Origin of the sequence: Pseudoduganella ginsengisoli (assembly GCF_009720865.1) — a bacterium.
In the GTDB taxonomy this organism is placed as follows: domain Bacteria; phylum Pseudomonadota; class Gammaproteobacteria; order Burkholderiales; family Burkholderiaceae_D; genus Rugamonas; species Rugamonas ginsengisoli.
On record NZ_WNLA01000003.1, the window covers coordinates 1 to 57,671 of the forward strand.

Here is a 57,671-nt window from a genome sequence, read left to right on the forward strand (position 1 = left end):
CCCGCGTCGCCCTGACGGCCGCCAGTTGCACGACAGTGGCGCCCCGCCTGGGCACGGCCGCGCGCGGTTGCGCCTGGCGCCGCAATTGCGCCTGGTAAGCCGCCACGCGCTGCGCCAGCACGGCGTCGCGCTCCATGGCGGACTCGATTTGAGCACGGGTCGCCTGGTCCAGGCTGCCGCCCGCATACGCCATCAGGATGTCATCGGAAAAGCCCATGTGTATTTCCTCGCTACCTTCGATAATAACCCGGTGTGAGACTAAGGTGCAGCGTGCATATGTATCAGCGTGGTGCAAAATCATCGCAAGCCATATGGTGTATGGCTTACTTCCACAAATTCTCATCAAGGAAAATCACATCCGGCAATAATTCTGTGCTAATCTGCGCGCTCTATTAACCAAGGAGGTAGTAATGAAAAAAGGCGAACTGATCGCAGAATTTGCTAAGCGCACCGAACTGTCCGGCGCTGCCGCCAACGATGCAGTGAACACCCTGATTGCCATCATTACCGAGCGCCTGAAAAAAGGCGATACGGTTGGCATCACCGGCTTCGGCACCTTCTCCGTCGCCAAGCGCGCTGCCCGCAAAGGCCGCAACCCGGCAACCGGCGAAGCGATCAAAATCGCAGCGTCGAAAACCCCGAAATTCTCGGCTGGCGCTACGCTGAAAGCAGCAGTGAACCCGCCTAAGAAGAAGTAATCGACAATCGCTTCTTTGGAAGCGGCGGTTCAAGGCAAGGGCGCCGCGCCCTGTTTTGAACCGCCGCTTTTTTCTTTACGGGCAGCCGTCCATCAGCGCCAACAGCACGAGTTTTTCAAACTCGGGCGCAAAGCGGGCAATCACATTGTCCGGGTCGCGCACCAGCGCATCATCCGTCACGATGCCGAACTGCACCCCGCCGTTGTAAGACAAAATCGATACGCCGACGCCGATATCGCCCGATTGCGGCACCCAGAACATGATCTGGTCCAGCTGGCTGCCGGCCAGGTACAGCGGCGTCTGCGGCCCCGGCACATTGCTCATCACGGCCGTCGCCTTGCGGGCAAAGAAGTTCTGGATTTCGTTTTGCACCTGCTTGGGCGACGCCCCCAGCACACCCAGCACGGACATCGCCACCAGCGCCGTATAGCTGCCCTTCAATTCATTCATGCGTTTTTGCACTTCCGCCAGGCGCGCCACCGGGTCTTCCATGCCGACCGGCAGCACCAGCGGCACCAGCCCGAATGCATTGCCCAGCTTTTGGCGCGGGCTCTCCTTGCGCAAATTGACGGGCACCATCACCCGGACTTCGCAGTCATTCGCAACAAAGCCATCGGCCGACAGCAAATAGCCGCGCAACGCACCGGCCACGGCCGACATCAGGATATCGTTGACGGAACAGCCGTACGCCTTGCTGATGGTTTTGACTTCAGACAGCGGCAGCGGTTCGCTCCACGACACGTGCTTCCTGCCATTGGGCTTGCCCTTGAACAGCGTATGGCTGTCGTCCGCCATGGTCGTCAGCTTGACTGCATCCGTCGTCAATTGCGCCGCCGTCTGGCCATACGTGGCCAGGCGCTCCGCCATTTTGTCGACGTCCGCCCACATCGACATGGATTTCACGAACATGGTCGACGACAAATCAATGGCCTTGACGCTGGTGGCCGTGATCGGCGACAGGATCTGGTCCCAGGGATTGGCTTCCGCTTCTTCCCGCGCCGCCTTGCCGACAGCTTTCGGCGCCTCATCCGGATGCTGGCCAAACATCGACATGAAAACGCGCACCAGCGCCACGCCATCGGCGATGCAGTGGTGGATGCGCACGATCAGCGCTTGCCGCACCTTGCCGTCTTCGCCGATGCAATTGTCGACCAGATGCATTTGCCACAGGGGTTTATCAGGGTCCAGCGGCTGTTGCGACAGCTGCCCTACCAGCGCCTGCAGCGCGGGTTTGTTGGACGTGCCGTTATGGCCTTCGATACGGGTATGGATCACGTGGTCATCGAGGTCGACTTCCTGCTCTTCCCACCAGGAGCCCGCCAGATCCGTCACTGCGCGGCTGCGGAAGCGGCGGTAGGCCAGGAAACGGGTTTCCAGCGCTTCCTTCAACCCTTCCGGCGCGATCGGCTGCGCCATCATGGCCACGCCAACGATCATCATCTGGTTGCTGTCAGAATCCATGCGCAGCCAGGCCGTGTCGACCGCGGACATTTTTCTCCGGCCCAGGGCCGACAACGCTTTCGACAACATTCGAGCTTCTCCTCTATAGTTCCAGTTGGGCGTACCGATTATAGAATTGTATTATCTCGTTATCGCACAGACGTGCGCAAAGTTTCTTTAGTGACATCACTCTAGCACGAGGAGAAGGACACATGAGCCTGCAAGAACAATTCGACCAAGCAATGGCCGATTCGAAAAACCTGCCGGAGCGTCCGGACAACATGACCCTGCTGAAAATCTACGCACTGTACAAGCAAGGTTCCACCGGCGACGTCGAAGGTTCCCGCCCAGGCTTCACCGACATGGTCGGCCGCGCCAAATACGACGCATGGGCCAACCTGAAAGGCACGGCAAAAGAAGATGCGCAACAACAGTACATCGACTTGATCGAAGAACTGAAAGGCTAAAACAAAAAGGGCGGGTCCGATGGAACCCGCCCTTTGCTTTATTTGGCGCCGCTGAAAATTTTCTTCATTTTCTCCGACGCTTTCGCTTCGATCACTGGCGCAAACGCGCCAAACAAGAATCCCAGCTTGATCAGCATTTCCGCTTTATGCCTGGTCAGGGTCAGCGTGCCGCTGACGCCGCTGCGTTCGAAGTTCAGCACGTCGCCATCCCATGCATATTCCATTTCAAATTCTTCCGCCAGCTTGACGGCGACTTTTTCCGCCGCTTCCCGGGCTTTTTTTGGCGTCAAGGTGTGTTCCTGGACGATGTGTACGTTGGGCATTACCTCTCTCCTCATTTAGCGGGCGCCATTGTACAGGGCCAGCTTGCCGCTGCGAATCATTCTACGCCCGCTGTCAATTCCATGGAAACCGGCAACAGGCTTTGCGCACGCGCAAGCAACACCGGCGCAGGCGGAGCGACCATGGCATTTCCCGCGCCGGCATGCCGCTTGCGCGATCGCCCCGGAGGAGCCATGAAATCCGAAGTCCTCGTACCCCTGTGTGAAACACCGGTCACGCTGCCTGTCAGTTACGTCCCCACGCCGTCCGCCCCCTACCGCATCCACCGCAAAGCCGCCCAGCTGACCCAGCAGCCTGGGCGCCCCCGCCACGGCAGCGAAGCCGCATTGGCGCCAGCCGGGGCACGGGTCTTAATCTGGAAACAAGATCCATCCGTGACCGAACTAGGCACCCGTAAAGCATTTTTGCCTGGCGTCATCCTGGCCGGGCCGCGCGACGCCCGCATTGCCAGCGGCGCGCCCGGCATTGCGCCCGTCAGTCCGAATGCCTTCGGCGACTTTATCTTGCCGCCCGATACGGAACAGTTCGATGCCGTACATACGTTTGCTGTCGTGCGCCAGACGTTGAGCCTGTACCAGCGCGCGCTGGCGTCCAGCGGCACACCGGCGCAATTGCCGTGGCAGTGGAATTCACAGCGCAATACGGATCCCATCAAAGTCTTCCCGCACGGCTTGCCCGACGTGATGAATGCGTATTACAGCCGCGAAGAACGGGCGCTGAAATTTGGCGATTTCATTCCCAGCGGCGAAACCAGCCGCCTGTACACGTGCCGTTCGTTCGATATCGTGGCCCACGAAACCGGCCATGCGGTGCTCGATGGCTTGAAACCGCGCTGGCTGCTGCGCCGCAATCCACCGCAAACAGGCGGCCTGCACGAATCGTTTGGCGATTTGACGGCAATTTTCCTCGCGCTGTCGCAACTGGACCAGGCTGAAGCCGTCATAGCGCAAACCAAGGCGGATTTGCACGACAAAACCTTCCTGGCTGACATGGCGGAACAATTCGGCCTTGCATTGGGCCGGCCCAACGGCTTGCGCAATGCCGACAACGATTTAACGCTGGCGGAAGCGGGCAATGAAGTGCACGCGATTTCCCAGGTATTTACCGGCGCCATTTACGACATCCTGGCCGATATCTTTGCCTTTGAACGGCGCCCCGGCCTGATTGACGATGCCGCGCTGCTGTACCGCACGGGCGAATACCTGTGCGGCCTTGTGTTGCGCTCGCTGATTGCCGCGCCCGATTTTGGCGCCACATTTGCCCATGTGGCCAGCCATATGGCGCAATTCGCCGTCAGTGACGGCAAACCGCCGCAATACCGGGAATTCATCCGCCAGCGCTTCACGCTGCGCCAGGTCCAGGTGGCGGAAGATGCCCGCACACTGGACATCGAAGCCGACAGCGGCACGCTGCAAGACCGGCGCAGCTGTTGCGGCACCATGAACCATGCCGAGTATTTCGAGCTGGAAGATGTGCTGGATGAAGAGCGCAAAGCCCTCGCGTCCTGGTGCCAGCAACACTACGCGGCCCGCAACCACGCTTGATTGTGCGTGGCGGCGGGCCGCCCTCCGAAAGCGGCCCGCCGAACGCGGCCCGGCCGAATTTGCTTATGTGGATTGTATATAAGGGCGAATTGTTCTCACGTGCAAATTGCCTTAAAATCAGAGCTTTGCTGTAGGTGTATTGGCAGTTTTGCAGCACCATGGCGCCGCAAATCATCTATAAGGACTGTTATGACCCACGTAGTTACCGAATCCTGCATTAGCTGTAAGTTTACCGATTGCGTGGATGTGTGCCCGGTGGATTGCTTCCGTGAAGGCCCGAACTTCCTGGCGATCGATCCAGACGAATGCATCGATTGCGCCGTGTGCGTAGCAGAATGCCCGGTCAACGCAATTTTCGCTGAAGAAGATACCCCGGCCGACCAGCAGCAATTCATCAAGATTAATGCTGATTTGTCCCGCAACTGGCCTTCGATTACCAAGACCAAGGCTGCGCTGCCGGATGCCGATAATTTCCGCGACGTAAAAGACAAGCTGAAATTGCTGGTGAAATAACCCAGGTTCTGTATTATTTATAAGATACAGCCCCGCCATATGCGGGGCTGTATTTTTTTGCGGGAGCAAAATGCGAGAAATCGCATAAGAAGCCGGTTGGCATGAGAATCACTCACCAAGTTTGTGCATCGCGCAACTGTGGAAATCCGCAGTGTCCGGCCTACACCACATCTCGGAACCGTCCTACACAAAAGCAGCCGAAACACTGCTTTTCTTGTAGGTCTTCCAGTATTATCGTTTCCATCAGGACGGGCTCAGTCGGACTTTTACAAGACTATCCTTACGGGCGAGCAACCTTTCCACCAGTTACCGCAAAGTGCTTTACGTCATGTACAAATACCCTATAATGAGCTCATGATTTTGATCAATTCGGTGGCAGTTCAAGCTTGACATTTAAACTTGGCACCGAGATAACGACCGGGAATAACTATGCTTTACCAACTGCATGAAATGCAACGCACGTTCTTGACGCCTCTGATGCAGTGGGCGGATGCGTCTGCAAAACTGTTCAGCAATCCCGTCTCTCCGCTGGCGCACACGCCGTTTTCCCAGCGGATCGCAGCAGGCTACGAACTGATGTACCGTTTGGGCAAAGATTACGAAAAACCGGCTTTTGAGATTGATAGCGTTACCGTCAACGGCAACAACGTGGGCATCATCGAGCATGTCGTCATCACCAAGCCGTTTTGCCGCCTGATTCACTTCAAAAAAGACTTGAGCGACAAGGAAATCCAGGCGCTGAAGCAGCCGACGATCTTGCTGGTCGCACCACTGTCCGGCCACCATTCGACCTTGCTGCGCGATACGGTTTCCGCCCTGCTGCAAGAGCATGACGTCTATATCACCGACTGGACCGATGCACGCATGGTGCCGGCGTCGGCGGGCCCGTTCCACCTGGACGACTATATCTACTACGTACAAGACTTTATCCGCCACCTGGGCCCGGACTTGCACGTGATTTCCGTGTGCCAGCCGACCGTGCCGGTACTGGCGGCCATTTCGCTGATGGCCACGGCCAAGGATCCGAAACTGCCGAAAACCATGACGATGATGGGCGGCCCGATCGATCCGCGCAAATCGCCGACGTCGGTAAACAACCTGGCGACGGAAAAGAAATTCTCGTGGTTTGAAAACACGGTGATTTATTCCGTGCCGCCGAACTACCCAGGCTTTGGCCGCAAAGTGTATCCAGGCTTCCTGCAGCACGCTGGTTTCATTGCCATGAATCCGGGCCGCCACGCGCAGAGCCACCGCGAGTTCTACATGCACCTGGTGAAGGGCGACGACGAGAACGCGGAAAGCCACCGCAAGTTCTACGACGAATACAACGCCGTGCTGGACATGCCGGCCGAGTACTATCTCGACACCATCAAGACGGTGTTCCAGGACTTCGCGCTGCCGCAAGGCACGTGGAAAGTCGGCGGCCAGCTGGTGCGTCCGCAAGACATCACCAATGTGGCGCTGTTCACGGTGGAAGGCGAACTGGATGACATTTCTGGCGCTGGCCAGACGCAAGCCGCCCACGAACTGTGCTGCAATATTCCTGCCGACATGCAGCAAGACTTCGTAGCGCCGGGCGCCGGCCACTATGGCATTTTCTCCGGCCGCCGCTGGCGTGAAATGATTTGCCCGAAAATCGGCGAATTCATCCGCAAGCACAGCTAAAGCAAACATCCCGGCACTGCCGGGATTTTTTTCGCCATCACGGCTGCTGCAAAGTGCGCGTGTGCGCCCTGGCCAGTTCCACGCCGATGCGCCGCCAATAATCCCGCTCTGCTTTTTGCAAATCCATGTCGCGCAAGGCATCGTTGAAGGCCCGCTGCTGCGCCAGCCCTTGCGCGGTGCGCTTAAAGCACACGTGGATCGAACGCTCGCGGAACAAGCCTTCGGCCACGCCGATACGCTCCCGCTCTTCCCGCGTAAAACGGTCGCTGGTCAATAAATGGCGCAGCACGCGCTTTTCAATCACCATCACGGGAAAGCGCTTCGTTAACAGCTTGCGCAAGTTCAGTTCATCGCTGTATGCCTCTTCCGTATGCAGCACACCGGCTGCGGCCATCGCATCGAACTGTTCGCCATTGGTGTAACCCGCCACCGTGCCGATTCGGATGCCCTGCAAATCCGCCAGCGTGGCCGGCTGCACCGGGGCGTCTTTCAAATACGCCAGTACCGTCACGGTATTACCGATGGAATTTGAAAAGTGGCACACTTTTTCCCGCTCCGGTGTGCGCCACACGGCCAGGAACCCTGCGTAGCGGGGATCATTGAGTCCCAGCTCCATCGTGCGCTTCCACGGAAAATATTCGATCTGCGCTTCCATCCCCATACGTTCATATACGGAAGCCAGCAGTGAACCCGCCATGCCGTTCGATGGCAAAGTACTGGAGACAAAAGGCGGCCACTCATTGGAGGCGAAGTGCACCTTTGCATTGGGTGCGGCCCAGGCTGGCGCCGCCAGCAGCAGCGCGCCCAGCAGCCGCCACTTCCTTAAAACGTTCTTCATTTGATGCGGCAATTTCAGCGAATCCGAATATGCTCCCATAAATCCGTCTTGCCGCCAAACTAATTGCAAAATTAGACACTTTCAAAGCAGGATTTTCGCGCCCCGGAGGCTGCAGATGGCGGATAATGTGGCTTTACTGTTACAAACGACGTCAACGTGACTTCATCCTTAGCAGACCGCATTGAAGACGCCCTGCCGCAAACGCAATGCACAAAATGCGGCTATTCCGGCTGCCGCCCTTATGCGGAAGCCATTGCCGCCGGCACTGCCGGCATCAACCAGTGTCCCCCCGGCGGCGCGGAAGGCATCGCGCGCCTGTCGCGCGTGACGGGCTATCCCGTCATTCCACTGAATCCCGTCAACGGCGTTGAGCGCCCCCGTGCCATTGCGTACATTGATGAATCGCTGTGCATCGGCTGCACGCTGTGCATCCAGGCTTGCCCGGTCGATGCCATTGTTGGTGCGGCCAAGCACATGCACACCATCGTGCCATCGCTGTGCACGGGCTGCGACTTGTGCCTGGCGCCCTGCCCGGTCGATTGCATCGTCATGTATCCCGTGACGGAAACCACGGGCTGGCAGGCGTGGCCGCAGGCAGCGGCCGATGCGGCGCGCGAGCGCCACGACTTCCGCCTGTTCCGCCTGAAGCGGGACAAGGAAGAAAACGATGCGCGGCTGGCCGCCAAGGCGCGCGACAAGCTGAAGGCCGTGGAAGCCATCACGCCTGAAAACGATGCGGAAGCCGCCGAGAAAGAGCGCAAGCGCGCGATCATTGCCGCCGCCATGGAACGCACACGCCTGAAGAAAGAAGCCGAAGCCGCAGCTGCCAAAAACAAGACCGATGAATAACGAGAAACGCTACGAAATTTTTTCCCGCTTCCGGGAAGCCAATCCGCATCCCAAGACTGAACTGGAATACACGACGCCATTTGAATTGCTGATTGCCGTGCTGCTGTCGGCACAGGCGACGGACGTCGGCGTCAATAAAGCCACGCGCCGCCTGTATCCGGTCGCGAATACGCCGCAAGCCATGCTGGACCTGGGGCTGGATGAGTTGATGAGCTATATCCAGACCATCGGCCTGTACAAGACCAAGGCAAAGAATGTCTTGGCCACGTGCCAGATCCTGATCGACCAGCACGGCGGTGAAGTACCGCGCGACCGCGAATCGCTGGAAGCCTTGCCTGGCGTGGGACGCAAGACCGCCAATGTCGTGCTCAATACCGCGTTTGGCGAACCGACGATGGCAGTCGATACGCACATCTTCCGCGTGTCGAACCGCACGGGCCTGGCGCCCGGCAAGAACGTCGATATCGTCGAACAAAAGCTGTTGAAATTCGTGCCGAAGGAATTTTTACAAGATGCGCACCACTGGCTGATCCTGCACGGCCGCTATACGTGCGTGGCGCGCACGCCGAAGTGCTGGAACTGCCTCATCGCAGACTTGTGCGACTTCAAGCAAAAGACGCCGGCGCCCGCCAACGCTTGAAAAAATGGCCCGCTGCGTGCGGGCCATTTTCCTTACTTGCCGGCCACCGGCGCCGCACCGCCCACAGCTGCCTTCTTCGCTGCAGTGGCGAAGTCCCCCGCATACACGTGGTACAGCTTGCTCGGGTCAATGTACTTGCGCAGCACGCCGTTCACCTGGTCCAAGGTCAATGCCTGGATCGCCGCATCGACATTGCCGTAATACGCCATGGTACGGTTGGCTCGCAAGTTATACGTCTGCACTGCCGCCATCGCACCATCTTGCGCGCGCGTGGTCTGGTGCTGCTGCATCAAGCCATTTTTTGCGTCCGTCAATTCCTGTTCCGTCATGCCATCCGTCAGCATGCGCGTCAACTCTTCGTTGAAGCCCCGCTTCAGCTTGTCCAGGTTTTGCGGCGCATAGATGGCATACAGCACGACTTGGCCATTGGGCTCAAATGCCGATGCTTTGAACTGGCTGCCAACACCGTAGCTCAAGCCATCTTGCTGGCGCAGGCGCACATTCAGGCGCGATTGTGTATCATCGCCGAGTACACGGTTCACCACCAGCATCGCGGCATAGTCCGACGCATTGTCTTGCATGGCAATCGGCAGCGCCGCCGTATAAAAGGCATTGGCCTTGTCCACGGTTTCCAGTTGCTGCACGCCAGCCTTGGCCGCCGGCGCGGGATTGGGCAGGCGCACATATTTGGCCTTGCTGTTCCAGTTGCCGAACATGGCTTTGAATTGCTCTTGCACTTCCGCCGCGTCGAAGTCACCCACCAGCGACACGCTGCCGTTATTGCCGCCGTACATGGTGTCGTAAAACTTTTTCACGTCAGCCAGTTTTGCCTGTTGATACATCTGCACCATCTCGTCAAGCGTGCCGCGGTAACGGATGTCGCCCTTCTTGTACTGGTTAAACGCGGCGTCCAGCACGCGCGGACCAATGGCTTGCGGCTCGTTGCGGTCAGCTTCCAGCTGCGTCACGTTCTCGCTGCGCAGTTGTTCAAATTCCGCTTGCGGGAACGTCGGCGCACGCAGCACATCTTTCAACAGGCCCAGCAGTTGCGGCAAGTTCTTGCGTACCGTATTAAAGTGAATGTCAACGGTCTGGCCCGTCTGCGTGATGCGCACCTTGGCCTTGAGCTGGTCCAGCTGCGTGGAAATATCGGCACGGCTCAACTTGCCGGCGCCACGCAACAGCATGTCCGACGCCATGTCCGCGTCGGCCAGGTGGCCAAACAGGGATTTTTCGTCACCGAATTCCAGCACAATATGGCCATTGACAGCATTGGCGCGCGTCTTCTTCGGCACCAGCGCCAGCTTCATGCCGTTAGGCAGCGTGCTGCGCACCGTGCGCTGGTCGATGTTGGCCGGGCTGACGTCAAACACTTCGCCTTCCGCCACGGCAGCGCGGCCTTTGTAATCCGCCACCAGTTTGGCGGCGTCCGGCGTGGCAGGGATGACGGTACGGTCAACTTCCTTGATCGGCACAAACTGGCCGAAGGTGCGGTTGGTTTCCTTGAAATAGTTCACTGCCGCAGCCTGCACGTCCGCCACCGTCAGCGCTTCGATGCGGTCACGCCGCAGGAATAACAAACGCCAGTCGCCCTTGCAGATCGATTCGGACAGTTGCACGGCCAAGCGCTGCGCGTCGTTGATGGTCTTATCCATTCTGGCCAGCATCGCTGCCTTGGCGCGCGCCAGTTCCGCTTCCGTCACAGGCTTCCTGGCAAAGCCTTCAATCTGTTCCAGCAACAGTTTGCGCGCATCGCCCATCGACTGGGCTTTCGACAATTCAGCCCAGAACACGATATAGCCAGGCTCCGCCAGCTCCAGGTTCCATGTTTCGGTACCGACAGCTTTCTTGGCTTCGACCATACTTTTGTGCAGGCGGCCATTCGGGGTATTCCCCAAAATTTCACCCAGCGCGGCTACCGCAGCGCTATCAGCATGGGCGCCAGCGGCAGTGGGATATAACGCGGCGACCAGTTGCGTGTCACTGACGCGCTTGACCGTCAGTTCGCGGGCGCCGTCACGCGGCGCGTCCTGTGTATACGTCGGCTCCAGTACGCGGGCCGGCTTGGCGATCGGACCGAAATTCTTTTCAATTAGCGCCAGCGTTTTGGCCGGGTCGAATTTGCCCGTGACCACCAGCACGGCATTGTCCGGCTGGTAGTACTTGCGGTAGAACGCGTGCAAGTTATCAATCTTGACGTTTTCCACGTCGCTGCGGGCGCCGATCGTGCTCTTGCCATAGTTGTGCCAATCATAGGTGACGGCAGCCAATTGCCTCCACAGCACGCGGCGTGGATCGTTCTCGTCCCTTTCCATTTCATTGCGGACCACGGAAAACTCTTTATCGAGTTCCGTCTTCGCGATCACGCTATTGACCATGCGGTCCGCTTCCATTGACAAGGCCCAGGCCAGGTTTTCTTCCGACGCGGCGAACGTCTCGAAATAATCGGTGTGGTCCATGAAGGTACGGCCGTTGAAGTCCATACCGCGCTTGCCCAGTTCCTGGAAGATCGGGCCCCGGTTGGCGGTTTCCTTGAACACCATGTGCTCCAGCAAGTGGGCCATGCCGGTCTCGCCATAATTTTCGTGGCGGCTGCCCACCTGGTACGTGATGTTGACCGTGGTGGTCGGTTTCGAATCATCCGGCGCGAGCAAGATCCGCATACCGTTGGGCAGCTTGTATTCCGTGATGCCTTCAACCGTGCCCAGCTTAGTGGCTTTGGCAGCGGCTGCCGGTGCGGCAGCGGTGGACGGCTGCTGCTCAGTGGCGGCAACAGCCGGTGCGGGGGCGCCATAAGCGAGGGAAATGGCAAGGGTCAGTGCAAGCGGCTGCAAACGCATGGGGTCTCCGGATTCGGCCTGATGGGCCTGATGAAAGAAATGCCGCATGGTCCTGCGTGTAGCGCAGCGCCATGCGGCATATGATTCAATCATGCGAAAACGGAGATGTCTAGAAAGAAATTATCTAAATTGAAAACATTTCCTGCAACAGTATTACTTAGAGCAAGACCATATTGTCCCGGTGCACCAGCTCCTGCCCTTCCTTGAACCCCAGGATGCCTTCGATTTCACTCGATGGCCGGCGCATGATCTTGCGCGTTTCCGCACTGGTGTAATTCGACATGCCGCGCGCGACGGCCGTGCCATCTTCCGCGATGCACGTGATGACGGCGCCGCGGCCAAACTCGCCTTTGACTTCCACCACGCCGATCGGCAACAGCGACTTGCCATCCATCTTCAACTTTTGCACGGCGCCCGCATCGAGCACCACTTGCCCCGCCGTATGCAAGTGATCAGCCATCCACTGCTTGCGCGCCGTCAGGTGGCCCGTCTGCGCCGACAATTCCGTGCCGATGGCTTCACCGCCGGCCAGCCGCACCAGCACATTGTCTTCGCGGCCAAACGCAATCACCGTATGCGCGCCGGACTTCGCGGCGCGTTTCGCGGCCAGGATCTTGGTCAGCATGCCGCCGCGGCCCAGCGACGAACCGGCGCCGCCCGCCATGGCTTCCAGCGCTTCATCGCCGGCGCGGCCATGCGTGATCAGGTACGCTTGCGGATCCTTGCGCGGATCGGCACTGTACAAGCCGCGCTGGTCCGTCAAGATGATCAGCGCATCGGCTTCAATCAAATTCGCCACCAGCGCGCCCAAGGTATCGTTGTCGCCGAATTTGATTTCATCGGTGACCACCGTGTCGTTCTCGTTAATGATCGGCACCACGCCCATGCGCAGCAACGTGGTCAGGGTCGAGCGCGCGTTCAAATAGCGTTCGCGGTCCGCCAAATCAGCGTGCGTCAGCAGCACTTGCGCGGTACCGATCTGGTGTGCGCGGAAACTGGTTTCATAGATTTGCGCCAGGCCCATTTGGCCGACTGCGGCGCACGCCTGCAATTCATGGATATCGGTGGGGCGCTTTTCAAAGCCCAGGCGCAGCATGCCTTCGGCAATGGCGCCGGACGACACGAGGACAACTTCCTTGCCCAGCGCGCGCAGCGACGCGATTTGGGCCGCCCAGCGGGCAATGGCGGCATGGTCCAGCCCGCGGCCATCATTGGTGACCAGGGATGAACCCACTTTGATGATGACGCGGGTGGCTTTCTGTATGACGGAATTCATTGTGCGGCAGTTCTCTAATCAATCGGCAGCGCATGACAGATGCGCGCGGGGGTAACCATGCTTGATTTGAAGGGTGTGGGTGACCCAGCTTGCCGCAGTCGGCACGCGGCCCGCGGTTGGCGGGCCGATGCTCGTGGGGGAAGGCAAATCAGCGCTTAGCGGATTATGCCGGTGTTGCAGAGTTGTTGGAAGATTATTCCAACACTTTAAAGCGGGGGTCGTTCGGATCGATCGACGAGATGCCGCGCGCTTCTTCCGTCATCTGGGTTTCTTCGCTGCGCTGTTCCGCGTGGCGCTTGGCTTCCAGGTGCTTGTAAATTTCATTGACCAGGTCTTGCGTGCCTTCATGGCTCAACGCGGAAATTTCAAACACAGGGCCTTTGTGGCCGAACTTCTTGACGAAGTCTTTGACACGCTGTTTGCGCTCGTCTTCCGGAATCACGTCCAGCTTGTTCAGCACCAGCCAGCGCGGCTTGTCCGCCAGCGCAGGATCGTACTTCTTCAATTCCTTGACCAGCGCTTTGGCTTCCTTGACCGGATCCACCGTGGCTTCGAACGGCGCCAGGTCAACGATGTGCAGCAGCAGGCCCGTGCGCGACAAGTGGCGCAGGAACTGGTGGCCCAGGCCGGCGCCTTCCGCCGCGCCTTCGATCAGGCCGGGAATGTCGGCAATCACGAAGCTCTTTTCGTGCGACACACGCACCACACCCAGGTTCGGATGCAAGGTCGTGAATGGGTAATCTGCGATTTTCGGACGTGCATTCGACACGGCCGTAATAAACGTGGACTTGCCTGCGTTCGGCATGCCCAGCAAGCCGACGTCCGCCAGGACTTTCAATTCCAGGCGCAATTCGCGGCGCTGGCCTTCGCGGCCTTCGGTTTTCTGGCGCGGAGCACGGTTCGTCGACGTTTTGAAGTGAATGTTGCCCCAGCCGCCCTCGCCGCCTTGCGCCAGCATTTCCATCTGGCCATGCTCCGTCAAGTCGGCAATGATGTCGCCGTTGACTTCGTCAATGATCAGGGTGCCGACCGGCATACGCAGGAAGACATCTTCTGCGCCCTTGCCATAGCAATCCGAGCCACGGCCCGCTTCGCCATTCTGCGCGCGGTGCACTTTCGAAAAACGGTAGTCAACCAGCGTGTTGACGTTACGGTCCGCCACGGCCCAGATCGAGCCGCCTTTGCCGCCGTCGCCGCCGTCCGGACCGCCGAATGGACGGAATTTCTCCCGGCAGAAAGATGCGCAACCATTACCGCCGGAACCGGCAATAACTTCAATTCGTGCTTCGTCGATAAACTTCATGATTTGCCCGCCTTAAATTAAAAAAGGCCCTACCGATGGCAGAGCCTTTCGATCGAAGGCTTGCGCCTTACTTTGCGACCTTGTAGTGCATTTTTAATTAATGGTGCCTGATACCAAAGGTGTCAGGTACCACTAAATTAGGCAGCTACGACGGTAACGTACTTCTTGTTGTCCGGACCCTTGGTCACGAACTTCACCACGCCGTCCACCAGGGCGAACAGGGTGTGGTCTTTGCCGGTGCCTACGCCCACGCCAGCCGAAACCGGGGTGCCGCGTTGACGGATGATGATGCCGCCAGCATTGATGGTTTGGCCGCCGTACACTTTAACGCCCAGGCGTTTTGATTCCGAGTCACGGCCGTTGCGGGTAGTACCGCCGCCTTTTTTGTGTGCCATTTAGATACTCCTAAATATGACTTAATGGTTAAAAAATAGGCAGATTAGCCGTTGATCGAAACGATCTGGATTTCCGTGTAGTTCTGACGGTGACCCTGGTGTTTCTGGTAGTGCTTACGACGACGCATCTTGAAGATACGCACTTTGTCGTGACGACCGTGGGAAACCACTTTCACTTGAACCGTTGCACCTGCGACCAGTGGCGTGCCGAACTTAATGGCTTCGCCCGCGCCTACCGCGAGAACTTGATCGATGGTGAGTTCGGAACCGATGTCAGCAGGTATCTGTTCTACTTTGAGTTTTTCGCCAGCGACAACTTTGTACTGTTTGCCACCGGTTTTTATGACCGCGTACATGATTTGAAACCTCATCAAATGTTGAAAAAACCTCCTCCGCGCATGGCCAAACAAACTGCATGCAAGGCGATTTACAACGGGGAGAACCTGCGATTATACACAGATTGAAAATTTGCGTCAAAGACTATTCCAAAATTCCCATTGCCATGGTATGTCGCCAACAGGGCCCCTGGAGCCAGACTGCTGCCTGCAGGTTCCCCTGATCGCCAGCAGCAACTGCCTTGACGTATAATCGCGGCACTTTAGTCAGTGGTACCTGGCACCTTGCGTATCGGCACCACTGAACAACATAGGTACCTGGCCCCTGCGGTATCAGGCACCATTAACTCATATTCTTTGCAGGTTTGCCTTGTCTGCCGCTACCCAACACGCCAACCAAAACACCATCATCCAGACCATCGCGCCCGACATGGAAGCGGTCAATGTGGTGATCCGCCAGCGCCTGCACTCCGACGTGCCGCTGGTTAACCAGATTGCGGAATACATCATCAGCGCTGGCGGCAAGCGCATCCGCCCTGTCCTCGTCTTGCTGATGGCGAATGCCTATTCATACCAGGGCGTGGCGCACCATGAGCTGGCTGCTGTCGTGGAATTCATTCACACGGCCACGCTGCTGCACGACGACGTGGTCGATGAATCGTCGCTGCGCCGCGGCCGCGCCACGGCCAATGCGCTGTTCGGCAATGCCGCTTCCGTGCTGGTGGGCGACTTCCTGTATTCGCGCGCCTTCCAGATGATGGTCTCGCTCAACTCCATGCGTGTGATGAGCATCCTGTCGGACGCCACCAACGTGATCGCGGAAGGCGAAGTGCTGCAATTGCTGAACATGCACGATCCGGACGTGACGGAAGAGCGCTACCTGCAAGTGATCCGTTCGAAAACCGCCAAGCTGTTTGAAGCGGCGGCCGAACTGGGTGCGCTGGTGGCCGGCGCCAACGACGCGCAAATCGCCGCGGCCGGCGAATATGGCCGCTCGCTGGGCACGGCGTTCCAGCTGATCGACGACGTGCTTGATTACACGGGCGACGCGGCGGAAATCGGCAAGAACGTGGGTGACGACCTGCGTGAAGGCAAACCAACGTTGCCGCTGATCTGGCTGATGAAACATGGCACGGCGGAACAGCGCGAACTGGTGCGTTCGTGCATTGAAAATGGCGATGAACAGCATTTCGACGCCATCCTGTCCGCCATCACCAACAGCGGCGCCCTGGATTACACGCGCCGTGCTGCCGAAGAAGCCGGCCAGCGCGCCCTGGACGCCGTGCAAGACTTGCCAGAAAACCAGTACAAAACCGCGCTGCTGCAACTGGCGCGCTTTGCGCTGGACCGCAACCACTAAGCAAGCCCTGCTCCAATCAACAACGGCGCCGATGTGGCGCCGTTTGTTTTTACAGGATCTCTTTCACCGTTTCCGGCGGGCGGCACAGGCGCACGCCTTTCTCCGTCACGACGAATGGCCGGTTGATCAGCGCCGGGTGCGCCATCATGGCATCGATCAGCGCATCGTCGGACAGCGACGGATCGGCCAGGTTCAACTGTTCATACAACTCGCCCTTGTCGCGCATGGCGCCACGCGCCGTCAGGCCGGCCGCCTTGATCAAAGCGACCAGCTGCTCGCGGGTGGGCGGATTAGTCAGGTATTCAATGATTTCCGGCTCGATACCGGCTTCGCGGATCAGCGCCAGCGCGCCGCGCGAATTGCTGCATGCATTGTTGTGATAGATGGTGATGGCCATGGCAGTTCCAAAAGGAAGCCATGCTAGGCGATCCGGGCGGCGCGTGCAAGCCGCGCCGCCCGGCCGGGTGTCAATCAGAAGCGCACGAAGCTGGCGTCATCCACCTCTTCTTCGTCGTCGGTCTGTCGCTGGCGTACAGCCGGGCGCTTGGTCTTAACGGCTGCTGCCTCTTTGCGGAATGTAGCGCGCCGCACTTCCGCCCCATTGACGCGGAAGAAGGCCACCGCTTGCTGCAGCTGTTCGGCCTGCCCGCTCATTTCCTCAGCCGTCGCCGCCAGCTCTTCCGAGCTGGACGCGTTTTGCTGCGTGGTCTGGCTCAACTGGCCAATCGCGGAATTGATTTGCGCCACGCCGGACGATTGCTCTTCCGACGCTGCCGTAATTTCCTGCACGAGGTCCGACGTGCGTTTAATCGACGGCACCATTTCATCGAGCAGCTTGCCCGCCTTTTGCGCCAGGTCCACGCTGGACGTGGCCACTTCGGAAATTTCCTGTGCCGCCACCTGCGAGCGTTCCGCCAGCTTGCGCACTTCGGCCGCCACGACAGCGAAGCCTTTGCCATGTTCACCGGCACGCGCTGCTTCAATGGCCGCGTTCAGCGCCAGCAAATTGGTTTGATACGCGATGTCGTCAATAATGGAAATCTTCTTGGCGATTTGCGTCATGGCTTCCACGGTGGACTTCACGGCCGAGCCGCCTTCCGCCGCTTCCGTGGCAGCCTTGCCTGCCATGGAATCGGTCACCTTCGCGTTTTCCGTATTTTGCGAAATCGACGCCGTCATTTCTTCAATCGATGCACTGGTTTCTTCCACGCCGGCCGCCTGTTCCGATGCGGCCTGCGACAGCGATTGCGCGGTAGCGGAAATCTCTTCCGACGCATTGGCCAGCGATACAGCGCCGCTGGACACTTCCGTCAACACGGACGCCAATTTATCGACCATGGTTTTCATGGCAAACAGCAGGCTGGACTGGTCACCCGGACGCAACTGCACTTGCACCGTCAAATCCCCCCTGGCCACTTCACTGACGATTTTTGCCGCATACGCCGGTTCGCCGCCGATTTGCGCCAGCAACTTTTCTACCATTTGCTTCATCGAATACAGCAGCGATGACTGGTCGCCATGCTGCAATTTCACATCAACGGCAAAATTGCCTTGCGCGACTTCATGCACGATGCCGGCCGCATATGCCGGTTCGCCACCGAGCTGCCGCAAAATGCCGCGCAAGATGGCATAGCCCAGCGATACCAGCCCCAGCAGCGACAGCGTGGCAAACGTGTACATCAGCGTCAGCGACCGCCTGGACGTTTCATCGGCCAACTGGACCGATTCATCGCTGGCTTTCTGGTTCAATTCCACCAGCTTGTCGATGCCGGCTTCCGCCGCCAGGAATTGCGTGCGCAATGCGAACAAGGCTTTGTGCATGGCCTTGAACATGTCATCGCGCTTATCTTCCGGCGCCTTGACGATCTCTTCCGCCATCGCATCGATTTTTTGATCGAGCACTTTCCATTCGTTCCAATCCTTGACGAATTGCTTCCACAGTTTTTCTTCTTCCGTATCGCGGGGCAAGGCATCATAGATTTTCCATGCTTTTTCCGCCTCGGCCCAGAACTCTTTCTTGCGTTTAAGCTGGCGTTCGATTTCCCCCATTTCCGCTGGATAGGCAGCAATACTGTCTATCACACGGTTGGCCGACCGCAGCGCGCCCTGGTCGGTCTGAATCGTCATTAAGTTCAACACCGATGGCAATTTGTCCTTGCCGATATCGGAAAGTGACTCGGCATCTTTTTTCATGCCATAAATGCCGACGCCCATCACGAGAAACAGGGCCAGCAAGCTTACGCTGATCAATGCAACCAGCTTGGCTCGGACAGTCAGGTTATTCAACATCGCTCTCCCCTCCCAGGCGTCCGGCCGCGCGTGGCATGCCGGACTTCAGTTAAAAACGCACAAAACGGTCAGCCTCCGCGTCCACTTCCCCCCCTCTGGATTGTTGGCCTTTGACGACCTTGGCCCGCTGTGGCCGACGGCCGGAAGACACTTGTCGTTGCGCACTGCCACCCACACGGAAGAACGACACCGCTTGCTGCAATTGCTCGGCTTGCCCGCTCATTTCTTCAGCGGTCGCCGCCAGCTCTTCCGAACTGGATGCGTTTTGCTGCGTGGTCTGGCTAAGCTGGCTAATGGCGGAATTAATTTGCGCCACACCGGATGATTGCTCTTGCGACGCGGCCGTGATTTCCTGCACGAGGTCCGACGTGCGTTTAATGGACGGCACCATTTCATCGAGCAGCTTGCCTGCCTTTTGCGCCAGCTCCACGCTGGACGATGCCACTTCTGAAATTTCCTGCGCCGCCACCTGCGAGCGTTCCGCCAGCTTGCGCACTTCGGCCGCTACCACGGCAAAACCCTTGCCATGTTCACCAGCGCGCGCCGCTTCAATGGCGGCATTGAGCGCCAGTAAGTTGGTTTGATACGCGATATCGTCAATGATGCCGATCTTCTTCGCGATCTGCGTCATGGCTTCCACCGTGGATCTCACTGCCGAGCCGCCTTCGGCCGCTTCCGTGGCAGCCTTGCCCGCCATGGAATCCGTCACCTTCGCGTTTTCCGTATTTTGTGAAATCGATGCCGTCATTTCTTCCACCGACGCACTGGTTTCTTCGACACCGGCCGCCTGCTCCGACGCAGCCTGCGACAGCGATTGCGCCGTGGCGCTGACTTCCTCCGACGCGTTGGCCAGCGATACGGCGCCGCTGGCCACTTCCGTCAAGACCGACGCCAGCTTGTCCACCATGGTTTTCATGGCAAACAGCAGGCTGGACTGATCGCCAGGACGCAATTGCACCTCCACCGTCAAATCGCCCTGCGCCACGTCGCTGACGATCTTTGCCGCATAGGCTGGCTCGCCACCGATCTGCGCCAGCAACTTGTCCACCATTTGACGCATCGAATACAGCAGGCTGCCCTGGTCTCCTGGCCGCAATTGCACATCCACCGCAAAGTTACCCTGCGCCACCTGGTGGACGACATTGGCGGCATAATCGGGCTCACCGCCCAGTTGTGCCAGCAATTTGCGGGTGATCAGCCATGCCGTGACCACACCGGCCGCCAGCGCCAGCAAGGCCAGCACCACTGCCTGGGTACGGGCGCTTTCGTACGCCTTGCGGGCATCGTCCGCGGCCGCCAGGTTCAGCTTGTTTTCAAAATCAACCAATTCCCGCAATGCGTTTTGCAACTGCCGCTGCGGGGGGCGCACTTCTTTCATCAGCATCGCCGTTGCTTCATCGTTCTTGTTGGCCAGCCCCAGCGCTGCAACCTTGTCCAGCATTGGCGTGACGACGCCGTCGAGCGATTTGATCTTGGCCAGCATGGCTTTTTCTTCCGCTGACGTATCGGCCTGCGTTTCGAACATCTTGCTCAGCTTCGCCTCGGCCTCGGCAAACTTTTGCGTTCCTTTTTTTAAGCGTTCGTTTTCCGGCTGCATATCCGCCAGCTCCGTCAGCAGTACGACGTTGCGCACTGCAATGGCTTTGTCTTGCGTCATCAGCAGCATGTCCGACGCCAGCCCAGCTTCAACATTATTGACCAGCGCAATGTTGTCCAGCCGGGTCTGGATTGTCGCCATGCTGCGGACGCCCAGCAGCGCCACCAGCACCAGCAAGATCAGGACGACACCAAAGCCCATCGCCAGACGGGTGCCTACTTTCATTTTGCTGAAGTCCATCATGCACTCCCCACAACCCGGCTTAAAACTTCACAAAATTGGATTCAGTGCCATCCGCTTCGCTGTCGCTGATTCGCAGCGCCGACATAGGCCGTATATGGCGCGCCGGCGCAGCACCCGCCTTGCGCTGCGGCTCGCGGCGCTGGATATTGCCGGCCACGCGGAAGAACGACACAGCCTGCTGCAACTGTTCTGCCTGGCCACTCATCTCTTCCGCCGTGGCAGCCAGCTCTTCCGAACTGGATGCATTTTGTTGCGTGGTCTGGCTCAACTGGCTGATGGCGGAATTGATTTGCGCCACGCCGGCAGACTGTTCTTCCGACGCGGCCGTGATTTCCTGCACCAGGTCCGACGTGCGCTTAATCGACGGCACCATTTCATCGAGCAGCTTGCCGGCTTTTTGCGCCAAGTCAACGCTGCTGCCCGCCACTTCGGAAATTTCCTGTGCCGCCACCTGGCTGCGCTCGGCCAGCTTGCGCACTTCCGCCGCCACCACGGCAAAGCCTTTCCCATGTTCGCCGGCCCGCGCCGCCTCAATGGCCGCGTTCAGCGCCAGCAAATTGGTTTGATAAGCGATGTCATCGATGATGGAAATCTTCTTCGCAATTTGCGTCATGGCTTCCACCGTGGACCTCACGGCGGAACCACCCTCCGCCGCTTCGCTGGACGCCTTGCCCGCCATGGAATCCGTAACTTTTGCGTTTTCCGTATTTTGTGCAATCGATGCCGTCATTTCTTCGATCGATGCACTGGTTTCTTCCACGCCAGCCGCCTGCTCCGATGCGGCTTGCGACAGCGATTGCGCCGTGGCGGAAATTTCCTCGGACGCGTTGGCCAGCGACACGGCGCCGGTACTGACTTCACCCAGCACGGACGCCAGCTTGTCCACCATGTTTTTCATCGCGTACAGCAGGCTGAGCTGGTCACCCGGACGCAGCTGTACTTGCACCGTCAAGTCGCCCTTCGCCACTTCACTGACGATGCGCGTCGCATAGGCAGGTTCGCCGCCAATTTGCTCCAGCAATTTATCGACCATGTGCTTCATCGAATACAGCAGCGACGACTGGTCACCGGGACGCAGTTTTACGTCCACCGCAAAATTGCCTTGCGCTACCTGATGCACGACGCCGGCCGCGTAGGACGGCTCGCCGCCGATTTGCGCCAGCAACTGGTCCACCATCTGCTTCATCGAATACAGCAAGCTGCTCTTGTCGCCATCGCGCAGCCGCACGTCGATGTCGTAATTTCCTTTCGCGACTTCCTGCACGATACCCGCCGCATATTTCGGCTCGCCGCCGATTTGCGCCAGCAAGTTGTCGACCATGGTTTTCATCGAATACAGCAAGCTGCTTTGATCGCCTTCGCGTAATTTCACGTCCACCGCGTAATTGCCGTGTGCGACTTCTTCCACGATTTTTGCCGCATAAGCCGGTTCACCGCCTAATTGGCGCATCAGCGAACGGATGATGTACATGCCGATACCGATCACCAGCAGCAGGGTCACGAGACCGATCACGATCGCTTGCATGATGGCGCTGGATTTCGCGGCCGCGGCGTCCTCTGCGGATTTTTTCCCGTTGTCCGCGTTGTATTGGCGGTGCGCCTCGAACGCATCCCACACTTTGGCCAGCAGCGCCTGGTTCTGCAAGATCAGGTCGCGCGCCTCGTTGACTTTGCCGGAGCGGGCCAGCGCCATGGCACGGGCGCGCACGCCTTCATAATCATCAAAACCGGCCTTGTCCGCCGCCAGCAACGCCTTATCCTTGTCGTCTGACACCATGGTGCGCCCATATTCCGTCAAGGCCGCCTCCACGCTTCGCGCATTGTTGCTCATCTTGCCTTCCCATTCCGTGATTTTCGCGGGGTCGGTCAGCAAAATGTATTGCCACAACTGGGTGCGCAGTAGCGCCAGCGATGCAAATCCCTTGTCCAGCAACAAGATGCTGGGCACGACATTGACGTTGGTGTAATTGGTGGTGGTGTAGACCTTTTCGGTCTGGTACAGGCCGACACCGGCTAAGGTGCACAAACCCAGTATGACGGCGGCAATGAGGATGGAAAGACGCTGGACGACAGTCATGGCAACAACTCCTTGTTCTCGCAAGACAACGGAATACCGCTCCCCCGAGGCCGGGGGCTATACGGGAAAGATGTTGCCGCTAGGTTTAGGTTTCCGCGCCGGCCAGGTTCGAGACGCCGGCCATGGCTTCAAGTTCGGAAACGGACAACACCTGGTCGGTATTGAGCAGGATGACGAACTTGCCGTTCACCTTGCCCATGCCCGAGATAAATTCGCTACGGATACGCGCGCCGAATTGGGGCGCTTTTTCAATTTCTGTCGGTGCAATGTCGATGACGGCATTGACGGCATCCACCATCACGCCCACCACTTGCTGCTCGCCATCTGCATCGATCTCGACAATGACGATGGCCGTACGTTTGCCGATCTGCGTGGCGGGACGGCCAAAACGGGCGGCCAGGTCCATCACCGGCACCACGGCGCCGCGTAAGTTGATCACGCCGCGCACGCACTCCGGCATCAGCGGCACCGTCGTCAAGCCCGAGTACTCGATGATTTCCTTGATGGCGAGGATGCCGATGGCGAACACTTCGCCGCCCAGCATGAAAGTGAGGAATTGCTGGCTGTCTTCCGCTGCGGTTGCCGTCACGGCATTGCGGTTCACGTGTGCTACTGCGGTCATATTCGATCTCCTGATGACGGGGCCGGGCGTTTTAAGCGGCCAATTGCGGCACTTCGGCCGTGTTGCCGGAACCTTGGCCGACAATTGCCGGCACATCCAGGATCAGCGCCACTTCGCCGTTACCGAGTATGGTGGAACCACTAATGCAGCGCAGCTGGCTGAACATGCGTCCCAGCGGCTTGATCACGGTCTGGAATTCGCCTTGCAGGCTGTCGACCACGAGGCCGACACGCTGCCCCGCATGCTTGACCACGACGATGCTTTCGCGCCGTGGCGGTGGCGTATCCACGCCAAACAAATCGCGCAGCCGGATGAACGGCAGCACTTGTCCCCGCAAGTTGGTGTAATCGTGGCCCGCTTCGGAGGCGAATTCAATGCACTCGTCGATCATGTCGAGCGGCACCACAAAGGTGGAATCGCCCAGGCCCACCAGGAAGCCGTCAATGATGGCCAGGGTCAGCGGCAGGCGCACGGTGACGGTGGTGCCGAGTCCCGGCGCACTGTCGACCGACACCGTGCCGCGCAAGGCCGTGATGTTTTTCTTTACCACATCCATGCCGACGCCGCGGCCGGACAGGTTCGTGATTTTTTCCGCCGTGGAGAAGCCCGGCTCGAAAATCAGGCCATAAATTTCCGTGTCCGTCATCTTGCGGTCCGGCTCCACCAGCCCGCGCTCCACGGCCTTGGCAAAGATGCGGTCGCGGTTCAAGCCGCCGCCGTCATCGGACACTTCAATGACGATGCTGCCGGAATCGTGGAACGCGTTCAGGCGCACGGTGCCGCGCAGCGGCTTGCCCCGTTCGGCGCGCACTTCCGCCGGTTCGATGCCGTGGTCGATGGCGTTGCGCACCAGGTGCGTCAATGGATCGCCGATTTTTTCCACCACGGTTTTATCCAGTTCCGTATCTTCGCCGCTGACGGCCAGGCCGATATCCTTGCCAATTTCCCGCGCCACATCATGCACGACGCGCTGGAAGCGGTTGAAGGTGGCGCCGATTTTCACCATGCGCAGCTGCAGCGCGGAATCACGTACCTGCTCGACCAGGTCGGACAGCATGGACGTGCATTCCAGCAGTTCGCTGTTGCGCACCTGGCGCGCAATCAAGTTGGCCGACGCGCCGACAATGATCAGCTCGCCCACCAGGTTGATCAGCAAGTCCAGCTTGTCGGCATCGACGCGGATCGAACGGCTCTCCGCCGGCTTGGCGGTTTCCACCGATTGTTTTTGCTTGGTCAGCGCCGCCTCGACAATGGCAGGCTCGGTAGCGCCCTGTCCCACCAGCACGGCGCCCAGCGGCGGCGTGGCGGCCGGCGTATGGCCGGCTTGCGCCTGCGCGTTCAGTGCATTGTCGAGTTCGCGCTCGGTGATGACGCCGCAGCGCACCAGCATTTCGCCCAGCATGGCTTTTTGTTCCGGCAATTCCCGGATCAGGCGCACGTATTCTTCCACACGGCTGCGCGGAGGCAAGATGCGCAACGTGCAATTGTCAGCGACAAATTCAAACACGCCTTCAATTGCAACTTTGTCCGCATCGGTTTCCAGCGCGATTTCAAAGCCGAGATAGCACGTTTCCGGGTCCATCTTGTCGGCTGTGGGGAGGGCATCGGTCAGCGTCACGATGCCGACAATACGGCCGATCTGTCCCAGGTAGCGGATAAATGACAGCGGGTCCATGCCATCGCGCAGCACGTCCGGGCCGAAGCGCAGCGACAAGTGCCATGCATCGCTGGAACCGCCGCCCGGTTCACCAATGCGTTCCACGCCCGGATGGTCCGGTTCCGCCACCAGCGCACTGGCCGCCGCCGGTGCGGCGCCATGGCCGTCATCGGCCGCCCCCATGTGCGCTTTCAATTGCGTAATCAGCGGAGCGCCTGCCGCCTGCATGTCCGGGTCAGGTTCCGTCTGCCCTGCATCCACCGCGTTGATCAGCGCCGACAAATGGTCGCAGCACGACAGCAGCAGCACCACCAGTTCATCCGTCATCGCCAGCTTGCCGTCGCGCACATCGTCCAGCAAGCTTTCCACCACGTGGGTGAACGCGACGATATGGTCCAGGCCGAACAGCCCGGCCGAGCCTTTGATGGTGTGGGCGGCGCGGAAAATCGCATGGACGGATTCATGGCCGCCCGCCTGTTCGGCATTGAGCAGCGCGTTCTCCATGTCTTCCAGCAATTCGCGGCTTTCCAGGATAAACGTCTGTAGCGCTTGGTCCAGATCCATAGTCCTTGCTCCAGTTTAAGCAGCCCGTGGGCCGATCACCAGGGCGTCGCCAAACCACGCGCCCAGATCCAGCAATTCAAACACTTCCAGCACGGCCGGGCTGTGGCCGACCAGCCGCAATTCACGGTTTTCCGCGCGGGCCGTCTGTTTGGCCAGCATCAGCACTTGCAGGCCCGCACTGTCGACTTCCGTCACGCCCGCCAGGTCCACTTCCAGCACGCTTGAGCGCGACAGTTCACCCTGCAGCAGCGTTTTCAAATCCGCCGCGCGATAAATATTGAGTTCGCCGTCAATGGCGACGCGTCCGGTACTCATGGCAGCACCAATTTTTGTACGGCGCCCAGCAGCACTTCGGGCTTGAACGGTTTCACCACCCACGCTTTGGCGCCGGCAGCCTGGCCTTCTTTCTTCTTGGCTTCCTGCGACTCCGTGGTCAGCATGATCACGGGCGTGAATTTATACAGTGGCAGCTGTTTGATTTCCTTGACGAACGTGATGCCGTCCATGTTCGGCATGTTGACGTCGCAAACGACCAGGTTGATTTTCTGGCCCTTGAGTTTGGACAGCGCATCCATGCCGTCCATTGCTTCCACCACGTCGTAACCAGCACCTTTGAGCGCGATGCCGACCACCTGGCGCAGGGAAGCAGAATCGTCAATCACCATGATGGTTTTAGCCATAGTACATTCCTAGAAAAAGGTGACTTCGTCAGAGGCTTTGGCAGTAACCATTTCGCCCCGGTGGATGGCATGTTCCTCTGCCATTGCATAGGTTTTTTCCAATTCCGCCAGCAAGATCTGCGGATCCGGTGCCTGCAGGCCCGCTCCCGCTTCGTAATCGCGCCGGTTTTCTTCCATGACCACCGGCAGCATTTCCATGTTGTGGTGGACATGGCCCAGCATCTGGCTGACGCGGTCCTGGAATTGCAATTGCACCAGTGCTTCACCCACCTCGCCTTTGATGGCGACGCTTTCCTGTTTCAACAGTTCAGATGATTGTGCCATGGCGTCCGTCAGGTTGCGGAATTCTCGCAGCACGTTGCCGATGGTGCCTTCTGACGATCGCATAGCTTCGTCTTCCGCGGCGCTCGATTCTGTCGCCGCATGGCACGCTGCCACAATGGCAGAGCTGATTTTTCCGACGCGGTCACTGATGCTGCGGCCGGTTTCCGCCGAGCGGTTCGACAGGTGCCGCACTTCCTGCGCCACCACGGCAAAACCGCGTCCGGCAGGACCGGCGCGCGCCGCTTCAATGGCGGCATTTAACGCCAGCAAATTGGTCTGCGCGGCAATGCTGGCAACACCTTCGGCCATGTCGCGCAACTCACGGGTAAATTGTTCCAGTTCACGGATACGGGCCAGCATTGCATGCTTGGATTCCAGCGCCGCCTTCATGATGGACACCACTTCGCCTAACTGCGCTTCGCTGTGGGAAAACACTTGCGACAGAGATGCTTCGCCGGCGCCGGTGGCATTCGATAAATGCAGGGCTGCATCGAGCTTGTCGACAATGCCTGAGAAGCGGCCGGCCAGTTCCGCCACCGCCTCTTCCATCTGGCTGCGCGACGATTCGATTTGGCGGCACCACACCGGCATTACCGCTTCGCTGAAAGCCTGGCGCTGCTCGAGGTACGCGGGCACGTCGTCACGCCCGGCTGGACTCGCGACGCCCAGCTGTAGCCATGCCGCCACACCGACGCCGATAAATGCAAGTGCTCCGAGAATTCCCAGCCAACCTGCACCGGGCCAGAACAGGGCCATCAGGGCGCCTGCAATTGCGAGGGCAGCCGGGTAAAGGCGGCCACCAGAATTGTCCAGAAGTGAGTTCAATGGGAATCTTCTTTCGTAGGGTAAGAACCTTCTGAAGCTGCCAGTTCATTCTACGCAAAAAAGAAATTGGCGGTCTGCAATATCACCCCGCGTTATACAAAAAAACCACGGCTTGTTAAATCGTAGCGAGTGGGTGCATGGACTAAGCAACAATCAACACTGCCAACTTGCCAACATCAGGCGCTTTTGCTTTAATGGATGCGCAACAAGTTATCAGTCTATGCACACCGTCGGGGTGTAGCTTAGCCCGGTAGAGCGCTACGTTCGGGACGTAGAGGCCGGAGGTTCGAATCCTCTCACCCCGACCACGGAATTCCCTTCATAACAGCGGCTTATTTTGACCGCCTCATCAATATGTTTATTTTTCATTAGGCGATTACCGTAAACCGCTGTACAGTACCGCATCCATTTCGGTACTCTGTCACCGTCCTTTTTCCTTCCTGTTTAGGCCACCGCGCCACTCCTGTCTGATTCTCGACCACTGGCTCTACTTGAGAAGTGGGTTCGTTCGTCTATAGCAAGGAGCAACTTGATTACACATACAGGAACTATTCATTGGTTCAGCAGATTAAAAGGCATCGGTCAGATCAGGCCGGATGCGGGTGGCTACGATGTCATGGCCGATATCGGGGACTTCGTCGAGATGCAGCCGCCTGGGGCCCTGGAGCATAAGCTGGTTGCTTATCAGTTGGACGAATCGGCCATTGGCGGGCGCGCCACCCGGATTCACGTGGTAAGGCGGTTTTAGCCGATGGCGAAAGAAGACCTCATCGAGATGCAGGGCATGGCCTAGGAAATCCTGCCGGACAGCCGATACCGCGTCGAACTGGAGAGCGGCCACCGGCTGATTGCCTACTCTGCGGGCCACATGAAAAAAAACTTCATCCGCATTCTTGCCGGTGACCGTGTGACCTTGGAGCTGTCCGCTTACGATCTAAGCAAGGGCCGCATCACTTTTCGCCATATTGACGCTCACAAAGGGGGCGGCGCGCGCTGAACCATCCGGCGGAGCCGCTGAACCATGTCCGTGGATTAGGCATCAGAGACCTCACTGCGCTCCGGCCCGCCCGCCGGCAGCCGCACAACAAATTCGCTGCCCCGCCCCACGCCCTCGCTGCGCGCTGTCACAGTGCCGCCATGCAGGCCCACCATATGCTTGACCAGCGCGAGTCCGATGCCCAGCCCTCCGGTTGCCCGGTCCACCGTGGTTTTGCCTTGCACGAACAGTTCAAAAGCAGCCGACAGCAATTCCGGCGGCATGCCGATGCCATCGTCGCTGATTGCCACCGCGATGCTGTCGCCATCCAGGCCCGCCTGCAGCCTGATACGTCCGGACGGCGGCGTGAATTTCGCTGCATTGTTCAGCAAATTCGACATCACCTGCACCAGCCGCTTATGGTCGCCCTGCACACGCAGTTCACTTGTCTGTATCGCCACATCCAGGCGCTGCTCCTTGCGGTCCATCAGCGGGCGCACCTGCTCGACCGCTTCTTCGATCGCGGCGCGCAAGTCCACGCAAGTCATGTCGAGCTTGATCAAGCCGCGTGACACGCGGGAAATATCCAGCAAGTCATCCACCAGCCCGGTCAAGTGCGCCACCTGGCGCGCAATCACGGCGGCAGATTTGTGCACGACAGCGGGGTCGGGTTTCAATGTCAAGATATGCGCGGCCGCGCTGACGGGCGCCAGCGGGTTGCGCAGTTCATGGGCCAGCATGGCCAGGAAATCGTCCTTGCGGCGGTCACTCTCCTGCAGCGACTGGTACAGCCCCGCATTTTCAATTGCCACGCCCGCGCGGCGCCCGATCTCTTCGCCAATCTCGACATCCGCCTCGCTATACAAATGACGGCTCTCGGCTGAAGTGAACGTAATCGCGCCGATGGCGTGGCCGCGGACGATGAGCGGGATTGCCATGTACGATCGCAGCCCGAGCTCGCGGATGATTTGCAGGTAGCCGGTGTCGCGCAGGGACAGCATCAGGGCTTCATCTGTGATCTCCTTGACCAGCGCCGCCTTGCCCGCGCGGATCACCTGCCAGGGGCTGTTGGGCGTATCCGGGTCGGGCGGATAACGTTCGTGCAGGCGGCGCGCCAAGTCAACCTTTTGCGGGTCAACGTGGGCTACCGCGACTCTTTTCAGCGCGCCCTCGCCATCCACCAAATCGACCGTGCACCAGTCAGCAAAATCCGGCACCGCAAGCCTGGCGATACGCACCAGAGTCTCTTCGCGTTCGACCAGCTCGGCGAGTTCCGCGCTGGCCTTTGCCAGAAAGCGCAGCTTTTGTTCAGTGAGCTTGCGCTTGGTAACATCCACGCAAATGCCGGACATGGACACCACCTGCCCCTGGCCGTTCCGGACCACGTCGCCCTTGCCTTCGATCCAATGCACCGACCCGTCCGGCCAGATAATGCGGTACTCGATACCCTTGCCGGTTTCACTGTCGATCTGGCCGCCAAGCGAGCGGCCGGCCAGTGCGCGGTCGTCCGGATGGACCAGATTCAGGTAATCCTGCACCTTGCCCAATTGGCTGCCCGGCGGCATACCGTGCAACTCCGCCATCCCCGGCCACCAGAACACCCGGTTTTCGAGCATATTCCATTCCCACGCGCCCATGCCGCCGACCTTGAGCGCAAGGCGAAAACGCGCTTCGCTGGCCTGCTGCAGGGCTTCGAGGCGGGCTTTGACAACAACCGGCGCAGCCAGCGACGACAATTCGCCGGCAAATTGCAGGTCGCGCGTGGCGTGGCGCCTTCCTGAATCTCCCATGAACAATGTGAGCGAACCGATCAGTTCATCACCATAGGCCACGGGAACCGACAGCATGGACGTGAACTGGATAAAGCGCTGACCGGGACCAAAGGCTCGCGCATACCATTCGTCATTGGTATCGGGGTGCAGCACGGCTTCCCCCGACGACAGCGCGCACAAATTCATGTCTTGCCGCTCATTGCGCTGCCACGCAGTGGCCGACAATATCCGCTCCAGTTCGTCATTGTCATAGGCCCGTGCGGTACGGCGTACGCCTTCCGGCAGCACCACGTCAAAAAAACCGAAGTCGCCCAGCGCCGGCAAACAGGCGGTAATTGCATTTTGCAATGCCGACTCCAGGTCGGCCGAGGTCGTCAGGATCCGCGCTGCCTCACGGAACACCCTGAACTCTTCGACTGACAGCAAGTCATGCGGCAGCGGTGACTGACCATGCATTTTATTTAGTTAGGTTGCCTGTAAGAACACGACTTTAGCATTGACGCGTTTTTTATATTGCACATTTTCTATTGAGCGCGCCTGCACCATTCTTCACCGGCCAGCAAAACACGAAGGCAATCATTCACAATTTGAATATCACCAATAAGTAATCTGCGACAAGTTATGCAATCTATGAATCGGCAATATCGATAATTAAAATTAGATTTATATGCTGCGCCGCGACATAATGTTTTCAACAGAGAACATTTGACAAGGAGAAACAGCATGAACATCAGCAAACACATGGAATTCATCTTCCTCGGCGCCTTGGCATTGATCGGCGCTTCGGCCGCAGCAACCGCCGCTGTCCCTGCTCTGATGGCTCCGCTGGCTCCGACCGCTTACATTCAAACGCTCCAGGACAATGAAATGCAAACCGTGGTGGTAGCTGCCAAGCGCCTGACGGCCGAAGAAAAAGCTGCATTGGGCGAATAAGCCCGGTCCCCGGCAGACCTTAAAACAGGTCTGCCTGGCGCGTCGTCAGGCGCGCAAAGCTGCTGTGCAATGGCAGCAAGATGGAGTCGGCAATCGGCTGCAACTGCTTGCCAAGGTAGTGTTCGTAATCGATTTTCGACCGCAGCGCTTCCAGTGGTTCCGGCCCATTGACGGTCATCACGTAACTGATCCAGCCGCCGTTTTGATAACGCAGCGGGCGCTTCAACGAGCGGTTCACTTCATCCGCGATGCGGGCCGCCCGTACTTGCGGCGGCACATTGACCTGGTATTCATCGAGCCGCTGGCGCAATCTTTTCCGGTACACCAGCAATTCATCCAGTTCCCCGCACGCCGTCCGGCGCACGTAATCGCGCACGTATTGCTCGTAGGGTTCGGACTTGAAAATACGGGTAAATAAACCTTGCTGGAATTGCTGCGCCAGCGGCGTCCAGTCGCTGCGCGCCACTTCCAGGCCCCGGTAAATCACTTCTTCTTCCCCTTTGCCATTGAGGGTGAGGCCCGCATAGCGCTTCTTGCTGCCCATGTCCGTGCCGCGGATCGTGGGCATGAAAAAGCGCTGGAAATGCGTGTCGAATTCAATTTCCAGGCAGCTGTCGAGCCCCAGCTCATCGCGCAGCCGCTGCTGCCACCACGCATTGATCTTGCGCGCCAGGCCGTCGCCAATGGCCACCGCTTCCTCGTTCGGATAGGAACGTTTGAGCCAGATGAAAATCGAATCCGTGTCGCCGTAAATCACGTCGTACCCTTCGCCTTCCACCAGCTCCCGCGTCAGGCGCATCATTTCATGGCCGCGCATGGTGACGGACGATACGAGGCGCGGATCATAAAAGCGGCAATCGGGCGAACCCAGTACGCCGCAAAAGGAATTCATCAATAGTTTCAGCGCCTGCGACAGCGGTTCATTTTTTTCCCGCTTGGCGGCATCGCGGCCCTGCCACAGCTGAGTCGTGATGGCGGGCAGGCAGTGGTGTTCGCGTGAAAACTGCGCGCCGCGGAAGCCGGGAATTGCCGTCTCCGCGTCCCCGGCCAAGCCTTCGATCATACCGACCGGATCGACCTGGAACGTGCGGATGATCGACGGGTACAGGCTTTTATAGTCCAGCACAACGACCGAGTCATACAGCCCCGGTTTTGAATCCATGACGAAGCCGCCCGGCGACGGGCTGAATGGCACGTCGCCCGTATTCGGCGCCACGTAACCTTCGCGGTGCATGCGCGGCAGATAGTGGTGGGAAAACGCGGCAATGGAACCGCCCATATGGTCGGCCTGCAGGCCCGTCACGTGCGCCCGCTCCAGCATGAACGCCATCAGCCGCGCCTTATCGAATATGCGTGTCACCAGTTCGCAGTCACGCAAGTTGTAATACGCGAGGCCCGGCTTGTCGTCGCGGAAGCGGCGCTCGATTTCCGCCATCTTGTCGTACGCGTCGCCAATATCCTTGCCTTCGCCCAGCATGGTTTGCGCCACGTTTTCCAGGCTGAACGAAGGGAACGTCCATGATGCGGCGCGCAGCGCTTCAATGCCGTCAATGGCGATACGGCCCGGTATCGAGGCAAACACATAGCCCTCGCGCGCCTGGTGCGTGCGCCAGTCGACCGGCTTGCCTTCTCGGCCCAGCAACAGCGGCACTTTGTATTTGTCCGCATTCTTTTGCAGCACGCGCAAGTCGAATTGCACGACGCTCCAGCCGATGATGGCGTCCGGATCGTGGGTCTGGAACCACGCATTGAGTCTTTCAATCAGCTGGCGCGGCGTGTCGCAGTATTCGAGCTGGAAGTCGAGTTCAGGCGCCGGCGCCGGCGCCGGTCCCAGCATATACACGTGGCGCTGGCCGCAGCCTTCCAGCGCGATCGAATACAAGTCTTCGTAGGCGCTGGTTTCAATATCGAGCGATACCAGTTTTAGCGTGGGACGGTAAGCCGGCTCCGGCTTCAGCTTGCAATCCGTGATGACCTGGCCCTGTTCGTTGCCGCCTTCGATCCGCACCCCGGCAGTAATGAAGCGCTCCATCAGGTAGCGCTCCGGCGGACGCACATCGGCTTCATACAGCTTGACGCCACGGTCGCGCAACGTGCGCTCCAGTGCAGTCAACTGGCGGTACTGGCTGGCATACAGGCCGACAACGGGGGCGCCGCCGAATGTTTTCAGCGGCAAGCCGCGCAGAGAGATGGCGGCGTCCCGCGCCAGTTGCGCTTCGATGACATCGCGCAGTTCCGCTTCGGCGAAGGCGACCGACACTTGTTCCGTCAGACGGACCTTGCGCGGGCCATCGTCTGTCGCCACCCAGAATTCGATTTCCGTACCCTGCCGGGTATCTCGCCAATGGCGGGTCAGGATAAAGCCAGCAGTGGATGCCACAAGTCAGTGAGGAAAGTTGAAAAAGTCACCCGGCATTATACTGTATGGATAACCAGTCAACACTTCCCTTTGCAACCCGCTCAGTCCGTCACTGCCGCGGTCCCCGCTGCCGGCATGGCCTGGGCAACGTCTTCGCGCGCCGCAGGCAATGCCGCCAGCGCAGGAATCACGACGGGCGCAACGCCCAGCGGCAGGGTCAGCCAAAACGTGCTGCCCAGACCCGCCGTGCTGGCCACGCCCAGTTCACCGCCCATCTTTTCCACCAGGTGCTTGGTCACGACCAGTCCAAGCCCGCTGCCATCCTGCTTGCCGCTCTCCTGCCCCAGCCGGTTAAACGGCTGGTACAGTGCGGCCTGCTGTTCCGCCGTGAGTCCGAGACCGGTATCTTGCACGGCAATGCGCACCGTATCCTGGCCGGATTCCATGCACTGCACGCTGATGGCGCCGTGGTCGCGGTTGTATTTGACGGCATTCGACAGCAGGTTGATCAGCACCTGCTTGAGCCGCATGCGGTCCGCCATGACGCACAAGTGTTCGGCGCACGTACAGCGCATGGTTATGCCGCGCAATTGCGCTTGCGGATCGACGAGGATGCGGCACTCTTCCAGCACGCCGGCCACCGGCACGGCTTCCAGGTCCAGCTGCAAGCGGCCCGACTCGATTTTCGCCAGGTCCAGCACTTCATTTGACAGTTTCAGCAAGTGGCGCGCGCCCGTCAGGATATTGCCGGCAAATTGCTTCTTTTGCGCTTCCGTCGACGCCAGCTTTTCCGACAGCAGGATTTGCGCAAAACCAAGGATGGCATTGAGCGGCGTGCGCAATTCATGACTCAGGTGCGACAGGAACGTGGACTTGGCCTGGTTGGCCCGGTCGGCCTGCTGCTGCGCCACGCGCAACTCTTCGTTCATTTTCACCAGCTGCACGGCATGCTCGCGCAGCCGCGCTTCCAGCAGTGCATTCTGGATGCGCAAGCGCCGCGTTTCCAGTGCGCGCGACAGCACCGGCAAAATCACGGACACGCGGAAGGGTTTCAAAATATAGTCGAGCGCCCCCACCTGCATGGCCTGGACTGCCGATGCAATGGACCCTTCGCCCGTCATGATCACGCACGCCAGGTCAGGATCAAGCGCGCGCGCCGCCTGCACCAGGCCGATGCCATCCATGCCGGGCAACATCAAATCGGCCAGCAGCACGTGATAAGAGTCCGCCCGCAGCGCCTGCAGCGCCGCTTCGCTGGAACTGCGCCCGACGGTTTCATAGCCATGCGCGCCCAGCGTATCGCACAGGGCACGCATTTGTGCCGGTTCATCATCCACGATCAGGATCCGTACTGCCATTGACGCCTCCTTACGCTTCCTCGCTGCAGCAATCCGCCAGCGCCAGCCGCAATTCCTCAATTTTGGGCGGCTTGCTTAAAACCTTGTCCACGTATGGCGGAATGTCGTTTTCCGCCGTCATGCGCTGTCCCCAGCCGGTCAGCAATAGTACCGGCGTCACGGGCGACAGCGCCTTCACTGCCTGCGCAACTTTGCGGCCATCCACGTACGGCATGCCCAAATCCGTCACGACCAGTGAATATGGTTCGCCACTGTTATGCGCATTGCAGAACAAATCAATGCCGGCCTGTCCGCCATCAGCTTCCGTCACGCGGTGGCCATCACGCTCCAGGATGACACGCAGGGATTTCAGCAACAGCGGATCGTCATCCACCGCCAGGATGCGCAACTGCCCAGCACGCGGGCCAGCCATGCGGGCCAGGCCCGCAGCCGGCGCGGCGGGAGGCGCGTCAAACGCCAGCCGCACCATGGTGCCCTTGCCGGGCGCCGTCACGATGTCGATTTGCCCGCCGTGGCGCTCCACCATGCCGTACACCATGGCCAGCCCCAGGCCGGTACCGCGTTCACCTTTGGTGGTAAAGAACGGCTCCAGGCAGCGCCGCCGGGTTGCTTCATCCATGCCGATACCCGTGTCGCACACTTCAATGGCTACGCGGCGCATGCCCTGCCCTTCCTGTTCGCCCAGCTCCAGCAAACGAGTGCGCAAGACCAGGTGGCCGCCATCGGGCATCGCGTCCACCGCATTGAGCACCAGGTTCGTCAATGCTTCGCGGATATCGCTTTCCACGCCCATGATTGGCGGCAAATCCGGCGAGGCTTCCACCGCCAGGCGGATCGTTGCGCCATGCTGTTGCGGCATATCGTTCCAGCTGGAATGCGTCAGGTCCGCCACTTGCTGCAGCAACTGCCCGGCATCGACCGGCACTTGCGGCGCCAGCCCGTCGCGCGAACGGTAAAACTCGCGCATGTGCGCCACGGTCGCGGCCACGTCATCGACTGCACGCCGCACGACTTCCAGGCAATGGCGCGCATGGGCGCTGAGCCCCGCTTCGGATTCCAGCAAATATTCCGTGTACAGCGCCACGGGGGAAATGGCATTATTGATGTCGTGCGCTATGCCGCTGGCCATCTGTCCCAGTGCGCGCAAGCGCTCTTGCTGCAAGAATTTCTGTTGCGCCTGGCGCATATCGTCATAGGCGCGCTGCAGCGCCACGTACAGTTCGCCCTGATGCACGGCCAGCGCCACATGCTCGCTCAACTGTTGCAGGAAATCGCATTCACCGCTGGAAAAACCATGGGGCGCCCGCCGTGCCGCCACCAGGATACCCGCCACCCGTCCCTCGACGGGCAACGGCGCCAGCACCAGCGAGCGCAAGCCTCCGGTAGCCAGCCGCCGGGCAAATGGCGTATCAGCTTCAGCGATATCGGTTTCGTACACGAATTCCCCCTGGACACAGCGCGTCAGGCCAGCACCATCGAGTTCGATCACGGTCCGTTCATTGAGCGGATTGCCCAGCGCCGCGCCGCTGTGCATGCCGACACAGCTGGTCATCAAGCGGCTGCTGTCCCGGTCATATAGGAAGGCGCAGCCAAAATTGATAGGCAGCTGATCTTCGAGGCAGCGTAGCACGACCTGAAAAATGCTGCGTAAATCTTGCCGGTCGCCGATAGAGCGGGTGATTTGGTGCAGCAAATGCAGGCGCGCCAATTGTTCCAGGTTGCGCCCTTCCGCCTGCTGGCGTTCGTGGATTTCCGATTGCAGCGCGGCATTGCTGGCCGCTAATTCATTGCGCGACACACTGGTTTCCATCAGCCGCGCCGTCATACCGTCGAACGCCCGCGCCAGATCGCCGATTTCGTCACGCTCGCGCCGGTCCAGCCGGAATGCCAAGTCGCCCGCACCAACCCGCTGTGTGCCCTCGTGCAAACGCTGCAACGCATGCGCCACGCTGCGATAACCCAGCCACGCGGCAACCGCCACGGCCAGCATGGCTATGCCGCCAAAGGCCAGCGTCACGACTTGCTCTTGCCGCTGCGCCGCCAGCACGCCGGTCCGGCTGTCGGCAGCCAGCCGCATGGCGTCGGCAATCATGCCCTGCATGCGGTTGGTGATCTGGCCGGACAGGCGCGCTTCGAATTCCTTCGCCACGGCTTGCTCCGCCGCATCATGCGCAAAGGGCCGGGGTTCCGACAGCCGCGCAAACTGCTTATCCAGGCTGGCCAGCGTGATTTGCAGGCCGGCGATCACGGCCGCGTCGCCGCGGGCATCCGTTTTAGCGGCAGCATCGAGCAATTGCGCCAGCGAAGCGCTGCGCATGCGCCATTGCGTGCGCGTGCGCTCCTCATGCTTGAGCACATATTCCATGGTGAGGAAACGCAGGCCGGTAATGGCGCTCACCATTTCACTGGCGGTTTCATTACGCAACACTTCCCGGCGCACGCGCTGCGCACTGTCCAGCAAGACAGCCACGGTAACGGCAACGATCAAAGCGGAAAGCAAACCCATCAATTTGAACCGCGTCGCCAGCCGCATAGGGTCTCCGCTAGTGGATAATGGTGACGGCCCCGGGGGCGACGGCTTGCAGCGGCTTGAAATCCACTGCGTTCAGATAATTAGGCATCGGTCCGCTGGCCAGCCGGTTCGCCAGCGCCCAGCGCGTTTCATCTTCCAGCGCCAGCAGCAAGCCCTGGTCCAGGCTGACGCCGAAGCGGTAAGTCGGCCATAGCGCGCGCCATTTTTCGCCCTGCGGCTTCATCATCGCAGCAATCATTTCCTGGGCAGCAGCGGGCTCATCGCGGCACCACGCGGCCCCCTGTATCACGGCGCGCAGCACACGCTTCAATGTTTCCGGATGGCTGACGACATATTCCTTGCTGCCCACCAGGTTATACGGGATTTCATACAAGTCTTCCGCGTAAAACAGCGCGCCTTTGCCACTCAATTGGCGTTGAACGGTGCCCAGGTAAGGTTCCCACGTGGAAACCACATCCACTTCCCCCCTTTCCAGCGCCGAGGCGAACTGGTCCGCTGGCATGTTGTGCAGCGTGACGTCCGACACTGCCAGCAACTGCCGGTTCAGCATAGTGTTCAACACGAAATGCGCGGAAGTACCGAAGCTGACGCCGATGCGCTTGCCTTTCAAGTGTCCCGGCCCCGTGATGCCGCTGCCCGGCCGTGCCAGCAAACCATGGTCGCGGTCGGATTTGAATATGGTGGCAATCACAGACACGGGCTCCTGTTCCATGATGGCAAACATGATGGGAATGTCGGCCGCCGTCGCCAATTGGGCCTGGCCTTTTAGCGCCGCAGACAGCGCAGATTTGCCGCTGGGATGCGGCTGCAGCTGGGCCTGGACCCCGGCCTGCGCAAAAAATCCTCTTTGCTGGGCCGCCACTACGGGGCAACTACCAACGTACGATGAACTGATGGCAATGACGACTTTTTCCTGCGGGACGGACGTGGCGGCACGTTCGCGCCAAGCATACGCGCCGGCCGCAGCCGCAACGGCTGCCAGCAGCAGAGCAATCATCCGGCGTTGCAGGATCCTGTCCAGCACATTGACCTCCTGGAAGGCATGCAATTTACAAGTGAAAAAATGGCTTGCGGGAAATGAACCGCTCAAGGTTACACAAAATCAAAACCTCCGGCAAACGTCTGCTGTTGCCTATCTCCAAAAGCAACACGTAGCTATTGGTCTGCTAGTTTTGTCAGTGTTTGCCGGGCCGGCACGCGGATTTTCTGCGTTGCGGACAACGGTGTGGATGGCGCAGGCGTAGCATGGCCACATGAAGATGCCCAGGACAGGACGCCGCCGGATCATGCGCCTGATGGCGCGCGTTACAGCGGCCATCCCGCTGGCCGCGCCCCTGCGGTCCGCAGCGGTATCAGGAACGCCAGCCCCTGTGAAGCCCCTGCCGAAGGCCATGGCGCAGCAAGCAGCGGCACAGTTGCCTATCCTGCTGGAGCTGGCGCAGCCGCCCGCCCTGGCCCGGCAAGCGCTGCTCACGGCAGTGTCGCAATTGCCGTCCGGGCATCCACGCCGCCGCCGCTACCGGCTGGCCGTGCCATTTGATACGCCGCTGTTTCCTCCCGATCACTTGCTGCGTTCGGCGCCCGGCCAGCCTGGCGACGCCGGCCTCGACATCTGGCTGGCCCTGCCGCCCGGCCTGCGCCGGCATGATGTGTTGATACTGCCGGATGAAGATTACTTTTGGGACGATCCCCAGACGGGCCATGCCGCGCCAGACACAGGCAGCTATGCCGCCCAATTTATCGTGCACCTGATGGCAAACGGTGGCGGCACGGCGCTGTCCATCGTGCAGGCGCATCCACTGCGCCGCTATGGCAAGACCTTCCACTTGCTGGGCCGGACCGGTCCCGGGTTTTACTGGGATATCCGGCCAGCGCCCCCTTCTCCTGCAGCCGCCGCCACACTGGCGGACGATCTGGCGCAGTGGCTGGGCGCCACGCGCCAGGTCGTCTGATGCCGGTCAGCGTTGCCCGTCCGTTGCGGACGGCGTGCAGCGCCGGCACACCGGCGTCAATGACGGCCGGAACAGCAGCCACAGCAAACCCGGCAGCACCAGCGGCCAGGTAGCGGGTTCCGGCGCCGAGCCACCTGTTACTTGTACGGTGAACGGCGCCAGCACCTGGTCGCTGGGCTGCAGCAACGCACCGCCGCCCAGCGGGTCGCCATTCCACCACTCGCCCGCCAGTGTGAATTGCCCGCTTTCGCTTTGTCCCGGCAGCGCACCGGGATTCAGCAGCAAGCCAAACAAGCCTTGCCCGGCGCCGGGATTAAATGCCACTGTCGCGCCCAGTCCCGGCCCCAGGATGGGAAAGTCAAAGTAACTGGCATCCGGCGTGCCCAGCGCGAACGATGAAGCGCTCAGCTGAGTCGGCACGAACCAGTTGACCACGTCGGTATTGTTCAGCGTATAGCCCCAGCCGACCAGTTGGCCCGGGGCGCCGGATACCATGCCGCCGGGCGGCAGCAAGTCCAGCGTAAAGGTAAACGGCGTCGCCTGGACGGATGGCGCCAGCAGCGCTGCGCAGCAGGCTGATGCCAGCATGGATTTCAGGGATTTCATGTTCAACTCCTTTCACCGTGGCGTCACTGCTTGCGCATGCGCATAGGAATACGTGGCGCCGTTGATGTCGGACACGGTGCCGGTTTCACTGATGGAGAAGCGCTGCAAGCCCGGCGGCGTATTGAACGTCAGCCGCACGGTGAAGTAATTGCCGACATCCACGTTCGGCGTCACCAGCGGCAGTGGCGGCGACAGTGCGGTATTCAGCGTCGCCGTGCCGGTACCGGCCAGGGTACGGACACGCAGCGCGGCCAGCGTCATGTCGCGCGCCGTGCCCACGCCGGTATTGGTAAAGCGCAAGTCCACGGCGGTAATGCCGGGCGCCACGGTTTCCTGTCCGATGATATCGGCAATAAAGTCAGGCCGCCCTGCCACTTGCGGTTCGCCCGTGACAAAGCTGGTTACGGTGGCGCTGTTGCGCGACAGGGAATTGACGGTGCTTTGCACGGCAGCCGTAATGGTGTCAGCCACGCCGGCAGCCGTCCCCGGTGGCGGCTGCACTTGCACCATGACGTTGGCAGTCTCGCCGGCGCCCAGCGTCAGCGATACCGGCGAAACGGAGGCAATGAAATGCTGGTCATCCGTGGCGGCAAAATGGAATGTATCGGCCGCGCCCAGGTTACGCACCTGGAACACCAGCGACGCCGGCATGCCGGCGCGTAAATCCTGGGGCGGTGGCGCGATAATCGCTACCTGCTGCGGCGACACCATCAAGCTCATGACCCGCTGGTAATCCGTCCCTGCACTATCCTTGCCCGTCACGTAAGCAAGGAAAGGTTCCGCAGGCACAGTCAGCGGGCCAAACCATTTATCGGCATCGGTTTCATCGCGCTCCAGCGGCAACGGCATGATGGCGTCATAGTTCTTGCGGCGCAGGGTAAAGGCTGCATCGGCAGCCCCGGCCGTCAGCGATGCCAGCGCATACAGTTTCTGGCCCGGCCCCGGCTCGCCGTCCAGCGCAAACAAGCCCTGGTGCGGCGGCTGCCCGGCAAACGTGGCCAGCTTGAAGGAATTGAAGGCCAGGTCCGCCGTGCCGCCCACATTGACATACGTGAGCCCAGGCGAACCCGCGACTTGCAATTGCCAGCGGCCCCGCATCGGCGCATCGATGGAGATAATCACGCCGCCCGTCAATGTCAGGTATGTCGACGCATCCGTCGCCTGCACGGTCACGCCGTCGGGCCGCTTCAAGGTCACGGCTGGCGTCACGTAATCGATGCTGCTGACCGATACCGTCAACTTCGTCATGCTGGCGTCGACAGGAAACGTATACGTCCGGGGCGCCGGGTACGTATCGCTGATGGACAGCACTTGCACGGCATTATTTCGTCCCAATAAGTCCGCCAGCGCCGTCACGCTTTCCGCTTCCGATGGAAACAGGGAAATAGCTTGGCCGCCTGTTTCTGTCGCCAATTGCAAATACCCGGGCTCGATCGGTGAACAACTGCCAAACAGGATGGCGAACACCTTGATTTCCTTGGCCTTGGCCAGCCCGATCACAGCGCCTGCCAGCCCCGCATCCTTGGCTGACGCATCCGTGTACATGAACAGGCTGCCGCTGGGATTGGACAACGACAAGCCGTTATACATGCCTGTCATGGCCAGTTCCGGGCAATCGCCGCCGCCGGACGCGCCCAGCCCGCTGATCGATGCCTTGAACGCTGTCGCATCCGTCGTGGACGTGGTGGGCCCGGTGCCTGGATCGTTGAATGGCGCCAGCACATATTGCAGCGGTTCTTCATCGGTACCGAGGCGGCTGTTGACGATATTGATGGCCGACGCGCGCACGCCGGCAATGATGCCGCCCATGCTGCCCGTCGTATCGATGGCGAAGGCCAGCGTGGGGCCGGCGCCCAGCAGTGCTTTCAATTGCGTCACTGTAATGACGGACTTGATGTCGTCAACGAATTGCTTGGTGCCGGCAATGGCGGCCGCCGCCGCCGTGTTATGGAAACCGCTGTGCGGCGACAGGTCGCAATAGCGCGTGTCCTTGTTGATGCCTTCCCTGAAATAGCCGACGGGATCGCTGGACGGCGAACTTTTATCCAGCGGCCCGCCGTGGCTGCATTTAAACGCGCCCGGCTTGATGCGGTCTTCGCCGCCGTAATAACCGCTGGTCAGCAAGTCGGTCACCAGGGTTGATGAATTCGCACAAAACGTGCCGGGATTGGTAAAGCCGGAACACGTGGTGGCAAGCGGTCCGGCAAACGCCAGTGCGCCGCCCCGCCCGACACCCGGATGAGCGCCGGCATTGCCCTGCTCGACCCAGTTACTGTGCGAATAAAAATCCTGGATCGTGTGCAGTGCGCTGCCAAGGTTGGCGCGTGCACCGGTAGCGTTGATCGGGTCGGCCTGCAGCGCGGCGATCACGTTGGCTTTCAGAATCGCCAGCCGCGCTTGCCCGCCGGCGCCATTTTCGCCATCAAAATGCTTGGCGGACGTGACCTGGTCATCATCGACCTTCGCATTCGCTTCGATGATCTGGTCCAGCGCGGTCTGCATGGGTTTGGTCAGTTTTCCGACACCGAAGTAACTCTTGTCGAGTGCTTCGATGGCGCGCTGGGTAATGTCCTGGTGCGTCAGGCTGCCGGACGATTTGGCAGTGGCGGCGCACAGCAAGCCATTTTTCGGGCAAAACGCCCAGCTGGGCAATGCCAGGCTCGATGCCAGCAATGCCAGCAGCATGGCAATGATCGGGATGGTACGCATGGCGGCTCCTTCCGCAGTGGTGGTGATACCTTTCCCTGTGCATTTCGCATGCCACCGCACGCCATGCCTGTGGCAGCGTCTCGCCTGCGCCCGCTGAGCCACCCGCGATGGCGTGATTGCCAACATTCCCGACAGCGCTCCTCAGCTGTTACATGCTTATACATTTGCCAGCAAGTACTTGCGCTAGAATGCCCGGTCCGGGCTGGTAACCCTGGCCCCTCTTCGTCACGACCTTATTCTCCGATGCGAACTTTTTCCCTTACCGCGCTGGGCGCGGCACTGTGCGCAGCGCTGGCGATCCCGGCCTCCGCACAAACCCCGATTACGCTGGACCAGGCCATGTCTCATCCGGACTGGATCGGCAACCCTGTTGAAACCGCCTGGTGGAGCTGGGATGGCAAGCGCGTGTTTTACAAACAAAAGCGCACAGGCTCGCCATTGCGCGACACGTTTGAAACGGGCGTAGCGGCGGGTGCATCGGCCAGCGTGAAACCGCGCCAGGTCGGCGATGGAGAACTGGCCGGACTGGATTCTGCCACCGTCATTTATAACCACGACCATACGCGCGCCATCCTGTTCCGCAGCGGCGACTTGTTCGAGCGCGATTTGAAGACGGGTGCGCTGCTGCAGATTACGCGCGGCGGTTCGCCGGCGCCTTCGCTCGCCCGCTATGCGGCCGATGGCAAGTCCGTGCAATTCCGCCTGGGCAATGACTGGTTTGGCTGGAGCCGCAATGAGCGCCTGGTGACACCGCTGGCCCAAGTACGGGCCGCCAAGGATCCGGCAGCCGCGCCGGACGCTGACAATTTGCGCGACATGCAGTTGCGCCTGATTGCCACCTTGAAGCGCCAGAAAGATGACAAGGATGCGCTGCGCGAACGCGCGGAACAGGAACGCCACGCCGACCCGACGCGCGCCCCTGCCCCTGTCTATTTGGGCGACAAGGAAGCCATTGATTCGACGTCGCTGTCGCCAGATGGCCGCTACCTGCTGGCCGTCACGTCACCCAAAGGCGACAAGGGCCGCGTGGGCAAGATGCCGCGCTACGTGACGGAATCCGGTTACGAAGAATTCGACGATGAGCGCACCCGCGTGGGCCGCGACTTGCCGAAGCAGCAATCGCTGAAACTGGTGGACTTGCAAACCGGCAAAATCACCGACCTCAGCTATGACGTACTGCCTGGCATCAATGCCGATCCGCTGGCGTCGCTGCGCGAAGCGCAAAAGCTGCCTGCGCTGAAGGGCAACCGCACGGTGCGCGTGGATGACGATATTGCGTGGACGGATAACGGCGCGCAGGTGGCTGTCATGCTGCGCTCGGTCGACAACAAGGACCGCTGGATTGCCACCGTTGGCCTGGCCGACGGCAAGCTCAAGCCGGTGCACCGCCTGACGGATGCCGCATGGACCAATTACAGCTACAACGAATACGGCTGGCTGCCGGATAACAAGACCCTGTGGTTCCTGTCGGAAGAAACAGGCTACTCGCACTTGTACACGCTGGGCGCGGATGGCACTCAGCGCGCACTGACTTCGGGCAATTGGGAAGCGTCGGGCGTGAAATGGTCGGAAGATGGCCATACCGCATACATCCTGTGCAACCGCAAGACGCCGGGCACATATGAAGTGTGCGCCGTCGATGCGAAGACTGCCGCTGTGCGCGAAGCGACAGCATTGAATGGCGGCGTGGAACAGTTCACGCTGTCGCCGGACGAGCGCAAGCTGCTCGTGCATTATTCGTCGCCGTACATGCCGCCTCAGCTGGCCACGGTCACCATCAATGGCGGTGCGACCGTCAAGCTGACCGACACCCGTACGCTGGATTACAAAGCCCGTACCTGGATTGAACCGCAAATGGTGGCTGTGCCCTCAACGCATGGCGGCGGCCCGATCTGGTCCAAGCTGTACCGTCCTGCCACCTTGGAACCGGGCAAAAAATATCCGGTGGTCATGTTCGTGCACGGCGCGGGTTACCTGCAAAACACCAGCAACCGCTATCCAAACTATTTCCGCGAACAGATGTTCCACAATCTGCTGGTGGAAAAAGGCTACATCGTGCTGGACATGGATTACCGCGCATCAAAAGGCTATGGCCGCGACTGGCGCACGGCGATTTACCGCCAGATGGGCCATCCGGAACTGGATGACTACGTCGATGGCGCGCAGTGGCTGGCGGCCAACCACCAGGGCGACATCGACCGTGTCGGCATTTATGGCGGTAGTTACGGCGGCTTCATGACGTTCATGGCGCTGCTGCGCCAGCCGGACTTGTTCAAGGCCGGTGCGGCGCTGCGCCCTGTGACGGACTGGACCACGTACAACCACGAATACACGGCCAACATCCTGAATACGCCGGACGTGGACCCGGAAGCGTATAAAAAATCGTCGCCGATTGAATATGCGGAAAACTTGAAAGGCCACTTGCTGATTGCGCACGGCATGGTGGATGACAACGTCTTTTATCAGGATTCCGTGCGCATGGCGCAGCGCTTGATCGAACTGAAGAAAGACAACTGGGAACTGGCCAGCTACCCGCTGGAACGCCACGCGTATGTGCAGCCGGAAAGCTGGTATGACCAGTATCGAAGGATTTACAAGCTGTTCGAGGGCACGCTGAAGAAATAAGGCTCAACGCTGCCAGAAAGACGGCCGGGTGTCCCCGGCCGTTTGCATTTTTTGCGCGCCTCTGTGAAGTTGCAAAAATTGCAGTACATTAGTCATCCTTTCACTTCACGGTACCGCCATGATCACCTGCCACCTGCGCTATATCATCGACCCCGACAAACTGGCTGAATTCGAACACTACGGACGGCTGTGGATACCGCTGGTGGAAAAATTCGGCGGTACGCACCATGGGTATTTCCTGCCCAGCGAAGGCGCCAGCAATGTGGCGCTGGCGTCGTTCTCGTTTGATTCGCTGGCTGCATACGAGCAATACCGCATTGCGGCAGCCACGGACAAGGAATGCATGGCGGCGATGGATTACTACCGCGAAACCAAGTGCTTCCTCAGTTATGAGCGGTCATTCTTCCGGCCGGTTTTCCGGTAACAGCAGCGCCCGCTGCAGGGCTTCACCGTCGCCATCTTCCCGCTTGCGTTTGCCAGGCCACAGGTCAGCCAAATCGCAGCCGCAACTGGCCACGTCGCAAGCGGTATCCAGCGCCGGCATGTCGCACGGCGCGTCGCACGTGGGCACGTCACACGATGCATCACAAAATCCCGCCTGCTGCCGCAAGCTCGCGTGCGGCTGGCGGGATGGCGCGTGCAGCCGGTGCTGCGCGCCACACGCGGCCAGCCTCCGGCGCAGCAGCGCCATTCCAGCCGATACACCGAATCGGCTGATTACCCGGTGGCCATACGCAGAACAACTGTCGCGCCCGGTATGGACGCGGAACGCGCAGGCAAAGCCTTTGTAGGGCGACAGCCAGCGCTGGTAGGCGCGGATCGCACGCAGTGCCAAGTGCTGCAAGATCGAGGAAAGCATTGCCGCTCCGCATGGTTTGCATTTGGCAACTTTCGCGCATGCAACTTAACCGGACCTTAATCGCCAGCTGTCGCGCGGTGTTCCTTAACGGCTCAGGCCAGGAAATCCGCCAGCGTCATCGCAACAATCTTGGTGGCCTTGCGCAAGTCTTCCAGCGCCAGCCGCTCATCGGCTTTCTTGGCATTCGATTCCGGCACCGAACGGGGCCCCGCGCCATACAGCACGGCCGGGATACCCTGCTCGCCATACAGCCGCGCGTCGGCATACAACGGCGTGCCAACTGCCGGAATATCCTCGCCCAAAATCGCTTTCGCGTTTTTCTGCAGGCTGGCCACGATTTTTTCCGTGCCCGGCTGCGGACGCAATGCGTGCGACAGCAGGATGCGGCGGATATCGACCGTGATGCCAGGCTCGCCGCGCACTGCGTCTTCGATCAGCGCGCGCACTTGCGCTTCCACCGCCACCGGGTCTTCCTCCGGAATCATGCGGCGGTCCATTTTCATGACGACTTTGCCGGGCACCACGTTGGTATTGGTTCCGCCATCGATGCGCCCCACCAGCATGGTCGGGCTGTCGATGCCCGGCACTTTGGATTTGACCTTTTTCAGTTCCGGCAACTGGCTGTAGAGCGCATTCAAAATTTTCGTCGCCGCCTGCAACGCATCGTGGCCCGTTTCCGGCATGGCGCCGTGGCCGGACTTGCCGTTGACGGTGATTTCAAATTGCAGGCAGGCGTTGTGCGCCGTGACGATCGCATAGCTGAAACCTGCCGCAATGACGAAATCCGGCTTCGTCAATTGTTGCTGCAAGATCCAGCCCGGTCCTAGCAAGCCGCCAAATTCTTCGTCATACGTAAAGTGCAGTTCCAGCTTGCCTTTCAATGGCACGCCCAGCGCTTCCAGTGCGCGCACGGCAAAGATATAGGTGGCAAAGTCGCACTTCGACACGGCTGCCGCACGGCCATAAATATAGCCATTGTCGATCACGCCGCCATACGGCGGATACGTCCAGCCATCGCCGGGCGGCACCACGTCGCCGTGCGCATTCAACGCCACGGTCGGTCCGGATTCCGCATAGGGACGGCGGATGATCAAATTCGTGATGGCTTCCATGCCATAGTCGCGCACCACCTGTTCCGGCACCACATGCTTTTCCGCCGTCCAACCATAAGCTTTGACGGCATCGGCAACCATGTCAGCGTGCGGTGCATTGTTGCCAGGCGGGGTGTCGGTGGGCACGCGCAATACCTGCTGCATGAATGCGACTTCTTCATCAAAGTGGTCGTCGATCCACTTGATCAGCTTTTCTTCATTGCTCATTGAGTTTCTCCTTATTTTGCGCCGCTTACTTGGCCCCGTTTTCAAACCAGGCTGCGACCACAGCACGTTCCGCATCGGTCATATTGGTGAGATTCCCGATCGGCATGGCCTTCAGTTGGACGGCTTGCTTATAGATTTTTTCTGCGTTCTGGCGGATTTGCGCTTCGTTATCCAGCGTGATGCCGGCCGGGGCCGTGGCGAAGCCCGGTTGCGTCGGCGTAGCGGAATGGCACGTGGCGCAGCGCTGCGCAATGATGCCCTGCACTTTCGCGAACTGCGCTGCAGTATCCACACCGGCAGCCGGCGCGGCAGGTTTCTGCGGCGCGATCATGACGGCCACCACCAGCAGCAGCACGGCACCGATCAGCGGGTACTGGATTTCAAAGCGCTCTTTATGGCGCAAGTTGAAGAAGTGGCGGATGAACACAGCGGCCGCCATGATCAGGGCCAGCACCAGCCATGCCTTGTCGCTGCGGTACGTCATCGCATAATGGTTGCTGATCATGATGAACAGCACCGGCAACGTGAAGTAGTTATTGTGCACGCTGCGCTGCTTGGCCTTGATGCCATGCACCGGGTCCGGCAAGCCGCCCGCGCGCATGGCTTCCACCATGCGGCGCTGGCCGGGAATAATCGACATCAGCACGTTCCCCACCATGATGGTGCCGATCATGGCGCCCACGTGGATATACGCGGCGCGGCCGCTGAGGAAGTGCGTCAGTACCCAGCATGCAAACACCAGCAACAGGAAAATCACGACACCAAACGCTGCATCATGCTTGCCCAGCGGCGAACGGCACAGCACATCGTAGACAGTCCAGCCAATCACCAGCGATGCGATGCCGATACCGACTGCCTGCAAGCCCGTCAAATTCGCGACAGTCTTGTCCACCATCATGGCTTCCGCATTGAAGTAATACGCGATGGTCAACAGTGCAATACCGGACAGCCACGTGGTGTACGCTTCCCATTTGAACCAGTGCAGTTCAGCGGGCAATTCTTTCGGCGCCACCAGGTATTTTTGCGGGTTGTAGAAGCCGCCGCCGTGCACGGCCCACAATTCGCCGGACACGCCTTTCTTGGCCAGTTCAGAACCTGGCGCAGGCGGCCGGATCGAGTTATCCAGCCAGACAAAGTAAAACGATGCCCCGATCCATGCAATGCCGGTAATGATGTGCAGCCAGCGGACTATCAGGTTCAGCCATTCAAGGCCGTATGGGATCAGGTAGGCATAAGCGTCCATGGATTCCTCGAGTATGGATTAGCGGCAATTTACCGACAATAAACGGTTTTCGTGCCACGTCCGTGAAATATATCGTATATTTAACATATTCGATCCGATATAAGGGGTGCGCATGAACAGCCTGCCAAAAAACCTCGACCTCCACCTGATCCGCATCCTCTACCTGCTACTGGTGGAAAAGAATGTGTCGCGGGTGGCCTTGAAACTGAACCAGCCGCAACCCTCGATTTCCGCGTCGCTGCGCAAGCTGCGCGAATTGACGGGCGATCCGCTGCTGGTACGTGGCGCGCGCGGCATGGTGCCGACGCAGCATGGTGAAAGCCTGCTGAAACCGGCCAAGCGCATCCTCGATGAAACGGAGAGCCTGTTCGTCAAGAAAACGCCATTTGTGCCGCAAGAAGAAGCGCGCACCTTCCATATTGCCGCACCCGACTATCTCGATACGCAATTCTTGCCCAGCATCGTATGCCAGCTGCGCCGCGGGTCGCCGCTGTCGCGCGTGGTGATCCACAACCTGGGCCCGGACGTGGATTACGTGCGCCTGCTGTCCGATGGCGACATGGACCTGGTGATTGCAAACTGGGAAGAACCGCCGGAACACTTGCACATGTCCAAGCTGTTCGAAGACCCGATCGTGTGTGCGATGAATGCCAACAGCCCGTATGCGCGCCGTACCGAGACCGATTCCATGACGGTGGAAGATTATTTATCGCTGCCGCATGTGGCGCCGTCGCAACTGCTGCCCGGCTACCATGGCGTCATCGATGAATTCCTGGAGCGCCAGGGCATGCGCCGCAACGTGCTGGTGGAGTCGGCGTATTTCGGCCTGATCCCGTACATGGTGACGCAGACGGACCTGGTCTTGACCACGGGCCGCCAATTCCTGCGCTTCCATGAAAAATCGCTGCCGCTGAAGATTTATACTGTGCCCATCAAGTTCCCTCCGCTGCGCTTTTACCAGCTGTGGCATGAACGGGTGCACCAGGCGCCGGAACACAAGTGGCTACGCGACCAGGTCAGCGCGGCGGCCAAGGCGCTGGGGAAATAACGCTATGCAGACGGTATGACTCTACGTATAAATCTCATAGGAAAGTCCATATATCTCGCTTAAAGGCGCGGTTATATCATCGAAGCTCCAAGGATGGATATAACGATGACTACACTCTCCGAACTGAATAGCTGCGACGTCAGCACCTTCACCGAACGCCTGCACGGCATCTATGAACATTCGCCATGGATCCCGCAGCGTGCGGCGGCCAGGCGTCCGTTTGCCACTGTGACCGCGCTGAAGCAGGCGTTGCAGGCGGAAGTCACGAATGCCACGCAGGACGAACAACTGGGCCTGATCCGCGCCCACCCGGAGTTGGCAGGCAAGGCCGCCGTCCGCGGCGAGCTGACGGCGGAATCGACCAATGAACAGGCCACTTCGGGCCTGAACCAGTGCAGCGCGGAAGAATTCGCCACGCTGCAAAAGCTCAACGCCGACTACAACGCCAAGTTCGGCTTCCCCTTCATCCTGGCCGTCAAAGGCCCGACCGGCAAAGGATTGAACCGCCAGCAAATCATCGCCACGTTCACCCGCCGTTCGCGCAACCAGCGCGACGATGAATTGCACGAATGCCTGCGCCAGATCCACCGCATCGCGGAAATGCGCATCAACGACTTGACCGGCAATACGCTGGAGTTCGGCCCCACGATCATGCAGTGGTCGGAAGACCTGGCGCAGTGGAGCGACGAAGATGGCGGCCTGACTTGCGCGTACATGACGGATGCGCACCGCAAGTCAGCGGAGCAGTTGGCCACGTGGATGCGCGAAGCCGGCATGCAAGTGCACATTGACGACGTGGGCAACGTCGTGGGCCGCTACCTGTCGGGCAACCCGAACGCAAAAACCCTGTTGACCGGTTCGCACTACGACACCGTGCGCAATGGCGGCAAGTACGATGGCCGCCTGGGCATCCTGCTGCCGATCGCCATCGTCAAATACCTGAACCAGCAAGGTGAAAAGCTGCCATTCGACTTTGAAATCATTGGTTTCGCGGAAGAAGAAGGCGTGCGTTTCCGTTCGACGTTCCTGGGTTCCAACGCCATTACGGGCCGCTTCGACTTGAACCTGCTGGACGCGAAAGATGCGGACGGCATCACCATGCGTGAAGCGCTGGAACAGGCCGGCCACAATGTCGCCAACATTCCCGGCATCGCCCGCGATCCGGCCAAGATTGCCGCCTTCGTCGAAGTGCACATCGAACAAGGCCCGGTATTGGTTGGCAAAGGCTTGCCGCTGGGCGTAGTGACGGCCATTGCCGGCAGCTCGCGCTACCTGGTGGAATTGAAAGGGCTCGCATCGCACGCCGGCACCACGCCGATGTATATGCGTAAAGACGCTGCCGCGGCTGCGGCGGAAATCGTGCTGCTGGTGGAAAAACGCTGCGCCAACATTGAATCGCTGGTCGGCACCGTGGGGCAGCTGCAAGTGCCGAATGGTTCCGTCAACGTGATTCCTGGCGCGTGCAAGCTGTCGCTGGACATCCGCGCTGCGGACGACAAGGTGCGCGAAGCTGCCGTCAAGGACATCCTGGACGGCATCAACGAAATTTGCGAGCGCCGCTTCATTGAAGCCAAGCTGGAAAAAGTCGTGGAAGCCAATGCCGCACCGTGCGCGCCATGGCTGATGGACCAGCTGGGTGCCGCAGTGGAAACCACCGGCTTGCCGCGCTTTGATTTACTGTCCGGCGCGGGCCACGATGCGATGGCGATTGCCCACCTGTGCGACCAGGCCATGCTGTTCACCCGCTGCGGCAATGGCGGCATCAGCCACAACCCGCTGGAAACCATGACGGCCGACGACGCGGAACTGGGTGCGCAGGCGCTGTTGCACTTCTTGCGCAACTTCAAGGCGAAAGCCTAAGTTTCGTCGCCCGCTGAATTGAAAAACCGGACTCCTCGTCCGGTTTTTTTGTTGCTTTTTGCTTTGGTGCCTGGCACCAAATTTACCAAATTTAAAAGTACTATCGTTCGCCCGGTTAGCGATAGGTAACGCTGCCGTTTTCTCCCAGCCACTCCAGGTGCGAGAAATTATTCAGGTACGCCAGGCTGGTCCGGCCACGACGGTGTTGCAGCTTCGTCACGGAACCGTTGGCAATGGTCCAGTTCAATTCCATGGTCTTACGGTCAGGTAATTCCAGCAAATGTTTGCACAGCGCGGAAATCACGCCGCCGGAAGTGAATACGATGGTCGACGATTCCGCCGTCTCCGCGTCATCCGTCAAGCGCTTCAATGCCGCCGCGCAGCGGTCCTGGAATCCCTGCCACGTTTCCGTGTAATCGCCGTCATGCCGGCCGCTCATCCACCGTTCCATGGCCGCCACGAACACGTGTTCAAACACGTATTTCTGGTCCGGCTGCTGCGCGACATACGCCTTGAATTGCTCCGGGCTGGCAAATTCCGGACAATGTTTGACGATGACTTCCACGTGGTTGAATTCCGCAAAGCCGGGGTCCGTCACCCACTCCGTGTCGACCAGCGCCTGGCGCGGCAGCGCCCCCATGCACGAATCCGCCGTCTGCCGGTGCCGCACCATGCCGCCACACACGACTTTTTCAAACGTTTGGTGGCAATTCCCGAACCACTGGCCCAGCAGGCGCGCCTGCTCGAATCCCAACTTGGACAACTGGTCGTAATTGGCGGCGCCAAACGATGCCTGGCCGTGGCGTACGAGGTAAATCTGTCCCATGCTGCACTCCCGACTGCAATTGATTAGTACGCAGCTTATCGCGCACGGTAGAATTCATCAAATGAATAGTTTTTATGCGACAGAATAAATGCCATGCATATATCGAAGGTCGACCTGAACCTGTTCGTCGTGTTTGATGCGATTTATACAGAACGCAGCCTGACGCGCGCCAGCCAGAAAATGAATTTGACGCAGCCGGCCATCAGCCATGCGCTGGGCCGTCTGCGCTTATTGCTCGATGATCCCCTGTTCGAGCGCCAGGGCCATGAAATGGTGCCGACGCCGCTGGCGCGCAATATCGTCGGCCAGGTGCGCAGCGCGTTGCGGGGACTGGAGTTGACGGTCAATTCCGCCGAGCGCTTCGATCCCGCCACCAGCGAACGCACATTTACCCTCGCCATGCGCGACGTGGTGGAACCGAATTTGCTGCCGCCGCTGATGGCAGCCATCGCCGCGCAGGCGCCGCTGGTGGGCGTCAATGTGCTGCGCATGGCCCGTACGGAACTGGAAAGCGAACTGGCTGCCGGCACCGTGGATGCGGGGATCGATGTGCTGTTGCCGCTGTCCGACCATATCCGCACGCTGCGCCTGCCGCCGGATGAAACCGTGGTGTTTGCGCGGCGAGGACACCCGCACGTGCAGGATGCGCTGGATCTGGACTTGTATCTGCGCCAGCAGCATATCCAGGTCAGCGCGCGGCGCAGTGGGCCCAGCCTGGAAGACGTGGAACTGTCGCGGCGCGGTTTGCAGCGCCGCATCCGCATGCGCTGCCAGCACTACTACACGGCGTGCAGCGTGGTGAGCCAGACCGATTTCCTGCTGACCATGCCGGCCCGGTATGGCCACGTGCTGAACCAGCAATTCAACCACCAGGTATTGCCGTTGCCACTGGCGCTGCCTGCCATCGATAACCATTTGTACTGGCACGCGAACGTGGAGCACGATCCCGCCCACATGTGGCTGCGCGCACGGATTGCCGAAGTCATTGCTGCGTTACCGGCTTAATGCCACGCCCACTGCAGCGATAAATGCATGCCCAATACCAGCAGCGCCAGTAAAAAGCAGCGGCGGAACAGCGCGGGCTGCATACGGTTGCGCAAACGCTGCCCGATCAGCATGCCCAGCAGCGCCGGTAATTGCGCGAGAAAGGACATGCCCGCCATGGCCGGCTGCCACGCATCGCGCGCAGCCAGGGCGACGGCCAGCGCCAGCGTCGATACAGTGAACGACAGGCCCATCGCCTGCACCAGTTCATCCTTATCCAGTTCCAGCGACTGCAGGTAAGGCACGGCCGGCACGACGAAGACACCGGTGGCAGCCGACAGGGCTCCCGTGACGGCGCCTGCCAGTGGCGACAACACAGTTTCCAGCCCGGGTTTCACATGCCAGCGCACTGCCTTTAATCCCAGCAGTGCATACACCACCAGCGCAATGCCCAGCGCGCCCACGGCCCACGGTGCATCGAGCGCTGCGGCGCCGGCCAGCAACGTGCCCGCGCAGATTCCGGCCATCATGGGCCACAGGCGCCCCAGCAACGGCAATACGGGCGCACCGGACAGCAATTGCCAAACATTCGTTAAAAGCGAAGGCACGACCAGCAGCGCCGCTGCTTCCACTGGCCGCATGACGAGGCTGAGCAAGGCTACCGCCACGGTCGGGAGTCCCATGCCGGTAACGCCTTTGACTGCGCCAGCGAGCACGAAGACGAGCGTGATGTAAATGATATTGTCCATGCCATGCAGTCTGGCATGCGGCCCGCACTGTGAAAATGTGGCATATACTCAGGCAGGTTTCGTATTTTCCGAAGGCTGGAGACACTTATGCGCTTTGATCTCGTCGACTTGCGGCTATTTCTGGCTGTGGCGGAAAGCGGCAGCATCACGGCGGGCGCCGAGCAGGTACATTTGGCGCTGGCGTCGGCCAGCGCCCGTATCCGCGGCATGGAAGATGTGCTTGGCGTACCGTTACTGCGGCGGGACCGGCGCGGCGTGGAGCCGACTGACGCGGGGCGCACGTTGCTGCACCATGCGCGCGTCATCACGCAGCAAATGCAGCGCATGCGGGCGGACATGGGACAGCACGCGTCGGGACTGACAGGGCAAATCCGCGTGCTGTGCAATACGTCGGCGCTGGCGGAATTCCTGCCCGATGCACTGGCAGGATTCATGGCCTCGCATCCGCAAGTCAATATCGACCTGGAGGAACGGCTGTCGTACGACATTGTGCAGGCCATGCGCGACGGGCTGGCCGATATCGGCGTGATTGCGGATTCCGTCGATTACAGCGGCCTGCAAACATTTCCGTTCCGCGACGACCAGCTGGTGCTGGCGATGTCGCCCAGCCATCCGCTGGCCATGCAATTAAAGCGCCGCCGCAGCGCCGCATTCGACGAAGCGGTGGCATATGAATTCATCGGACTGGCGGGGGACAGCGCGCTGCAAAAATACGTCGCCGAGCAGGCGGCAAAAACCGGCAAACGGCTGGCCTACCGCGTCCGCCTTCGCAGCCTGGACGCCGTATGCCGCATGGCAGCCGGGGGCGCCGGCGTAGCCGTGCTGCCAGAATCCGTAGTCCTGCGCGCGCAAGGTGCGATGGCAATCCGCCACGTCAAGCTCACTGACGGCTGGGCCGTCCGCAAACTGCTCATCTGTGTGCGTGACCTGGACACCCTCCCCGGCTACGCCCGCGAGCTGGTCACATCCCTGCAACCCCGTTAACACCGTGGGGTCTAACACCGTGGGGTCAGACGTGCATTGATGCGTTCCCCCGGTGGGGTCAGGCGTGCATTCGTGCGTTCTCGCATACACCCTGCAGTGAAAGGCGGTCTGCCCCTGGATGCAATGACGCCATGGGCTCAATGAAAATACGCCGCGATGCCACAGCCCGATGTCGCGCCACGGGATTCGCCCGATAGCAGCAAGGTTTCCAGCTCAAAGATTCCGCAAAAATCGGCAATGCACGAATGCACGCCTGACCCCACGGGTTATATGCACGAATGCACGTCTGACCCCACGGGGGGAACTTGCAGGGATTATGGGCAGGCGTTGCTGCCGGCGGCTAGCGCGAGCACGCCTTTTGCCACTGCGGCCGATAAGCGCGCCATTGCGCGGCGGTGGCTTGCCACCAGCTCATCATAACTGCCCGTAACGGGCTCCTCCGCCACCGTGCGGCATGCCAGCACCTTGGTTTGCCCGGCACGGCGCACACTCCATACGGCGTCGACCAGTGCGGACTTTCCTGGCGCCGATTCGAAACGCTGCACGCTGGCGCTGATGCGGTACACGGGCGCCGCGTCCGGCGCCGCCGTGCGGTAAACATCCACCGCCCCCAGCTCCGTCGTGATCCCCAGCGACAATGCCTGGCCAATCTCCGACGACAGCGGCGCCGCCCAGCGCTGCTGCTCCAGCAATTCGACGCGGCCCTCGCCCACCGTCACCACCAGTTGGCTGCGGTTGACTTGCTGCGGCACCGACACCGCCGCCAGCTCGAAATAAAGAGGCGCTTTCGCCGCAACCGGCGCCACGGCGGCAGACATGCCGGCACTCAGGCTATAAAAGCGTTCCGGCGGCGTCGAATGCGCACACCCCGCCAACGCGGCAGCGGATAACAGCACGGTCAAAATCAGTTTCACTTGTTATCCCCTTTCTTGCCGCGTAACAGCGATTCCGGATGGCGCTCCAGATAATCCGACAACGCATTCAACGATTGCATGGTTTGCGTCAGCTGCTGCAGCGCTTCACGCAAATCCGACTGGACCGGCGCATCCTTTTGCAGCAATTGCTCAGCCGCCGCAAAGGTCTGCTTGGCCGACGCCAGGGTCGACTTCATTTCCGGCATGGTTTCTTTATCCAGCTGGCGCAGCAGCGCATTGGCATTTTTCAGCGTGCCATTCAAATTCTCGCCTATCTGGTCGAACGGCACCTTATCCAGCTTGCGTGCAATGCTGGCCAGCTGCGTTTGCAATTCTTCCAGGCTGTTCGGGATGGTCGGCAATTCCAGCGGCGATTGCGCCAGGTCCATCTTGACGGCCGGCGAATTCGGGAAGAAGTCCAGCGCGATATACAGCTGCCCCGTCAGCATATTCCCTGTGCGCAGTTGCGCGCGCAAGCCGCGGCTGACCAGGCGTTCCAGCACTTCCGGCCCCACCTTGTCCGGACCCGCCGCCAAGGCTTGGCGGAAGCGCTTGCCCAAACGGGCCGGATACATGTCCACCGTGACCGGCATGCGGAAGTTCTTCTTCGCCGGATCATATTCCACGCCCACCGAACGCACCTCGCCCAGCACGATCCCCCGGAAGTCCACCGGTGCGCCAACGGCCAGGCCGCGCAGCGACTGGTCAAAATAAAACACGCTGGTAATGGCTTCCCCATCCGGCTCGCGCAGCGCGCTGGCCTGGTCTTCCGCCAGCAGGAAATGCGCCCCCGCGGCGGCAGCCGCTTCCGGCTTGCGGCCGCCCGGCGTTTCAAATGCAATACCGCCTACCAGCAGCGCCGCCAGCGATTGCGTGTTGACTTTAAAGCCGCTGGAATCGAGCCGCACGTCCACGCCGCTGGCATGCCACCAGCGCGTATTCTTGCCCACGTACTGGTCATACGGCGCATTGACGAATACACGCATCGAGATGCCAGTGCCTTCCGGATCCAGCACATAATCCGTCACCTGCCCCACTGGAATGCGGCGGAAAAACACCGGCGCCCCGACATCGACAGAGCCCAGGCTTTCCGCGTGCAGGCTGAATACCGTTCCCTTCTGGTCCACGGCGACAGGCGGCGCCCGTTCCAGTCCTGTAAATTGCGTATTGCCCAACTGCCCCTTGCCCGCATCGACGCCGATATAAGCGCCCGACAGCAGCGTCCCCAGCCCCGACACGCCGCTGGCGCCCACACGGGGACGCACCACCCAGAACTTGGTATCGGCCGCCGTGAAGCGCTTCGCTTCCTTGCTCATTTCAATTGTGACCAGCACTTTCGACAAATCCGGGTCCAGTGCAATCGACCTGACTAACCCGATATCGACGTCTTTGTATTTGACGCGCGTTTTGCCCGCCTCCAATCCGTCGCCGCTGCGGAAGCTGACGGTCACTGTCGGCCCCTGGTCCATGATGGCCTGCACCACCAGCCCCAGGCCGATCAGCGCCGCCAGCAATGGCACCAGCCAAACCAGCGACGGCAGGTAGCGGCCCTTCTTATCGACTTTCGGCTCCGGCAAGCCTTCCTGTTCAGACATGTCGTACTCCATTCTTATCTTTGACCGGATCCCAGATCAAGCGGGGATCGAATTCCAGCGCCGCGAACATGGTCAGCACCACCA

General features: G+C 60.0%; 51 protein-coding genes and 1 tRNA gene (1 of these 52 running past the window's edge). 18 read left to right on the forward strand and 34 right to left on the reverse strand.

Annotated features, from left to right (window positions below):
* The coding region (locus GM668_RS06515; RefSeq protein ID WP_503826573.1) for an anti-sigma factor at window positions 1-217 on the reverse strand (217 nt) is incomplete at its 3' end.
* A gap of 193 nt (window positions 218-410) precedes the next feature.
* Between GM668_RS06515 and GM668_RS06520 the strand changes: the two genes are divergently transcribed.
* Window positions 411-698, forward strand: coding sequence for an HU family DNA-binding protein (locus GM668_RS06520; protein WP_154379740.1), 288 nt, complete (start codon window positions 411-413; stop codon window positions 696-698).
* A gap of 75 nt (window positions 699-773) precedes the next feature.
* On the opposite strand, the gene GM668_RS06525 is transcribed toward GM668_RS06520, so the two are convergent.
* Window positions 774-2,228 carry a wax ester/triacylglycerol synthase family O-acyltransferase gene (locus GM668_RS06525; RefSeq protein WP_229499011.1) on the reverse strand — a complete coding sequence of 485 codons (1,455 nt, stop codon included), beginning with the start codon at window positions 2,226-2,228 and terminating at the stop codon, window positions 774-776.
* A gap of 122 nt (window positions 2,229-2,350) precedes the next feature.
* On the opposite strand from GM668_RS06525, the gene GM668_RS06530 reads away from it, so the two are divergent.
* Window positions 2,351-2,605 carry an acyl-CoA-binding protein gene (locus GM668_RS06530; protein ID WP_155438159.1) on the forward strand — a complete coding sequence of 85 codons (255 nt, stop codon included), beginning with the start codon at window positions 2,351-2,353 and terminating at the stop codon, window positions 2,603-2,605.
* A 38-nt stretch (window positions 2,606-2,643) separates the two neighbouring features.
* On the opposite strand, the gene GM668_RS06535 is transcribed toward GM668_RS06530, so the two are convergent.
* Window positions 2,644-2,928 (reverse strand): polyhydroxyalkanoic acid system family protein, encoded by a 285-nt coding sequence (locus GM668_RS06535; RefSeq protein WP_155438160.1) that lies wholly within the window; start codon window positions 2,926-2,928, stop codon window positions 2,644-2,646.
* A gap of 192 nt (window positions 2,929-3,120) precedes the next feature.
* On the opposite strand from GM668_RS06535, the gene GM668_RS06540 reads away from it, so the two are divergent.
* The 3 genes from GM668_RS06540 to GM668_RS06550 all read left to right on the forward strand — a co-directional run bounded on the left by GM668_RS06540 (window position 3,121) and on the right by GM668_RS06550 (window position 6,669).
* A complete protein-coding gene (locus tag GM668_RS06540; protein WP_155438161.1) occupies window positions 3,121-4,491 on the forward strand; it encodes a gluzincin family metallopeptidase in 1,371 nt (456 codons plus the stop codon).
* A gap of 189 nt (window positions 4,492-4,680) precedes the next feature.
* The gene (gene fdxA, locus GM668_RS06545; protein ID WP_155438162.1) at window positions 4,681-5,004 is read left to right on the forward strand and encodes a ferredoxin FdxA; all 324 of its coding nucleotides are present in this window, start codon (window positions 4,681-4,683) and stop codon (window positions 5,002-5,004) included.
* Between the two features lie 429 nt (window positions 5,005-5,433).
* Window positions 5,434-6,669: a polyhydroxyalkanoate depolymerase gene (locus tag GM668_RS06550; protein WP_155438163.1), complete on the forward strand. Its 1,236-nt coding sequence runs from the start codon at window positions 5,434-5,436 to the stop codon at window positions 6,667-6,669.
* A gap of 37 nt (window positions 6,670-6,706) precedes the next feature.
* On the opposite strand, the gene GM668_RS06555 is transcribed toward GM668_RS06550, so the two are convergent.
* Window positions 6,707-7,507, reverse strand: a complete 801-nt coding sequence (locus GM668_RS06555; RefSeq protein ID WP_155438164.1) for a substrate-binding periplasmic protein — start codon at window positions 7,505-7,507, stop codon at window positions 6,707-6,709.
* A gap of 156 nt (window positions 7,508-7,663) precedes the next feature.
* On the opposite strand from GM668_RS06555, the gene rsxB reads away from it, so the two are divergent.
* Window positions 7,664-8,356 carry an electron transport complex subunit RsxB gene (gene rsxB, locus GM668_RS06560; protein WP_170305525.1) on the forward strand — a complete coding sequence of 231 codons (693 nt, stop codon included), beginning with the start codon at window positions 7,664-7,666 and terminating at the stop codon, window positions 8,354-8,356.
* On the forward strand, window positions 8,349-8,996 hold the full coding sequence (gene nth / locus GM668_RS06565) for an endonuclease III (protein WP_155438165.1): 648 nt from the start codon (window positions 8,349-8,351) through the stop codon (window positions 8,994-8,996). The genes rsxB and nth overlap by 8 nt, the downstream gene beginning before the upstream one ends.
* Window positions 8,997-9,028: 32 nt before the next feature.
* Here the strand turns inward: nth and GM668_RS06570 are convergent, their stop codons facing one another.
* From GM668_RS06570 to rplU, 5 genes are all read right to left on the reverse strand, one after another.
* A complete protein-coding gene (locus tag GM668_RS06570; RefSeq protein WP_155438166.1) occupies window positions 9,029-11,836 on the reverse strand; it encodes a M16 family metallopeptidase in 2,808 nt (935 codons plus the stop codon).
* Between the two features lie 157 nt (window positions 11,837-11,993).
* A complete protein-coding gene (gene proB, locus GM668_RS06575) occupies window positions 11,994-13,112 on the reverse strand; it encodes a glutamate 5-kinase (RefSeq protein ID WP_155438167.1) in 1,119 nt (372 codons plus the stop codon).
* 193 nt (window positions 13,113-13,305) lie between these two features.
* Window positions 13,306-14,415: a GTPase ObgE gene (gene obgE / locus GM668_RS06580; protein ID WP_155438168.1), complete on the reverse strand. Its 1,110-nt coding sequence runs from the start codon at window positions 14,413-14,415 to the stop codon at window positions 13,306-13,308.
* 137 nt (window positions 14,416-14,552) lie between these two features.
* A complete protein-coding gene (gene rpmA / locus GM668_RS06585; protein ID WP_155438169.1) occupies window positions 14,553-14,810 on the reverse strand; it encodes a 50S ribosomal protein L27 in 258 nt (85 codons plus the stop codon).
* Between the two features lie 44 nt (window positions 14,811-14,854).
* Window positions 14,855-15,166 carry a 50S ribosomal protein L21 gene (gene rplU / locus GM668_RS06590; RefSeq protein ID WP_155438170.1) on the reverse strand — a complete coding sequence of 104 codons (312 nt, stop codon included), beginning with the start codon at window positions 15,164-15,166 and terminating at the stop codon, window positions 14,855-14,857.
* A 349-nt stretch (window positions 15,167-15,515) separates the two neighbouring features.
* Between rplU and ispB the strand changes: the two genes are divergently transcribed.
* Window positions 15,516-16,505 (forward strand): octaprenyl diphosphate synthase, encoded by a 990-nt coding sequence (gene ispB / locus GM668_RS06595; RefSeq protein WP_155438171.1) that lies wholly within the window; start codon window positions 15,516-15,518, stop codon window positions 16,503-16,505.
* Window positions 16,506-16,554: 49 nt separating this feature from the next.
* Here ispB and arsC read toward each other — a convergent pair whose 3' ends face one another.
* The 9 genes from arsC to GM668_RS06640 form a co-directional block, all read right to left on the reverse strand.
* Window positions 16,555-16,902, reverse strand: a complete 348-nt coding sequence (gene arsC / locus GM668_RS06600) for an arsenate reductase (glutaredoxin) (protein ID WP_155438172.1) — start codon at window positions 16,900-16,902, stop codon at window positions 16,555-16,557.
* A gap of 74 nt (window positions 16,903-16,976) precedes the next feature.
* A complete protein-coding gene (locus tag GM668_RS06605) occupies window positions 16,977-18,794 on the reverse strand; it encodes a HAMP domain-containing methyl-accepting chemotaxis protein (RefSeq protein ID WP_155438173.1) in 1,818 nt (605 codons plus the stop codon).
* A gap of 49 nt (window positions 18,795-18,843) precedes the next feature.
* The gene (locus GM668_RS06610; protein ID WP_229499013.1) at window positions 18,844-20,634 is read right to left on the reverse strand and encodes a methyl-accepting chemotaxis protein; all 1,791 of its coding nucleotides are present in this window, start codon (window positions 20,632-20,634) and stop codon (window positions 18,844-18,846) included.
* A gap of 19 nt (window positions 20,635-20,653) precedes the next feature.
* Window positions 20,654-22,711: a HAMP domain-containing methyl-accepting chemotaxis protein gene (locus GM668_RS06615; RefSeq protein WP_155438174.1), complete on the reverse strand. Its 2,058-nt coding sequence runs from the start codon at window positions 22,709-22,711 to the stop codon at window positions 20,654-20,656.
* Between the two features lie 85 nt (window positions 22,712-22,796).
* A complete protein-coding gene (locus GM668_RS06620; protein ID WP_155438175.1) occupies window positions 22,797-23,333 on the reverse strand; it encodes a chemotaxis protein CheW in 537 nt (178 codons plus the stop codon).
* Window positions 23,334-23,364: 31 nt separating this feature from the next.
* Entirely contained in the window at window positions 23,365-25,554 is a 2,190-nt protein-coding gene (locus tag GM668_RS06625; RefSeq protein WP_155438176.1) for a chemotaxis protein CheA, read from the reverse strand.
* 15 nt (window positions 25,555-25,569) lie between these two features.
* The gene (locus GM668_RS06630; RefSeq protein WP_155438177.1) at window positions 25,570-25,869 is read right to left on the reverse strand and encodes an STAS domain-containing protein; all 300 of its coding nucleotides are present in this window, start codon (window positions 25,867-25,869) and stop codon (window positions 25,570-25,572) included.
* Window positions 25,866-26,234: a response regulator gene (locus tag GM668_RS06635; RefSeq protein ID WP_155438178.1), complete on the reverse strand. Its 369-nt coding sequence runs from the start codon at window positions 26,232-26,234 to the stop codon at window positions 25,866-25,868. Before GM668_RS06635 ends, GM668_RS06630 begins: the two co-directional genes overlap by 4 nt.
* A gap of 9 nt (window positions 26,235-26,243) precedes the next feature.
* Window positions 26,244-27,314 (reverse strand): methyl-accepting chemotaxis protein, encoded by a 1,071-nt coding sequence (locus GM668_RS06640; RefSeq protein ID WP_155438179.1) that lies wholly within the window; start codon window positions 27,312-27,314, stop codon window positions 26,244-26,246.
* A gap of 300 nt (window positions 27,315-27,614) precedes the next feature.
* Between GM668_RS06640 and GM668_RS06645 the strand changes: the two genes are divergently transcribed.
* A tRNA-Pro gene (locus GM668_RS06645) sits at window positions 27,615-27,691 on the forward strand.
* A gap of 260 nt (window positions 27,692-27,951) precedes the next feature.
* On the opposite strand, the gene GM668_RS30525 is transcribed toward GM668_RS06645, so the two are convergent.
* Window positions 27,952-28,224 (reverse strand): hypothetical protein, encoded by a 273-nt coding sequence (locus GM668_RS30525; RefSeq protein ID WP_170305524.1) that lies wholly within the window; start codon window positions 28,222-28,224, stop codon window positions 27,952-27,954.
* On the opposite strand from GM668_RS30525, the gene infA reads away from it, so the two are divergent.
* Entirely contained in the window at window positions 28,180-28,380 is a 201-nt protein-coding gene (infA, locus tag GM668_RS06650; RefSeq protein ID WP_371868662.1) for a translation initiation factor IF-1, read from the forward strand. The two genes, GM668_RS30525 and infA, sit on opposite strands and share 45 nt — an antisense overlap.
* A 35-nt stretch (window positions 28,381-28,415) precedes the next feature.
* On the opposite strand, the gene GM668_RS06655 is transcribed toward infA, so the two are convergent.
* Entirely contained in the window at window positions 28,416-30,587 is a 2,172-nt protein-coding gene (locus GM668_RS06655; RefSeq protein WP_155438180.1) for a sensor histidine kinase, read from the reverse strand.
* Between the two features lie 267 nt (window positions 30,588-30,854).
* On the opposite strand from GM668_RS06655, the gene GM668_RS06660 reads away from it, so the two are divergent.
* The gene (locus GM668_RS06660; protein ID WP_155438181.1) at window positions 30,855-31,064 is read left to right on the forward strand and encodes a hypothetical protein; all 210 of its coding nucleotides are present in this window, start codon (window positions 30,855-30,857) and stop codon (window positions 31,062-31,064) included.
* 19 nt (window positions 31,065-31,083) lie between these two features.
* Here the strand turns inward: GM668_RS06660 and GM668_RS06665 are convergent, their stop codons facing one another.
* The 4 genes from GM668_RS06665 to GM668_RS06680 all read right to left on the reverse strand — a co-directional run bounded on the left by GM668_RS06665 (window position 31,084) and on the right by GM668_RS06680 (window position 38,338).
* Window positions 31,084-33,444 carry a DNA polymerase II gene (locus GM668_RS06665; protein WP_170305526.1) on the reverse strand — a complete coding sequence of 787 codons (2,361 nt, stop codon included), beginning with the start codon at window positions 33,442-33,444 and terminating at the stop codon, window positions 31,084-31,086.
* An 80-nt stretch (window positions 33,445-33,524) separates the two neighbouring features.
* The gene (locus GM668_RS06670; protein ID WP_155438182.1) at window positions 33,525-34,781 is read right to left on the reverse strand and encodes a hybrid sensor histidine kinase/response regulator; all 1,257 of its coding nucleotides are present in this window, start codon (window positions 34,779-34,781) and stop codon (window positions 33,525-33,527) included.
* Between the two features lie 10 nt (window positions 34,782-34,791).
* The gene (locus GM668_RS06675) at window positions 34,792-37,314 is read right to left on the reverse strand and encodes an ATP-binding protein (protein WP_155438183.1); all 2,523 of its coding nucleotides are present in this window, start codon (window positions 37,312-37,314) and stop codon (window positions 34,792-34,794) included.
* 10 nt (window positions 37,315-37,324) lie between these two features.
* Complete coding sequence (locus GM668_RS06680; RefSeq protein ID WP_371868650.1) at window positions 37,325-38,338, reverse strand: ABC transporter substrate-binding protein; 1,014 nt, start codon at window positions 38,336-38,338, stop codon at window positions 37,325-37,327.
* A 229-nt stretch (window positions 38,339-38,567) separates the two neighbouring features.
* Here GM668_RS06680 and GM668_RS06685 point away from each other — a divergent pair, with 229 nt between their 5' ends.
* A complete protein-coding gene (locus GM668_RS06685) occupies window positions 38,568-39,266 on the forward strand; it encodes a hypothetical protein (RefSeq protein ID WP_155438184.1) in 699 nt (232 codons plus the stop codon).
* A 6-nt stretch (window positions 39,267-39,272) separates the two neighbouring features.
* On the opposite strand, the gene GM668_RS06690 is transcribed toward GM668_RS06685, so the two are convergent.
* Together GM668_RS06690 and GM668_RS06695 are read right to left on the reverse strand one after the other, a co-directional pair.
* On the reverse strand, window positions 39,273-39,872 hold the full coding sequence (locus tag GM668_RS06690; RefSeq protein WP_211923359.1) for a hypothetical protein: 600 nt from the start codon (window positions 39,870-39,872) through the stop codon (window positions 39,273-39,275).
* Window positions 39,873-39,884: 12 nt separating this feature from the next.
* On the reverse strand, window positions 39,885-42,581 hold the full coding sequence (locus GM668_RS06695; protein ID WP_155438185.1) for a hypothetical protein: 2,697 nt from the start codon (window positions 42,579-42,581) through the stop codon (window positions 39,885-39,887).
* Window positions 42,582-42,824: 243 nt separating this feature from the next.
* Here GM668_RS06695 and GM668_RS06700 point away from each other — a divergent pair, with 243 nt between their 5' ends.
* Both GM668_RS06700 and GM668_RS06705 read left to right on the forward strand, forming a co-directional pair.
* The gene (locus tag GM668_RS06700; RefSeq protein WP_155438186.1) at window positions 42,825-45,206 is read left to right on the forward strand and encodes a S9 family peptidase; all 2,382 of its coding nucleotides are present in this window, start codon (window positions 42,825-42,827) and stop codon (window positions 45,204-45,206) included.
* Between the two features lie 118 nt (window positions 45,207-45,324).
* Window positions 45,325-45,630 carry an NIPSNAP family protein gene (locus GM668_RS06705; protein ID WP_155438187.1) on the forward strand — a complete coding sequence of 102 codons (306 nt, stop codon included), beginning with the start codon at window positions 45,325-45,327 and terminating at the stop codon, window positions 45,628-45,630.
* Here the strand turns inward: GM668_RS06705 and yidD are convergent.
* The 3 genes from yidD to GM668_RS06720 form a co-directional block, all read right to left on the reverse strand.
* Window positions 45,604-46,065: a membrane protein insertion efficiency factor YidD gene (yidD, locus tag GM668_RS06710; protein ID WP_229499015.1), complete on the reverse strand. Its 462-nt coding sequence runs from the start codon at window positions 46,063-46,065 to the stop codon at window positions 45,604-45,606. The genes GM668_RS06705 and yidD overlap by 27 nt on opposite strands.
* A gap of 92 nt (window positions 46,066-46,157) precedes the next feature.
* Window positions 46,158-47,384: a M20/M25/M40 family metallo-hydrolase gene (locus GM668_RS06715; RefSeq protein WP_155438188.1), complete on the reverse strand. Its 1,227-nt coding sequence runs from the start codon at window positions 47,382-47,384 to the stop codon at window positions 46,158-46,160.
* Window positions 47,385-47,409: 25 nt separating this feature from the next.
* Window positions 47,410-48,627, reverse strand: a complete 1,218-nt coding sequence (locus GM668_RS06720) for a urate hydroxylase PuuD (RefSeq protein WP_155438189.1) — start codon at window positions 48,625-48,627, stop codon at window positions 47,410-47,412.
* A gap of 112 nt (window positions 48,628-48,739) precedes the next feature.
* Between GM668_RS06720 and GM668_RS06725 the strand changes: the two genes are divergently transcribed.
* Window positions 48,740-49,675: a LysR substrate-binding domain-containing protein gene (locus GM668_RS06725; protein ID WP_155438190.1), complete on the forward strand. Its 936-nt coding sequence runs from the start codon at window positions 48,740-48,742 to the stop codon at window positions 49,673-49,675.
* Between the two features lie 105 nt (window positions 49,676-49,780).
* A complete protein-coding gene (locus tag GM668_RS06730) occupies window positions 49,781-51,535 on the forward strand; it encodes an allantoate amidohydrolase (protein WP_155438191.1) in 1,755 nt (584 codons plus the stop codon).
* Between the two features lie 115 nt (window positions 51,536-51,650).
* Here GM668_RS06730 and GM668_RS06735 read toward each other — a convergent pair whose 3' ends face one another.
* On the reverse strand, window positions 51,651-52,361 hold the full coding sequence (locus tag GM668_RS06735; protein ID WP_155438192.1) for a histidine phosphatase family protein: 711 nt from the start codon (window positions 52,359-52,361) through the stop codon (window positions 51,651-51,653).
* A 93-nt stretch (window positions 52,362-52,454) separates the two neighbouring features.
* Between GM668_RS06735 and GM668_RS06740 the strand changes: the two genes are divergently transcribed.
* The gene (locus tag GM668_RS06740) at window positions 52,455-53,366 is read left to right on the forward strand and encodes a LysR family transcriptional regulator (protein ID WP_155438193.1); all 912 of its coding nucleotides are present in this window, start codon (window positions 52,455-52,457) and stop codon (window positions 53,364-53,366) included.
* Here GM668_RS06740 and GM668_RS06745 read toward each other — a convergent pair.
* Window positions 53,363-54,094 (reverse strand): sulfite exporter TauE/SafE family protein, encoded by a 732-nt coding sequence (locus tag GM668_RS06745; protein WP_155438194.1) that lies wholly within the window; start codon window positions 54,092-54,094, stop codon window positions 53,363-53,365. The genes GM668_RS06740 and GM668_RS06745 overlap by 4 nt on opposite strands.
* Window positions 54,095-54,181: 87 nt before the next feature.
* Between GM668_RS06745 and GM668_RS06750 the strand changes: the two genes are divergently transcribed.
* Window positions 54,182-55,078 (forward strand): LysR family transcriptional regulator, encoded by an 897-nt coding sequence (locus GM668_RS06750; protein ID WP_155438195.1) that lies wholly within the window; start codon window positions 54,182-54,184, stop codon window positions 55,076-55,078.
* 314 nt (window positions 55,079-55,392) lie between these two features.
* Here the strand turns inward: GM668_RS06750 and GM668_RS06755 are convergent, their stop codons facing one another.
* The 3 genes in view from GM668_RS06755 to GM668_RS06765 are tightly spaced (each overlapping or abutting the next) and all read right to left on the reverse strand, a layout consistent with a single transcriptional unit that may run on beyond the window.
* The gene (locus tag GM668_RS06755; RefSeq protein ID WP_170305527.1) at window positions 55,393-55,992 is read right to left on the reverse strand and encodes a PqiC family protein; all 600 of its coding nucleotides are present in this window, start codon (window positions 55,990-55,992) and stop codon (window positions 55,393-55,395) included.
* Window positions 55,989-57,587, reverse strand: coding sequence for a PqiB family protein (locus GM668_RS06760; RefSeq protein ID WP_229499017.1), 1,599 nt, complete (start codon window positions 57,585-57,587; stop codon window positions 55,989-55,991). Before GM668_RS06760 ends, GM668_RS06755 begins: the two co-directional genes overlap by 4 nt.
* Window positions 57,580-57,671: the 3' end of a paraquat-inducible protein A gene (locus GM668_RS06765; protein WP_155438197.1), read on the reverse strand. 1,204 nt of this gene lie beyond the right edge of the window; the window shows 92 of its 1,296 coding nt (coding positions 1,205-1,296); its start codon lies off the right edge, out of view; the stop codon is at window positions 57,580-57,582. The genes GM668_RS06760 and GM668_RS06765 overlap by 8 nt, the downstream gene beginning before the upstream one ends.

Coding starts and splice junctions, on each gene's coding strand:
- GM668_RS06520 (WP_154379740.1), top strand. CDS start 411: ATGAAAAAAGGCGAACTGATCGCAGAATTTGCTAAGCGCACCGAACTG.
- GM668_RS06525 (WP_229499011.1), bottom strand. CDS start 2,228: ATGTTGTCGAAAGCGTTGTCGGCCCTGGGCCGGAGAAAAATGTCCGCG.
- GM668_RS06530 (WP_155438159.1), top strand. CDS start 2,351: ATGAGCCTGCAAGAACAATTCGACCAAGCAATGGCCGATTCGAAAAAC.
- GM668_RS06535 (WP_155438160.1), bottom strand. CDS start 2,928: ATGCCCAACGTACACATCGTCCAGGAACACACCTTGACGCCAAAAAAA.
- GM668_RS06540 (WP_155438161.1), top strand. CDS start 3,121: ATGAAATCCGAAGTCCTCGTACCCCTGTGTGAAACACCGGTCACGCTG.
- fdxA (WP_155438162.1), top strand. CDS start 4,681: ATGACCCACGTAGTTACCGAATCCTGCATTAGCTGTAAGTTTACCGAT.
- GM668_RS06550 (WP_155438163.1), top strand. CDS start 5,434: ATGCTTTACCAACTGCATGAAATGCAACGCACGTTCTTGACGCCTCTG.
- GM668_RS06555 (WP_155438164.1), bottom strand. CDS start 7,507: ATGAAGAACGTTTTAAGGAAGTGGCGGCTGCTGGGCGCGCTGCTGCTG.
- nth (WP_155438165.1), top strand. CDS start 8,349: ATGAATAACGAGAAACGCTACGAAATTTTTTCCCGCTTCCGGGAAGCC.
- GM668_RS06570 (WP_155438166.1), bottom strand. CDS start 11,836: ATGCGTTTGCAGCCGCTTGCACTGACCCTTGCCATTTCCCTCGCTTAT.
- proB (WP_155438167.1), bottom strand. CDS start 13,112: ATGAATTCCGTCATACAGAAAGCCACCCGCGTCATCATCAAAGTGGGT.
- obgE (WP_155438168.1), bottom strand. CDS start 14,415: ATGAAGTTTATCGACGAAGCACGAATTGAAGTTATTGCCGGTTCCGGC.
- rpmA (WP_155438169.1), bottom strand. CDS start 14,810: ATGGCACACAAAAAAGGCGGCGGTACTACCCGCAACGGCCGTGACTCG.
- rplU (WP_155438170.1), bottom strand. CDS start 15,166: ATGTACGCGGTCATAAAAACCGGTGGCAAACAGTACAAAGTTGTCGCT.
- arsC (WP_155438172.1), bottom strand. CDS start 16,902: ATGGCCATCACCATCTATCACAACAATGCATGCAGCAATTCGCGCGGC.
- GM668_RS06605 (WP_155438173.1), bottom strand. CDS start 18,794: ATGTTGAATAACCTGACTGTCCGAGCCAAGCTGGTTGCATTGATCAGC.
- GM668_RS06610 (WP_229499013.1), bottom strand. CDS start 20,634: ATGATGGACTTCAGCAAAATGAAAGTAGGCACCCGTCTGGCGATGGGC.
- GM668_RS06615 (WP_155438174.1), bottom strand. CDS start 22,711: ATGACTGTCGTCCAGCGTCTTTCCATCCTCATTGCCGCCGTCATACTG.
- GM668_RS06620 (WP_155438175.1), bottom strand. CDS start 23,333: ATGACCGCAGTAGCACACGTGAACCGCAATGCCGTGACGGCAACCGCA.
- GM668_RS06625 (WP_155438176.1), bottom strand. CDS start 25,554: ATGGATCTGGACCAAGCGCTACAGACGTTTATCCTGGAAAGCCGCGAA.
- GM668_RS06630 (WP_155438177.1), bottom strand. CDS start 25,869: ATGAGTACCGGACGCGTCGCCATTGACGGCGAACTCAATATTTATCGC.
- GM668_RS06635 (WP_155438178.1), bottom strand. CDS start 26,234: ATGGCTAAAACCATCATGGTGATTGACGATTCTGCTTCCCTGCGCCAG.
- GM668_RS06640 (WP_155438179.1), bottom strand. CDS start 27,314: ATGGCCCTGTTCTGGCCCGGTGCAGGTTGGCTGGGAATTCTCGGAGCA.
- GM668_RS06655 (WP_155438180.1), bottom strand. CDS start 30,587: ATGCATGGTCAGTCACCGCTGCCGCATGACTTGCTGTCAGTCGAAGAG.
- GM668_RS06660 (WP_155438181.1), top strand. CDS start 30,855: ATGAACATCAGCAAACACATGGAATTCATCTTCCTCGGCGCCTTGGCA.
- GM668_RS06670 (WP_155438182.1), bottom strand. CDS start 34,781: ATGGCAGTACGGATCCTGATCGTGGATGATGAACCGGCACAAATGCGT.
- GM668_RS06675 (WP_155438183.1), bottom strand. CDS start 37,314: ATGCGGCTGGCGACGCGGTTCAAATTGATGGGTTTGCTTTCCGCTTTG.
- GM668_RS06685 (WP_155438184.1), top strand. CDS start 38,568: ATGAAGATGCCCAGGACAGGACGCCGCCGGATCATGCGCCTGATGGCG.
- GM668_RS06690 (WP_211923359.1), bottom strand. CDS start 39,872: ATGAAATCCCTGAAATCCATGCTGGCATCAGCCTGCTGCGCAGCGCTG.
- GM668_RS06695 (WP_155438185.1), bottom strand. CDS start 42,581: ATGCGTACCATCCCGATCATTGCCATGCTGCTGGCATTGCTGGCATCG.
- GM668_RS06700 (WP_155438186.1), top strand. CDS start 42,825: ATGCGAACTTTTTCCCTTACCGCGCTGGGCGCGGCACTGTGCGCAGCG.
- GM668_RS06705 (WP_155438187.1), top strand. CDS start 45,325: ATGATCACCTGCCACCTGCGCTATATCATCGACCCCGACAAACTGGCT.
- yidD (WP_229499015.1), bottom strand. CDS start 46,065: ATGCTTTCCTCGATCTTGCAGCACTTGGCACTGCGTGCGATCCGCGCC.
- GM668_RS06715 (WP_155438188.1), bottom strand. CDS start 47,384: ATGAGCAATGAAGAAAAGCTGATCAAGTGGATCGACGACCACTTTGAT.
- GM668_RS06720 (WP_155438189.1), bottom strand. CDS start 48,627: ATGGACGCTTATGCCTACCTGATCCCATACGGCCTTGAATGGCTGAAC.
- GM668_RS06725 (WP_155438190.1), top strand. CDS start 48,740: ATGAACAGCCTGCCAAAAAACCTCGACCTCCACCTGATCCGCATCCTC.
- GM668_RS06730 (WP_155438191.1), top strand. CDS start 49,781: ATGACTACACTCTCCGAACTGAATAGCTGCGACGTCAGCACCTTCACC.
- GM668_RS06735 (WP_155438192.1), bottom strand. CDS start 52,361: ATGGGACAGATTTACCTCGTACGCCACGGCCAGGCATCGTTTGGCGCC.
- GM668_RS06740 (WP_155438193.1), top strand. CDS start 52,455: ATGCATATATCGAAGGTCGACCTGAACCTGTTCGTCGTGTTTGATGCG.
- GM668_RS06745 (WP_155438194.1), bottom strand. CDS start 54,094: ATGGACAATATCATTTACATCACGCTCGTCTTCGTGCTCGCTGGCGCA.
- GM668_RS06750 (WP_155438195.1), top strand. CDS start 54,182: ATGCGCTTTGATCTCGTCGACTTGCGGCTATTTCTGGCTGTGGCGGAA.
- GM668_RS06760 (WP_229499017.1), bottom strand. CDS start 57,587: ATGTCTGAACAGGAAGGCTTGCCGGAGCCGAAAGTCGATAAGAAGGGC.